The organism is Candidatus Aalborgicola defluviihabitans (assembly GCF_016705985.1).
In the GTDB taxonomy this organism is placed as follows: domain Bacteria; phylum Pseudomonadota; class Gammaproteobacteria; order Burkholderiales; family Burkholderiaceae_C; genus Allorhodoferax; species Allorhodoferax defluviihabitans.
Window position 1 is genome coordinate 1 of the sequence record NZ_JADJKN010000013.1, and the last position, 56,070, is coordinate 56,070.

The 56,070-nt window shown below is 58.5% G+C and carries 53 protein-coding genes and 2 pseudogenes (1 of these 55 only partly in view); 18 read left to right on the forward strand and 37 right to left on the reverse strand.

The window, feature by feature from the left end; all coding sequences use genetic code 11:
- Positions 1–70: 70 nt before the first annotated feature.
- The gene (locus IPI80_RS13440) at positions 71–394 is read left to right on the forward strand and encodes an addiction module antidote protein (RefSeq protein ID WP_413860894.1); all 324 of its coding nucleotides are present in this window, start codon (positions 71–73) and stop codon (positions 392–394) included.
- 130 nt (positions 395–524) lie between these two features.
- Here IPI80_RS13440 and IPI80_RS13445 read toward each other — a convergent pair whose 3' ends face one another.
- Positions 525–1,850 (reverse strand): DUF2130 domain-containing protein, encoded by a 1,326-nt coding sequence (locus tag IPI80_RS13445; protein WP_413860896.1) that lies wholly within the window; start codon positions 1,848–1,850, stop codon positions 525–527.
- Positions 1,851–2,198: 348 nt separating this feature from the next.
- Between IPI80_RS13445 and IPI80_RS13450 the strand changes: the two genes are divergently transcribed.
- A complete protein-coding gene (locus tag IPI80_RS13450; protein ID WP_413860898.1) occupies positions 2,199–3,020 on the forward strand; it encodes a hypothetical protein in 822 nt (273 codons plus the stop codon).
- On the opposite strand, the gene IPI80_RS13455 is transcribed toward IPI80_RS13450, so the two are convergent.
- From IPI80_RS13455 to pgeF, 6 genes are all read right to left on the reverse strand, one after another.
- Positions 2,977–3,456, reverse strand: a complete 480-nt coding sequence (locus IPI80_RS13455; RefSeq protein WP_413860900.1) for a DUF488 family protein — start codon at positions 3,454–3,456, stop codon at positions 2,977–2,979. The two genes, IPI80_RS13450 and IPI80_RS13455, sit on opposite strands and share 44 nt — an antisense overlap.
- A gap of 74 nt (positions 3,457–3,530) precedes the next feature.
- Positions 3,531–4,394: a hypothetical protein gene (locus IPI80_RS13460; protein ID WP_413860902.1), complete on the reverse strand. Its 864-nt coding sequence runs from the start codon at positions 4,392–4,394 to the stop codon at positions 3,531–3,533.
- Positions 4,391–5,131 (reverse strand): AAA family ATPase, encoded by a 741-nt coding sequence (locus IPI80_RS13465; protein ID WP_413860904.1) that lies wholly within the window; start codon positions 5,129–5,131, stop codon positions 4,391–4,393. The genes IPI80_RS13460 and IPI80_RS13465 overlap by 4 nt, the downstream gene beginning before the upstream one ends.
- 485 nt (positions 5,132–5,616) lie before the next feature.
- Positions 5,617–5,958: a hypothetical protein gene (locus IPI80_RS13470; protein ID WP_413860906.1), complete on the reverse strand. Its 342-nt coding sequence runs from the start codon at positions 5,956–5,958 to the stop codon at positions 5,617–5,619.
- Between the two features lie 131 nt (positions 5,959–6,089).
- Entirely contained in the window at positions 6,090–7,766 is a 1,677-nt protein-coding gene (locus IPI80_RS13475; protein WP_413860908.1) for a 3'-5' exonuclease, read from the reverse strand.
- 309 nt (positions 7,767–8,075) lie between these two features.
- Positions 8,076–8,894: a peptidoglycan editing factor PgeF gene (gene pgeF, locus IPI80_RS13480; RefSeq protein ID WP_413860910.1), complete on the reverse strand. Its 819-nt coding sequence runs from the start codon at positions 8,892–8,894 to the stop codon at positions 8,076–8,078.
- 85 nt (positions 8,895–8,979) lie between these two features.
- Here pgeF and IPI80_RS13485 point away from each other — a divergent pair, with 85 nt between their 5' ends.
- The 5 genes from IPI80_RS13485 to IPI80_RS13505 are packed head-to-tail and all read left to right on the forward strand — an operon-like array spanning position 8,980 to position 11,975.
- Positions 8,980–9,282 carry an antibiotic biosynthesis monooxygenase family protein gene (locus IPI80_RS13485; protein WP_413860912.1) on the forward strand — a complete coding sequence of 101 codons (303 nt, stop codon included), beginning with the start codon at positions 8,980–8,982 and terminating at the stop codon, positions 9,280–9,282.
- 32 nt (positions 9,283–9,314) lie between these two features.
- Positions 9,315–10,010, forward strand: a complete 696-nt coding sequence (locus tag IPI80_RS13490) for a fumarylacetoacetate hydrolase family protein (RefSeq protein ID WP_413860914.1) — start codon at positions 9,315–9,317, stop codon at positions 10,008–10,010.
- Positions 10,007–10,819: a thioesterase family protein gene (locus IPI80_RS13495; protein WP_413860916.1), complete on the forward strand. Its 813-nt coding sequence runs from the start codon at positions 10,007–10,009 to the stop codon at positions 10,817–10,819. The genes IPI80_RS13490 and IPI80_RS13495 overlap by 4 nt, the downstream gene beginning before the upstream one ends.
- Before the next feature lie 10 nt (positions 10,820–10,829).
- Positions 10,830–11,375: an NUDIX hydrolase gene (locus tag IPI80_RS13500; RefSeq protein ID WP_413860918.1), complete on the forward strand. Its 546-nt coding sequence runs from the start codon at positions 10,830–10,832 to the stop codon at positions 11,373–11,375.
- A 3-nt stretch (positions 11,376–11,378) separates the two neighbouring features.
- Positions 11,379–11,975 (forward strand): hypothetical protein, encoded by a 597-nt coding sequence (locus IPI80_RS13505; RefSeq protein WP_413860920.1) that lies wholly within the window; start codon positions 11,379–11,381, stop codon positions 11,973–11,975.
- Between the two features lie 68 nt (positions 11,976–12,043).
- Here IPI80_RS13505 and IPI80_RS13510 read toward each other — a convergent pair whose 3' ends face one another.
- From IPI80_RS13510 to IPI80_RS13520, 3 genes are all read right to left on the reverse strand, one after another.
- The gene (locus tag IPI80_RS13510) at positions 12,044–13,936 is read right to left on the reverse strand and encodes a propionate--CoA ligase (RefSeq protein WP_413860922.1); all 1,893 of its coding nucleotides are present in this window, start codon (positions 13,934–13,936) and stop codon (positions 12,044–12,046) included.
- Positions 13,937–14,083: 147 nt separating this feature from the next.
- Positions 14,084–14,695, reverse strand: a complete 612-nt coding sequence (locus IPI80_RS13515; protein WP_413860924.1) for an isochorismatase family protein — start codon at positions 14,693–14,695, stop codon at positions 14,084–14,086.
- Positions 14,696–14,749: 54 nt separating this feature from the next.
- Complete coding sequence (locus IPI80_RS13520; RefSeq protein ID WP_413860926.1) at positions 14,750–14,992, reverse strand: hypothetical protein; 243 nt, start codon at positions 14,990–14,992, stop codon at positions 14,750–14,752.
- Positions 14,993–15,050: 58 nt separating this feature from the next.
- On the opposite strand from IPI80_RS13520, the gene IPI80_RS13525 reads away from it, so the two are divergent.
- Both IPI80_RS13525 and IPI80_RS13530 read left to right on the forward strand, forming a co-directional pair.
- Positions 15,051–15,596: a C40 family peptidase gene (locus IPI80_RS13525; protein WP_413860928.1), complete on the forward strand. Its 546-nt coding sequence runs from the start codon at positions 15,051–15,053 to the stop codon at positions 15,594–15,596.
- A gap of 150 nt (positions 15,597–15,746) precedes the next feature.
- Positions 15,747–18,014, forward strand: a complete 2,268-nt coding sequence (locus IPI80_RS13530) for a TonB-dependent receptor plug domain-containing protein (RefSeq protein WP_413860930.1) — start codon at positions 15,747–15,749, stop codon at positions 18,012–18,014.
- A 2-nt stretch (positions 18,015–18,016) separates the two neighbouring features.
- On the opposite strand, the gene IPI80_RS13535 is transcribed toward IPI80_RS13530, so the two are convergent.
- Positions 18,017–19,636, reverse strand: a complete 1,620-nt coding sequence (locus tag IPI80_RS13535) for a thioredoxin family protein (RefSeq protein ID WP_413860932.1) — start codon at positions 19,634–19,636, stop codon at positions 18,017–18,019.
- An 84-nt stretch (positions 19,637–19,720) separates the two neighbouring features.
- Positions 19,721–20,662, reverse strand: coding sequence for a pseudouridine-5'-phosphate glycosidase (locus IPI80_RS13540; protein ID WP_413860934.1), 942 nt, complete (start codon positions 20,660–20,662; stop codon positions 19,721–19,723).
- A gap of 104 nt (positions 20,663–20,766) precedes the next feature.
- Between IPI80_RS13540 and IPI80_RS13545 the strand changes: the two are divergent.
- Positions 20,767–21,082, forward strand: a pseudogene (locus IPI80_RS13545) (DUF2322 family protein).
- On the opposite strand, the gene IPI80_RS13550 reads toward IPI80_RS13545, so the two are convergent.
- The 7 genes from IPI80_RS13550 to IPI80_RS13580 all read right to left on the reverse strand — a co-directional run bounded on the left by IPI80_RS13550 (position 21,083) and on the right by IPI80_RS13580 (position 27,110).
- Positions 21,083–22,018 carry a class I SAM-dependent methyltransferase gene (locus IPI80_RS13550; RefSeq protein ID WP_413861152.1) on the reverse strand — a complete coding sequence of 312 codons (936 nt, stop codon included), beginning with the start codon at positions 22,016–22,018 and terminating at the stop codon, positions 21,083–21,085.
- Positions 22,019–22,081: 63 nt separating this feature from the next.
- Entirely contained in the window at positions 22,082–22,843 is a 762-nt protein-coding gene (locus IPI80_RS13555) for a metallophosphoesterase (protein WP_413860936.1), read from the reverse strand.
- Between the two features lie 40 nt (positions 22,844–22,883).
- Entirely contained in the window at positions 22,884–23,474 is a 591-nt protein-coding gene (locus IPI80_RS13560; RefSeq protein WP_413860938.1) for a hypothetical protein, read from the reverse strand.
- Positions 23,471–24,142 carry an SCO family protein gene (locus IPI80_RS13565; RefSeq protein ID WP_413860940.1) on the reverse strand — a complete coding sequence of 224 codons (672 nt, stop codon included), beginning with the start codon at positions 24,140–24,142 and terminating at the stop codon, positions 23,471–23,473. The genes IPI80_RS13560 and IPI80_RS13565 overlap by 4 nt, the downstream gene beginning before the upstream one ends.
- A gap of 38 nt (positions 24,143–24,180) precedes the next feature.
- Positions 24,181–24,789 carry a c-type cytochrome gene (locus IPI80_RS13570; protein ID WP_413860942.1) on the reverse strand — a complete coding sequence of 203 codons (609 nt, stop codon included), beginning with the start codon at positions 24,787–24,789 and terminating at the stop codon, positions 24,181–24,183.
- A gap of 16 nt (positions 24,790–24,805) precedes the next feature.
- Positions 24,806–25,453, reverse strand: a complete 648-nt coding sequence (locus IPI80_RS13575) for a cbb3-type cytochrome c oxidase subunit II (protein ID WP_413860944.1) — start codon at positions 25,451–25,453, stop codon at positions 24,806–24,808.
- Complete coding sequence (locus IPI80_RS13580; protein WP_413860946.1) at positions 25,443–27,110, reverse strand: cbb3-type cytochrome c oxidase subunit I; 1,668 nt, start codon at positions 27,108–27,110, stop codon at positions 25,443–25,445. Before IPI80_RS13580 ends, IPI80_RS13575 begins: the two co-directional genes overlap by 11 nt.
- Positions 27,111–27,381: 271 nt before the next feature.
- Between IPI80_RS13580 and IPI80_RS13585 the strand changes: the two genes are divergently transcribed.
- The 4 genes from IPI80_RS13585 to ygiD all read left to right on the forward strand — a co-directional run bounded on the left by IPI80_RS13585 (position 27,382) and on the right by ygiD (position 31,556).
- Positions 27,382–27,975, forward strand: coding sequence for a DUF3365 domain-containing protein (locus IPI80_RS13585; RefSeq protein WP_413860948.1), 594 nt, complete (start codon positions 27,382–27,384; stop codon positions 27,973–27,975).
- Positions 27,976–28,868: 893 nt separating this feature from the next.
- A complete protein-coding gene (locus tag IPI80_RS13590; protein ID WP_413860950.1) occupies positions 28,869–29,159 on the forward strand; it encodes a hypothetical protein in 291 nt (96 codons plus the stop codon).
- A 365-nt stretch (positions 29,160–29,524) separates the two neighbouring features.
- A complete protein-coding gene (locus IPI80_RS13595; RefSeq protein WP_413860952.1) occupies positions 29,525–30,601 on the forward strand; it encodes a glycosyltransferase in 1,077 nt (358 codons plus the stop codon).
- 88 nt (positions 30,602–30,689) lie between these two features.
- The gene (gene ygiD, locus IPI80_RS13600; RefSeq protein WP_413860954.1) at positions 30,690–31,556 is read left to right on the forward strand and encodes a 4,5-DOPA dioxygenase extradiol; all 867 of its coding nucleotides are present in this window, start codon (positions 30,690–30,692) and stop codon (positions 31,554–31,556) included.
- A 33-nt stretch (positions 31,557–31,589) separates the two neighbouring features.
- Here the strand turns inward: ygiD and rnk are convergent, their stop codons facing one another.
- The 9 genes and pseudogenes from rnk to IPI80_RS13645 all read right to left on the reverse strand — a co-directional run bounded on the left by rnk (position 31,590) and on the right by IPI80_RS13645 (position 42,500).
- Positions 31,590–32,009 (reverse strand): nucleoside diphosphate kinase regulator, encoded by a 420-nt coding sequence (gene rnk / locus IPI80_RS13605; protein ID WP_413860956.1) that lies wholly within the window; start codon positions 32,007–32,009, stop codon positions 31,590–31,592.
- A gap of 102 nt (positions 32,010–32,111) precedes the next feature.
- The gene (clpB, locus tag IPI80_RS13610; RefSeq protein WP_413860958.1) at positions 32,112–34,712 is read right to left on the reverse strand and encodes an ATP-dependent chaperone ClpB; all 2,601 of its coding nucleotides are present in this window, start codon (positions 34,710–34,712) and stop codon (positions 32,112–32,114) included.
- A gap of 407 nt (positions 34,713–35,119) precedes the next feature.
- On the reverse strand, positions 35,120–36,193 hold the full coding sequence (locus tag IPI80_RS13615; RefSeq protein ID WP_413860960.1) for a class I SAM-dependent methyltransferase: 1,074 nt from the start codon (positions 36,191–36,193) through the stop codon (positions 35,120–35,122).
- A 14-nt stretch (positions 36,194–36,207) separates the two neighbouring features.
- Complete coding sequence (locus IPI80_RS13620) at positions 36,208–36,702, reverse strand: molybdenum cofactor biosynthesis protein MoaE (RefSeq protein ID WP_413860962.1); 495 nt, start codon at positions 36,700–36,702, stop codon at positions 36,208–36,210.
- A 4-nt stretch (positions 36,703–36,706) separates the two neighbouring features.
- Positions 36,707–36,958 (reverse strand): molybdopterin converting factor subunit 1, encoded by a 252-nt coding sequence (gene moaD / locus IPI80_RS13625; RefSeq protein WP_413860964.1) that lies wholly within the window; start codon positions 36,956–36,958, stop codon positions 36,707–36,709.
- Positions 36,955–38,202, reverse strand: coding sequence for a gephyrin-like molybdotransferase Glp (gene glp, locus IPI80_RS13630; protein ID WP_413860966.1), 1,248 nt, complete (start codon positions 38,200–38,202; stop codon positions 36,955–36,957). Before glp ends, moaD begins: the two co-directional genes overlap by 4 nt.
- Positions 38,203–38,275: 73 nt before the next feature.
- Positions 38,276–39,805: a threonine synthase gene (gene thrC, locus IPI80_RS13635; RefSeq protein WP_413860968.1), complete on the reverse strand. Its 1,530-nt coding sequence runs from the start codon at positions 39,803–39,805 to the stop codon at positions 38,276–38,278.
- Complete coding sequence (locus IPI80_RS13640) at positions 39,805–41,151, reverse strand: homoserine dehydrogenase (RefSeq protein WP_413860970.1); 1,347 nt, start codon at positions 41,149–41,151, stop codon at positions 39,805–39,807. Before IPI80_RS13640 ends, thrC begins: the two co-directional genes overlap by 1 nt.
- Before the next feature lie 123 nt (positions 41,152–41,274).
- Positions 41,275–42,500, reverse strand: a pseudogene (locus tag IPI80_RS13645) (pyridoxal phosphate-dependent aminotransferase).
- A gap of 104 nt (positions 42,501–42,604) precedes the next feature.
- Between IPI80_RS13645 and IPI80_RS13650 the strand changes: the two are divergent.
- From IPI80_RS13650 to IPI80_RS13660, 3 genes are all read left to right on the forward strand, one after another.
- Entirely contained in the window at positions 42,605–42,970 is a 366-nt protein-coding gene (locus IPI80_RS13650; protein WP_413860972.1) for an Mth938-like domain-containing protein, read from the forward strand.
- A 137-nt stretch (positions 42,971–43,107) separates the two neighbouring features.
- The gene (locus tag IPI80_RS13655) at positions 43,108–43,584 is read left to right on the forward strand and encodes a peroxiredoxin (RefSeq protein ID WP_413860974.1); all 477 of its coding nucleotides are present in this window, start codon (positions 43,108–43,110) and stop codon (positions 43,582–43,584) included.
- Between the two features lie 177 nt (positions 43,585–43,761).
- Complete coding sequence (locus tag IPI80_RS13660) at positions 43,762–45,447, forward strand: PhoH family protein (protein ID WP_413860976.1); 1,686 nt, start codon at positions 43,762–43,764, stop codon at positions 45,445–45,447.
- A 62-nt stretch (positions 45,448–45,509) separates the two neighbouring features.
- On the opposite strand, the gene dnaB is transcribed toward IPI80_RS13660, so the two are convergent.
- From dnaB to ppsA, 7 genes are all read right to left on the reverse strand, one after another.
- The gene (gene dnaB / locus IPI80_RS13665; protein WP_413860978.1) at positions 45,510–46,913 is read right to left on the reverse strand and encodes a replicative DNA helicase; all 1,404 of its coding nucleotides are present in this window, start codon (positions 46,911–46,913) and stop codon (positions 45,510–45,512) included.
- 193 nt (positions 46,914–47,106) lie between these two features.
- Positions 47,107–47,559: a 50S ribosomal protein L9 gene (gene rplI / locus IPI80_RS13670; RefSeq protein WP_413860980.1), complete on the reverse strand. Its 453-nt coding sequence runs from the start codon at positions 47,557–47,559 to the stop codon at positions 47,107–47,109.
- 12 nt (positions 47,560–47,571) lie between these two features.
- A complete protein-coding gene (rpsR, locus tag IPI80_RS13675; RefSeq protein WP_142810912.1) occupies positions 47,572–47,853 on the reverse strand; it encodes a 30S ribosomal protein S18 in 282 nt (93 codons plus the stop codon).
- Between the two features lie 18 nt (positions 47,854–47,871).
- Entirely contained in the window at positions 47,872–48,165 is a 294-nt protein-coding gene (gene priB / locus IPI80_RS13680; RefSeq protein WP_413860982.1) for a primosomal replication protein N, read from the reverse strand.
- 20 nt (positions 48,166–48,185) lie between these two features.
- Positions 48,186–48,551: a 30S ribosomal protein S6 gene (gene rpsF, locus IPI80_RS13685; RefSeq protein ID WP_413860984.1), complete on the reverse strand. Its 366-nt coding sequence runs from the start codon at positions 48,549–48,551 to the stop codon at positions 48,186–48,188.
- A gap of 144 nt (positions 48,552–48,695) precedes the next feature.
- Positions 48,696–50,771, reverse strand: coding sequence for a VC_2705 family sodium/solute symporter (locus tag IPI80_RS13690; RefSeq protein WP_413860986.1), 2,076 nt, complete (start codon positions 50,769–50,771; stop codon positions 48,696–48,698).
- Complete coding sequence (gene ppsA, locus IPI80_RS13695; protein ID WP_413860988.1) at positions 50,768–53,161, reverse strand: phosphoenolpyruvate synthase; 2,394 nt, start codon at positions 53,159–53,161, stop codon at positions 50,768–50,770. The genes IPI80_RS13690 and ppsA overlap by 4 nt, the downstream gene beginning before the upstream one ends.
- A gap of 228 nt (positions 53,162–53,389) precedes the next feature.
- On the opposite strand from ppsA, the gene IPI80_RS13700 reads away from it, so the two are divergent.
- On the forward strand, positions 53,390–54,211 hold the full coding sequence (locus IPI80_RS13700) for a pyruvate, water dikinase regulatory protein (protein ID WP_413861154.1): 822 nt from the start codon (positions 53,390–53,392) through the stop codon (positions 54,209–54,211).
- A gap of 636 nt (positions 54,212–54,847) precedes the next feature.
- Here the strand turns inward: IPI80_RS13700 and IPI80_RS13705 are convergent.
- On the reverse strand, positions 54,848–55,759 hold the full coding sequence (locus IPI80_RS13705) for a GNAT family N-acetyltransferase (protein ID WP_413861156.1): 912 nt from the start codon (positions 55,757–55,759) through the stop codon (positions 54,848–54,850).
- A gap of 212 nt (positions 55,760–55,971) precedes the next feature.
- A protein-coding gene (locus tag IPI80_RS13710; RefSeq protein WP_413860990.1) for a ferritin-like domain-containing protein crosses the window boundary here: on the reverse strand, positions 55,972–56,070 show its final stretch. Its footprint extends 357 nt past the window's final position; 99 of the gene's 456 nt are visible here — the last part of the coding sequence; its start codon lies beyond the right edge, outside the window — the gene reads right to left on this strand; it ends in the stop codon at positions 55,972–55,974.

Genomic DNA, 56,070 nt, shown 5'->3' on the forward strand with positions numbered 1-56,070 from the left:
TTGGCGGTGATGTTGTCGAACTGCGCATCCACAGCGGCCCGGGCTATCGCGTCTATTGCTGGAATATTTTATGAACCCCACCGCCGCCGCACAACTAGGCATCAAACCTTTTGAAGCCGCCGACTACCTGCAATCTGACGAAGACTGCGCGCAGTATCTGCAGGCCTGCATGGACGAAGCCCCCAAAGACGCAGCCTTGTTCACCAAAGCCGTGGGCGACATCGCGCGGGCGCGCGGCATGATGCAACTGGCCCGCGACACCGGCATCACCCGCGAAGGGCTGTACAAGGCGCTGGGCGAACAAGGCAACCCCAGCTTTGCGACAGTTATGAAAGTCATGCATGCGCTGGGATTGCAGTTCAGCGTGGGGGCACGGTCGGTGCAGAAGAGTTGAGTGCCAAATCAGCCTCTAGCCCTCGTCGAATATGCGCAACCAGCTATCAAATCAGAAGCAATTTACCATACCTCTCGGTCCGGCAAGCCGGGCCTTTGTCATCGAGATCCTCTCGAAATCCCAGCAGGCCCTAATCCGTATCAGCCGACGTGCTGGTGCCCGGCAGCTCCGCAAACTTGGCCGCCATCGTGGGGTTGCCCCGTGTGAGCTTTTTGATCGTCAGATCGTCGGCCTTGTCGTTGGCCAGGCGTAAATTGTTGGCTGACTTGTGCAGCGCTTCCTTGGTTTTTTCCAAGTCCTTGATCGCATCGTCGATGCGCTTGATGGCCTCTTCAAAGCCTTCGGAGGCGAGGCGCCAATTGCGCCCAAACGCGGTCTTGAAATCGTCAAGCTGGGTTTCGAACTTCGTGATGTCCACGTTCTGCGAGCGCACCAGCGCCAGCTCGGACTTGTACTTCATCGCGTTCAAAGCGGCATTGCGTAAGAGCGTGATCAGGGGCACAAAAAACTGCGGCCGCACCACGTACATCTTCGGATAGCGGTGCGACACATCGACGATGCCGCTGTTGTACAACTCGCTCTCCGGCTCCAGCAGGGACACCAGCACCGCGTACTCGCACGCCTTTTCAGTGCGGTCCTTGTCCAGCTCTTTCAGAAAATCTTCGTTCCGCTTCTTGGTCGCCGTTTCATCGCTCTCGTTTTTCATCTCAAACATGATGGAGACGATCTCGGCGCCCGACTCGTCCGAGTCGCGAAAAATGTAGTCGCCCTTGCTGCCGGTGCGGGCGTCGTTGTCTTTCTCAAAATGCGCCCTTTGAAACGCGGCAGCACGGATGCGGTTGAACTCGATCTCGCAGTGCTGCTCCAGGGTTTCACCGACCATCTTGGTCGATAACCGCGCCTTCATGTCCCGCAGTCGCTCAATCTCCCCATCACGGTCGCGCAACTGCAAGGCGTATTGCTCCTTGATGGCTTTCTCTTCTAGCTGATTTTTCACGGTGATGAGGGTGAGGTCATTCTTCAAGCCATCACGCTCCCGGGCGACCACCCCCACAGCGTCATTCACCGCCAACTGGAGATTGGCCTCAGCCAACTGCGCGGCAGCTTGCTGCGCCCTGCGCGCTTGGTCTAGCTCGTTCGCCAGCCCATCGCGCTCTTTGCTGACCGCGCCCAAAGCCTCAGTCACCGCCAGCTTGCGGGCCACCTCAGCGGCAGCGAGCTGGGCCTGCAAGGCCTGAATCTCCGCATCTTTGCGGGCCGCAGCGCTTTGCAGCGCATTGGTGACCTTGGCCTCGGCCAAGGCAATCGCGTCGCGCTTTTCCCGCTCGGCCAGCTCCAGCCGCTCGTGCAACTGTTTGTCAAAGTCGCCATCGCGCACCTGCTTGAGGATGTTGGCGTACCCCGCTTCGTCGATCTTGAAGGCTTTGTTGCAGTGGGGGCAGGTGATTTCATGCATGGGGGCTGGGCCTCTTTTTTTTGGTTGGATAGGTAGCTGGCTGAGCAGACCGGCCCTTTTGGACGGGGCTCTACAAAGCGCTCGGCGAAAAGGTAACCCGAACTTTGCGACCGTTTTCAAAGTCGTGCACGCACTGGGCTTGCAGTTCAAGGTTGGGGGCGCAGTCAGTGCATACTTGAGGAGCAAATGGGGCTTTAGCCCTTGTGGAATATGCGCGAGCAGCTATAAAAATAAAAGCATATCAAAGCTAAAATCAGTTAGTTGGATTCAGTCAAGAGAATACGTCAGATGTTCCAAATTCACAGTTGACTTTGACAATTCAAAAGGGGAGCAGCGATGGCATCGTTCATGGAACGTATTCTCATACTGTGCAAGACATACCCGTCGCCGAGCGCGAAATATGCGGAGACATCTTGCGTGGCGGGGATGACTGCAGACGGTCGGCTCATCCGTCTCTATCCCGTCCCTTTCCGGCTTGTTGCCGACGAGCAGCAATTCAAGAAATGGCAGTGGATTTCAGCCAGGCTTGAAAAAGCGCGTGATGATCATCGCCCCGAAAGCCATCGCATTTTTGTTGACACCATCGAATGTGATGCAGAACCGCTGCCAAGCGGAAAGGCCGGTTGGCCAGTTCGTTCCGAGTTGCTTGCGAAGCTGCCACTGTTCTCAGACTTCGCTGCAGTTGAAAAAGCTCGGATAGATCACGGCGTCACATTGGCGCGTCTGCGGCCAACACGGATCGCTGGGCTGGATATCAAAAAGGCGGATAACCCGGTTTGGACTGACGAGGAAAAAGAAAAGCTTCTGCGGCTGCAACAACAATCCGAGCTCTTCGACGAAGTGGAAGAAGGCAAACAAATCCGGTTGCTGGAAAAGCTACCCTTTGATTTTCACTACCGGTATGAATGCGACGTAGACGGGCAAACGTTTGCCTACAAACACAAGCTGGTGGACTGGGAAGTGGGTGCGCTGTACAGAACCGTTCGCCGTCAACACGGTGACGCTTGGGAAGCGCCGTTTCGCGCCAAGCTTGAGCAAGAACTTCCTAGCAAAGACTTGCAATTTCTGCTGGGAACCATTCACCGTTTTCCGGGGCAATGGCTCCTCATCAGCCTGATATACCCGCCTAAGCCGCTTGCTGAAAACCCAAATCAGGCAGGGCTGTTCTAGCGGTCAGGTGCATTACTGTCGGACCACCATGCTGGCGCGCAGCGCGTGCCACAAAGGTCCGATGGCACATTGAAAAATCCGCTTCAAAACAAACTAAGCACGCTGTTGTGGCGCGAGAAATTTTGACTAATTCCTGTATGGGCGCTTCTTGCGTCGAGACATAAGCCAGAAAATCTCGGGTGTAGGTTCGCCAGTTGCCGTCAGCTTTGTACTGATTACGAACGGGTTTGGGGCAACCCAATGCAGGCATATGCATGTAGGCTATGCCGTGCTCCGAGAGGGCCGCACTGAACGAGTTCTTGGAGAACCCTTTTTTACGGGAAAGGGGTAATTCCCGAACATCTACGATGGTTTTGACGCCCGTAGCGATAAGCCTGTCGATGAACTCATTAATGGTGAGGCCTTCGTAGCCAAAAGTAAAAAGGTGAGTATTCATAGGACGGCTGGTCAGGTAGATTCGGCCAATTTTAGTCTTTGGTTTATGTCCTTCATTACAAAGTACGTTACCGTTTACAGATTTGGATTTCGAAAACCATCATTTTTGTACCAGGCACTTCCCGCTACCGCTTCATACAGGGCAGCACGCCAAGTATTGGTCCGCTTCTTACGTTCAACTCGTGAAATGCTTAGTAAGTGAATTTCTCGTGCGTCTGATGTTTCAAGCGTATCAAGTATGTCTGAAAGACTCGCCAATTCTGAAGCTGCTTCAACCCCAAAGCGCTTAGCAAGTTCAAGGTCTCGAAAATGGTTCGTAACACGTATCGTCAAATCAGCCGACCAATCCGTTGGCGGCTGAACGAAGTACCGTACGGTGGCAGGTACCGACTCAATTAGTTCGGAAAAGAGCCAAGGCACCGTTTCAACCACCGCGTCCTCATAGTAAGGGTGGAGAATTTGAGTGCCGTTTTCTAGTACGGAAGAGCCTTTACCTGTGTTGCAATCAGAGCAAGACGGGATGAGATTAAAAGTAAGTACGGAGAACGCAGGATAGCGAGATTTCGATAGGAAATGGTCAAGTGTAGACACTTGACCAAATCCGCAGAAAGGACATTTCCCCAACGGGGCAAGCATCATCAAACTGTCGTACTGTTTGCGCCCAGGTTTACTGCTAGCAACCATTTGATCTGAATACAGATCTACCAGCTCCTTCTTACTCATATCGGCAACTACAACTTGCGTTTCGTTGCCCCAAGAACACGCATCAAACGAAAATAGATTGTGGGCATCGGCACAGCGTTCGTAGTCGTGAAACTTAGCTAGCAAATACGGTCTTGCGGCGTTGAAGCGCGTAGCCAACTCTGGATCGTTAATTCCGCTAGTGCAGGTATCGAGAACTACTGCGGGATCAAAATTCGGTTTTCGAATGCGCTTCATTGTGCGCTCGCCTTCGCCGCATCTCGCGTTGCAATCATCGAACGCAAAATGCCTTGAGCCTCAAAGCCAAGCTGCTCGTCGTACTCCTGCAGGACGCTTTCAAAAGTTCCATGTGCATCAACAGCGGTCTGGAGCATCGCGTGAAATCCAGACTTTGCTACTTCCAAGCCAAATATTTCACGCGTCAATACACCTACATTCTCGCCAAAAGTTTCCCGTTCGGGACGATCTGATCTTCCCTCAGTGCGTAACCGCGTCAACTTCCAGACGCAGGATTGAGGAACCTCTTGGACAACCACTGGCGAGTGCGTGGCAATAATCGCTACGCCATTGCGGTTATGCAGTAGGTCCGACAATGCCCGTGTGAATGCTGAGAGAAGTGGCGGATGAAGGTGACTCTCGGGCTCATCCATCAACACCAAGGTTTTCTCTTCCACTGTGTCGACTAACTTGGTAATGGTTAGTAGGACGATAGAGTGACCGGAGCTCATTCGACCAATCAATGACTTTGCTTTTTGAATGGCGGCATCCAAGTCCAAATCAAGCAATTGCCCAAGGTTCATAGCCTCGAAATTGATGTCCGACTCTAGGCGTTCAATGGCAGCACGCCAACGATCTCTTTTCGCTGACTGGCTGAGGCAGGAGCGAAGGCTTTCGATGAAATCATTCGCGAGATCGATGTCAGTTTTTGGCGGCTGTTCGGTATTCCCGCCGGGACCAGATCGTGCGTTTTTCATGCCGACATAAAAATACGCTACGCCACGGCTTCGATCCGGGCGATCCTTGGGCGGGACAAATGGATCGAACGCACTGAAAGAGACAGAAACGACACTGCTGAAATAATTCTGAGGGAGATGTTTCCAGCCTTGCCAAGTTACGTTTTCGTAGAAACCGCCCCGCTGTGGTTAATTGCCCTCCTGAGAAATGATCGCACCGACCATATTGTTTAACAACGTTGTCTTTCCCACCCCATTCCTTCCGATCAAAACGTGAACATTGGTGGGGGGCTTTGACGCAGGTTTGACGTGAAACTCTATGTCTATTGAGGCTGTTCGCTCATCACCTGGATCACGATACGCAAATTCGAATTCTGTAAGGACAACTAGCCCTGAAAGCACGCGTCGGTACTGGCCATGAATTGCCGAAAGGCTGACGCTACGCAGCAGGGAACTTCGGAATACCTCCTGCTCTCCAGCAGTTGCGAACAGGGCGTCGTCATCAACTACGTCACCCAGCCCTTCAAAACGAAATCTCTGTCCTCTGGCGATAGCTTTTCGCGGATGTTCTGGTAATACTCAACGTCCTGTCCAAGGGAGAACCAGCCCGGTGGTAAAGCTTCAAATTGCTTAGGCATCGCGTCACGCGTCCATCCTTTGGGCTGATCGGCGTAACCGATTTTTAAGTTACCCAACGCGAGCTTTTGACCACTGGTGTCGAATGCGACGACTTCAAAAGAGGTCTTAAACGAGAAGTCGTCCCAGTTGCCTGGAATGAGTTGAAAAATATTTGGGCCTGTTTTGATAGCCTGCCCACCAAGTGAGAGAACTTTAAAAACACTGCTCATGTAACTTTCTCACTTTCTTAAGTTATGCCGATCACGCGGCATTTTTGATTGAGGCACTACTCGACTTGCACGGACAAGTATCTAACTTGGAGGCATTCTGCAAGTAAATAGGTTGCAGGAAGAATGTCCTCTCAATCCCACAACCTTTGCCCAAATCGCCCCGCTCCTCCCACCCCCATCACCAACCTCTGCGTAGCCCGCGTAGCAGCCACATAAAACACCCGCGCCGCTTCCTTCTCGTCCTCCTCCGCCGCAGGCATATGCCCCACACCGGGTAGCGCCACCACGGGGAACTCCAGCCCTTTGCTGACCTTCATGGTCATGACCTTGATCTTGTTGCTTGTTGGATCAAAGTCTCCGTTGCCCAGTCGGTTCTCCACGGGAAGTTTGCGTTGTGCCAGGGTGCGGGCAAGCAGGTCGCGGGTTCTCCAATCGGCACATAGCACCGCCATATCGCCCCACGCATGGCCTTCTTGGTGCGCCTGGACCAGGTGGTCGGCAATGGCAAAGGCTTCGTCACGCAATGTGGGCAGGCGGATGATGATTGGGGCCTCGCCTTCGCGCCCGCAGCTGATGGGCTTGAGCAGCGGGATGCCGTCGTCGTCTTTCTCTTCGGCGGTCAGCAAGTCGGCCGCCACCAGGCTGGCGGTTTGCAGTATCTGTTTGGTGTTGCGGTAGTTGATCTTGAGGATGGTGGTGCGGCCCTGGGCCTGGATGCCCACGCTTTTGAAGCTGAACTGCTTGCTGCGTGCGCGCTCATAAATGCTCTGCGCATCGTCGTACAGCACCAGCAGGCTGTTGGTGGTCGGGTCCACCATCTGCGTCACCAGCTTGAGCCATTCGGGCGCGAAGTCGTGGCCTTCGTCGATCATCACGGCTTGGTATTGGCCGCTGGGGATTTGCTTGCGGTCCACCGCGCGGATGACGTTGTCCACCATATCGTCAAACATGTGCGGGCTTTGCTGGGGAATAGTTTGCCCATACGCCACCAGTTGGTCGCGGCACCATTTATGAAAGTGGCGCACATGCACTTTGCCGCCCAGGCCCTTGGCCTGCATCACGCTGTGCAGCTTCACACCCAGCGGTTCGTTAAAGCAGAGGATGAGGATGGGCTTGGTGGCAGCGGTGCTGGAGCCAAAGGCATTGGCAAGGTACTCCGCGCGGTAGCCCAGAATCATCGTTTTGCCCGAGCCCGCCACGCCGTGGATAACGCGGTGGCCATCGCCCAGGGATCTAGCTAACTGCTCTTGCTGCAGGTCCATCACCCGCATGATGTCGGGCAGCGCGGCATCTTCGTCGTCGTCGTCAAACAGCGCGCCTTGCTGCACGCGCACTTCGGGGAACATGATCCAGCGCACGCGGTCGATCTGCGGCAGGCTCATCACGCCGCGCATCATGAAGGGAAACATGTCCCACAGCCGGCTTTGCAGGTCTTCGGCATCCACGCTTTCCAGCATTTCGTCTTGGCAGAGCACGCGGTGGGGTTCGATGGCGTGGTGCAGCTCGGCGGCTTCAAACTGCTTGCGGGTGATGTTGGTAAACACCACGCCGTAGCTCCACGGGAAAGCCAGCTTGCCCGCGTGCGGGCCATCGGCCTGCACCAGCTGGGCGTCGCGCTCCAGCACCAGAATACCGCGGCGCGGGTGCAAGATACAAAAGTCCGGGTGCGTGTTGCGTGGCCCCATGGGCACGTCGTACCAGAGCCGGTAGTCGTCGTCGAGCTTTTGTTCTAGCCGTTCGGCCAGCCGGCGTTCGCCACCAGTCATGCGCGAAACGCACGCGCCGATTGAAGGAATCAAAACCGCCATCGCTGACCATCCCCCTGTTTTTTGCATGCACCAAAGGCTGTGTAGGGCTCTGCTGATATTTTTGTTGTTGGGCGATTATGCACACAAAAAAAGGCCGCTACCCCCCGTAGAACTTGCAGAGGCAGCTATCAATAGCAGAGCAAAATTGACTTGTGTCAGTTTGTGCAGCAGGCAGGCAGGCCAACCGACAGTGCTAGCAGGCCCAGGCGTTCCAACCAGTGCCGGGTGGGGCCAAATATCACGCCTTCCCCCCTTCTTTTCCTGCGCAAGCGCGACATTCGCGCACGCGATGCTGCCGAACTGGCGGCCTTACGCCAGCCAGATGCAGGCCGCTTGGCGGCCACTGGCGCCGCCATCCCGCCGGTAGGAAAAGAACCGCAGCGGATTGCCCACCGTGCACCACGGCGCACTTCCATCGTTGCCAAACACCTGCGTGACGCCCAAGGCCGCAAGGCGCTGACGCGCCAGTGAGGGCAGGTTGGCCAGCCACTTGCCACTGGAGCCATTAGCGCCATCGGGCAATGGCTCAAAACAGCGATGGGCGTCGGCGTGGCCCTGGCAAAACGCGGCCACCACATCGGCGCCCACCTCAAACGCCTGCAGCCCAATGCACGGCCCCAGCCACGCTATCAATTCAGGAGTTGGTTGTGTAACGTTGACGAGGGCTGGAGGCATAAAAAGCTTATAAACTTGTTCCAAAACACCCTGCCCGCCCACACCCGCTAGCCCACGCCAACCGGCATGCACCGCAGCCACCCGGGTGCCGCGTGTGTCGCACAGCAGGATGGGCAGGCAGTCTGCCACCATCATGGTGCAGGCCAAGCCGGGTGTGCTGGTGCAGGCGCCATCGGCTTGCACGCCATCCATCGTGTCGGCGGTAAGTTCCAGCATGTCGGTGCCGTGTACCTGGTTCAAAAAGACGGGTCGAGCGCCCAACGTTTGCTGCAACCGTGCGCGGTTGCGCTTTACTTGGTCGGGCGCATCCCCCACATGGCTGCCCAGGTTCAGGCTGTCGTAGGGCGGCAAGGAGCATCCCCCCAATCGCGTGGTGCACAGCGCGCGGACGTTGGCGGGCGCCGGCCAATCGGGGATCAGGCAGTCGGCCAGGTCAAGTGGGAGACAGGTCATTCCAACAAGGATAACGCAGCCATCAGCGGTCCCCGTTACCATTGGCTTTATCACCCGACACCACCCATTTTCTGAAGGCCACGCCATGATTCTCGAACTCGCCGACATTCGCATCCACCTTGGCCAGAATGCTGCCTTTGAAGAAGCTATCCAACGCGGCCTTGCCACCGTGATCGGCAGCACCAAGGGATTTCAGGGCTACACGGTGAACCGTGGCATCGAAAGCCCCGAACGCTATGTTCTGCAAATCTTCTGGGACACGCTGGAAGACCACACGGTGGGTTTTCGCCAGTCTGAGGCCTTTACCCAGTGGCGCGCCATCGTTGGTCCCTTCTTTGCTGGTCCACCCACGGTAGAACACTTTGAACTGCTGGCCAAATCGGCCTGAGCGCGCCCCAATCTTCCATCGAAAGCCCCGTCATGTCCTACGTTGTTCCCCCTCCCGCCCCGGTCAGCTTGCCGGTTGTTGGCATTGCCGATCGTTTTCCCGTGCACCGCATCTACTGCGTGGGCCGCAACTATGTAGAACACGCCCAGGAAATGGGCCACAGCGGCCGCGAAGCGCCGTTCTTCTTCATGAAGCCCGCCGACGCAGTGCTGCTGGCCGAGCCGGGCCAAACGGTTGACATGCCCTACCCCACCCTCACCAGTAACCTGCACCACGAGATTGAACTGGTGGTGGCCATTGGTGTGGGCGGCGCAAACATCCGGGCGGCAGACGCGGCGCAGCACATCTATGGCTACGCCGTGGGTCTGGACATGACCCGCCGCGACTTGCAAAACGACATGAAAAAGCAAGGCCGCCCCTGGTGTATCGGCAAAGGCTTTGACCACTCCGCGCCCATTGGCCCCATCACCCCTGCTGCACAGGTGCCTGGCATCGACAGCGCGGCCATCAGCGTGCAGGTCAACGGCGTGGACCGCCAGCGCAGCACCATTGCCAAGCTGATCTGGAATGTGGCGGAAACCATTGAACAGTTGTCCGCCGCCTGGGCCCTGCAGCCCGGCGACCTGATCTTTACCGGTACCCCTGAAGGCGTGGGTGCCGTGGTGCGCGGCGACACGCTGGTGGGGAGTATTGATGGCCTGCAAACCATCACGGTGCGCGTACGATGAGCCACCATCCAGCCAACCACCCCACATCCGCCTATATCGCGCTGGGCGCTGGCCATTACCAATCCAGCGAGCTGACCCGCGGTCCCTGGCACCCGGACCACCAGCACGCCGGCCCGCCAGTGGCCTTGGTGTGCCGCGCGGTCGAGGCAGCGGCACAAGAACATGGCCTGACCCACATTGCCCGGCTCACCGCCAACCTGCTGCGCCCGGTGCCCATTTGCGAGTTGCAAATTGAGGTGAAGCCCGTGTACGTGGGGCGCAACGCCGCCCACTTTGCAGTGCAACTGACCGCCAATGGCAAAGAAGTTGGTGTTTTTACCGCCCTGGCCCAGCGTGAGAGTGAATTTGTAGTGCCCGACGGCCTGCCCGGCCACCCCTTGCCCACCGTACCGGTGTCGCCCGATGACGCCAAACCGGTGAACTTTCCGTTCGCCGGGCGGCATGTGGGGTACTCTGACCTGATGGAAACCCGCACGGCCCGAGGCCACATCTTTGGTGGACCCTGCGCCATCTGGTTTCGCATGCGCCACCCCCTGGTGGAGGGCGAAACCCCCAGCGCCTACCAGCGCGTGGCCGTGGCGGCGGATTCGGGCAACGGCATCAGCGCCGTGCTGGACTACGAGCGCTACAGCTTCGTCAACACCGATCTGACCATCAACCTGCTGCGCCATCCGCAGGGAGAATGGATCTGCCTGGACGCCCGCACCTACCTGGGCGCCAACGGCTGCGGGCTGGCCGAATCGACGCTCTTTGACGCGCACGGCCTGATTGGGCGCGCCACCCAAAGTTTGGTTGTCCGGGCGCGCTAATATTGCAGCCATGCAACGTAGCCCCATCCAACATTGCAAACAGTGCGGCGCGGCGGTGGTTTACCGCCTGCCTGATGACGGTGACGTCAAAGAGCGCGCCGTCTGCCCCGTTTGCAACACCATCCATTACGAGAACCCGCTCAATGTGGTGGGCACAGTGCCGCATTGGGGCGACCAGGTGCTGCTGTGCAAACGCAATATCGAGCCCCGCTATGGCAAGTGGACCTTGCCTGCCGGTTTTATGGAAATGGGTGAGACCACCGCCGAGGGCGCGGCGCGGGAGACCGATGAAGAAGCCGGCGCCCAGTTCGAAATGCAGGGTCTGTTCAGCTTGGTCAACGTGGTACATGTGGGCCAGGTCCACCTGTTCTACCGCGCGCGGCTTTTGAGCGATCAATTCAAGCCAGGCATCGAAACCATTGAAGCCCGCCTGTTTACCGAGGAAGAAATCCCCTGGGACGAGCTGGCCTTTCGCACCGTGAAAGAAACGCTGAAGCGCTACTTTGCCGACCGGCGTAGCGGCCACTATGGCATTCACACGGTGGACATCGTTTAACCAATGGCAAAAAAAGCCGACTCATCCAACAACGGAGCGCTGACGCAGGCGGTGCTGGCCGTGGTGCTGCAGGTGCCCGACAGCACCGAGCGAATGGGCGAGCACCCAGCTGAACGCGCCCATGCCATTGCCCGCAGTGCCGCCCGCGCAGCCAGCGTCTTATCCGGATCGCTGTCGCTGCCGCCCGGCATTTTTGCCTGGCTCACGATCGTGCCCGAGCTGGTGGGCGTATGGAAGCTGCAAGCCCAAATGGTGTCCGACATTGCCGCGGTATACGGTCAGCAAAAGACGCTGGGGCGCGAGCAGATGCTGTACTGCCTGTTCAAACACGTCTCGGCCCAGTTGCTGCGCGATGTGGTGGTGCGGGTCGGGGAACGGGTGGTAATCCAGCAAACGTCCGTCACTGCCCTGCAAAAAATTGCGCAGCAAATTGGCGTGCAGGTGACCAAGCGGGTGCTGAGCAAAAGCGCTGCCCGCTTTGTGCCACTGCTGGGCGCGGTGAGCGTGGGGGCGTATGCCTACTTCGATACCCTGCAGGTCGCCAAAAATGCGACCGAGCTCTTCGACCGCACGATTACTATTGATGAAAACGGGCGCTAGCCCTCGTCGAATATAGTTAAGTCGCTATGAGTTTCATAGCGACCTTTGCAAATCGGCGACAGCAAGCTCTACTGCACCGAATCCCGGATCTGCTCCAACGCAGCCGGGTCTTCCATGGTGGTCAAGTCACCAGCATCACGGCCTTCGCACACCGCCTGAATGGCACGGCGCAGCAATTTGCCGCTGCGCGTCTTGGGCAGCACCGACACAAAGCGCACGCGGGCCGGACGGCCCACCGCGCCGATGGTGTTGTCCACCACTTTCATGACTTCGGCCTCCAGCTTGGCGCGGGCAGCCTCGTCCACCAGCCCGCTGGCGTCCCTCACCACGGCAAACGCCACGGCCACCTGACCCTTGAGCTGGTCGGCAACACCCACCACAGCCACCTCAGAGATATTGGGGTGGCTGGAGATGGCCTCTTCGATCTCGCGGGTGCCCAGGCGGTGGCCGGCCACGTTGATCACGTCGTCGGTGCGGCCCAGGATGAAGAAGTAGCCGTCCTCATCGCGCACGCCCCAGTCAAAGGTGCTGTAAACCAGCTTGCCGGGAATGCTCTTCCAGTAGGTGTTGATGAAACGGGCATCGTCGCGCCACACGGTCTGCATGCAGCCAGGGGGCAGCGGGCCTTCGATCGCAACCACACCCTTCTGGTTGGCACCGGTCAGCCGCTCGCCCGTGTTCTCGTCAAGCAGCTGCACGTCGTAACCATACATGGCCACGCCGGGGCTGCCAAACTTGCTGGGCTTGTGCTCCACACCGTTGGCAATGCCCAAAATGGGCCAGCCGGTTTCGGTCTGCCAGTAGTTGTCGATGATGGGTTTCTTCAGGCTGTCGCTGATCCACTGCGCGGTGGGCTCGTCCAGCGGCTCACCAGCCAGAAACAGGGCACGCAGGCTGGAGAGGTCATATTTGGTGAGCAGGGCTGGGTCTTGTTTCTTCAGCACGCGCACGGCGGTGGGCGCGCTGAACATGACGGTAACCTTGTACTTTTCGACCAGGCTCCACCAGATGCCGCCGTCCGGTCGAATGGGCAGGCCTTCGTACATGATGGTGGCCATGCCCGCAATCAACGGGCCGTAAATGATGTAGCTGTGGCCCACTACCCAGCCAATGTCGCTGGTAGAAAAATAGGTTTCGCCCGCATTGCCGCAATAGATGTGCTTCATGCTGGCAGCCAATGCCACGGCGTAGCCGCCGGTGTCGCGCTGCACGCCTTTGGGCTTGCCGGTGGTGCCGCTGGTGTAGAGCGTGTAGCTGGGGTGGTTGGCCTCCACCCATTCGCAGGGCACCACGGTGTTCAGGTGTTTCTCGCGCAGAGCCTTCCACAAATGGTCACGTCCCGCTACTATATTCATAGCGCACAACTTGCGGTCGGCCAGCAATACGGCGCTGGGCTTGTAACTGGAGAGCTTGATGGCCTCGTCCAGCAGCGGTTTGTATTCCACCACCTTGCCACCACGCGAACCGCCGTCCGAGCTGACGATAACTTTGGGTTCAGAGTCTTCAATGCGCGACGCCAGCGAACCCGAGGCAAACCCGCCAAACACCACCGAATGGATGGCGCCTATGCGGGCGCAGGCCAGCATGGCAAAAGCCGCCTCGGCGATCATGGGCATGTAGATCAGGACGCGATCACCCTTTTGCACACCAAGTTCCTTGAGTGCAGCAGCCATTCGCTGCACTTCGGCGTGCAATTCGGTAAAGGTGTAGACCCGCTCGGTGTTGGTCTCGGTGGATACGGCAATCAGCGCGGCCTGATCGGCACGGGTTGCCAGGTGGCGGTCAACCGCGTTATGGCACAAATTCGTGGTGCCGCCCACAAACCAGCGCGCAAACGGAGGATTGCTGTAATCACACACCTGCTGCGGCGGGGTTTGCCAGTCGATGGCTTTGGCTTCTTCTGCCCAAAAGCCTTCCCGATCATCAATAGAGCGACGGTAGAAATCTGCGTAAGCGGTCATGGTGTGTCCCTCGGTGCCGTTAAATCTGAATTCATAATTATGAATACACAGCTTGCAATCACCTGACTGACACAGATCAAGCGCCGCGAAAAGCCAGCCGCCGCACCCTGCCACGGTGACAGCGGCCCCGTTGGGGACCAATTTTCGCTATTTAATCAGGGCCTGCATGGCCTTGAAATCAGGATGCTCTGCGCTGCGAATCCATTCAAACGCCACCATTTCGGTGGTGACCAATTCTGCGCCCGCACCGGCCAGGCGGTCAAAGGCGGCGTCGCGGTTGCGCTCGGTGCGCGAGCTACAGGCATCGGTTACCACCCAGACGTCGAATTCGTCTTCCAGCAGGTTCAACGCCGTTTGCAACAAGCAGACGTGGGCTTCACAGCCTGCTACGACGATAGTGCCGCGCTCAGACCCGGCAGACGCCTTTTGCAGGTGTTTGGGCAGGCTGCGGGCATTTCCCTGTACCGGCTTTGGTGGTGGGCGCAGCCATTCGCCCAGCCCCTCTTCTACTGCGCTGAACTGCATCTTGGACAGGACCCGGGCGTTCGCCGCAGTCATTGGCTCCTGCAGCTCCGCAACGCTGGCTCCCAGGCGGGACGGGTTCTGTTCGGTGACAAAAGTGGGCACCTGCAGCAACGCCGCCAAGCGCAGCAGCCGAACGGCGTTGGCCACCGCAGCGGGACCATCCAGCATGGCAGGCATCAGGCGCCCCTGGTAGTCCACCAGAACCAATTGGGATTCTTCGACTTCTAGCAGCATGAATGTCCTTTAAAAGTTGCGAAAAATGCAGCTTAATCCACCAACTGACTCAATTCAGCGCGGAGCTGTTGCTGCTGCCTCATCCAGAGCCTTGCAAGAAGGCGCACACACGGCCTGGGACTTACCCAGCACCTTTTTGGTGGTCATGAGTGAGCGTGCGCGGTGTTTGCCGCACAAGAAACACGACATGGTGGCTCCGCCAAAAGACGCAGCGGCCATGAACGGAGAGCCCGATACTTTGGATTTGTAACGCAATCCATCTGGTAAGACGGTTGTTTTCGGTTCAGCTTTTGCCATGTAGATACCCTCATTAGCCTGTCTTGACGCCGTGAACACCACGGGTTAAGCTCGTTAGATGCGAATTATCCTCGTTCTGGCCGCGCTTTTGCTGGCAAATGTGGCTTTGGCTCAATCAAACCCCTCCACAGATGACATTAACCGGCTGCTGGCAGAGCGTGGTTTGGTCGCCCGTATCGGTGATGTGGGCGGTAAAGTTGAGGCAAAAGCGTCCGAATTGGTCATCAATGCCATGACCTTTTTGGGTGTGCCCTACAAACGTGGCGGCACCAGCAGCGACACCGGCTTTGACTGCAGCGGCTTTGTGCGGGCCATGTATGAACAAACCGCCGGCTTGATTCTGCCCCGCAAGGCCAGCGAGCAAGCCGCCAGTGCCCAAAAAATCAACCGTGCCGACCTGCAACCCGGTGACCTGGTGTTTTTCAACACCATGCGCCGCGCATTCAGCCACGTGGGCATTTATGTGGGTGACGGCAAATTCATCCACTCTCCCAAGCCCGGCTCCGAAGTCCGGGTCGATAGCATGTCTCTGGCCTACTGGTCCCGTCGCTTTGACGGTGCTCGCCGGGTGCCTGTCAATTCCGAGACTGCTGACAAGCCCTGACGCACGCCCTGCGTGCAACTTTGCTCAGCTTTACGCGCGCTAGAGCACGAACAGCATCATCACGTTACCCTTCTGGCTATGATCGCTGGCCGGGTCCTCGTATGGGCTGGGCGTACTTCCTTTTCGCCAGACCAACCTGCTGCTCAATTCATGCGCATCCCCCATTCATTGCCGTATCTGGCCAACATTCCCAGAACCGTGTTGGCATTGGCCGCACTGACCTGCATGTCGGCCACTGCGCAAATACCACCCACACCGCCCGCCGCAGACGCCGAAAGCAAAGACGCCAAACCCGCGTCCCAAACCACCCTCGACCGGGTGGAAGTAACCGGTACCGCCAGCGAAACCGAGCAGCGGCGCGCTTCGACGGCCTCCAAGATCATCATTGGCAAGGAAGATATCGAACGCTTTGGCGACAGCTCCGTCAGTGAGGTGCTCAAACGCCTGCCCGGCGTGACCACTGGTGGGCGCCCGGGGCGCGGCGGTGACGTGCGCATGCGCGGCATGGGCGGTGGCTACACCCAATTGCTAGTCAACGGCGAACGCATGCCGCCTGGTTTTTCACTGGACAACCTGCCACCAGACCAGGTGGAGCGTATTGAAGTGCTGCGTGCACCTACTGCCGAATACGGCGCGCGGGCCGTGGCCGGCACCATCAATATTGTCCTGAAAGAAGCGCTGAAGAAAACCCTCAACGAAGTCAAACTGGGGCTTGGCGCAGAGCAAGACCGCCTGTCACCCAGTGCGTCCTGGACGCGCAACGACAAGTTCGGCGAACACATTGCCTACACGCTGACCCTGTCGGTCAACAAGAGCGACAGCCGCGACGACAACGACACCCGCACCCGCTGGTACGACCTGCCCACTGGCAACCAGCTACTGGACCAGCACGAAACCGGCTACGGCACCAACCATCGCGAAGGCGTGCACCTCAATGGCCGCGTGCAGATTGGATTGGGCCAGGGCGAATCGCTGATCCTGATGCCCTTCTTTGTCATGTCCCAAAGCAACTCCTTCACGCAGAGCCAGTTGGATCAGGCCGCCGGAGGTGCCATTGCCCAACCCTACGCCAGTTACACCAGCGAAGGTGACGGCCGCTTCACCATGATGCGCACCAATGCGCAGTGGCAAAAAAACCTGGGTGACGGCAACCGTGTTGAACTGCGCTACGGTGTGGGCGGCGGCACCTACGAGAGCCACAGCGTTCGCAATGAGCTCGACACCACCGGTGCACTGAATCGCACCGTGGCTGACCAATCCAGCACAAAAGAAAACGGCTGGAACCTGACCGGCAAGTTGTCGCAGCAATTGGCCAGCGAACACAGCCTGGTCAGTGGGCTGGAGCTGGACAGCAGCAAGCGCCGCCAGAGCCGCACCACACTGCAAAACGGGCTGCCCATACTGACGGATTTTGGTGACGACCTGAACGCATCTTCCATGCGTGTGGCCACCTATATCCAGGACGAATGGAACGCCAGTAAACAAATTTCCGCCTACGCCGGCCTGCGCTGGGAGGGCATAGAAACCAGCAGCGACAGCGATGCCTACGATGTGCGCAACCGCAGCAGCGTGTTAACGCCCTTGCTGCACGCTACATGGCGGCCCGACGAGAAAAGCCGCGACCAGTGGCGCACCAGCCTGACGCGCAGCTACAAGTCGGCCACGCTGTCGGATTTGATTGCGCGCCCTTCCATCTCGCAGCGTTTCCCCACTGGAGCCAACGAGGTGGGCAGCCCCGACCGCGCAGGAAACCCCAACTTGGCGCCCGAACTGGCGCGCGGCTTTGAGCTAGCCTACGAGCACTACCTGGACAAAGGTGGCCTCTTGAGCGCCAACTTCTTCCACCGGCGCATCAGCGATTTGATGCGCAACGTAGTGGCGCTAGAGGACGTCTCCTGGTCCACCGACAAACGCTGGGTCTCACGACCGCAGAATGTGGGCAATGCCACGGCACAAGGGATTGAGCTGGAAGCCAAGTTCCGGCTGGATGAAATGTGGCCCACCGCCCTGCCCGTGTCGGTGCGTACCAACGTGAGCTTCTTTGACTCCAGCGTAGACCAAGTACCCGGACCCAACAACCGACTGGAAGGCCAGCCCAAGGGCACCGCCAATATCGGAGCCGACTACAAGTTCCGCGGCCTGCCCTTAAGCGTGGGCGCCAGCGTGAACTACACGCCGGCCTACGATTTGCAGCTGAGCGATATTCAGAGCAACACCATGGGCGCCAAGGTGGTGACCGATGCGTTTTTGGTCTGGTTCATCAACCCCAAAGCCCAATTGCGCCTGAGTGCCAACAACCTGGCACCGCGTGACTACCTGAACACCAGCAGCATCCTTAGCGGCACCCAGCGCCAGGACAACGAGAGCGACAACCCATCGCACATCCGCTGGGGTGCGCGGTTGGAGTTGAAGCTGTAGGTTCAGGCCTTCTTGGCTGATTTGCCCGACTTGGCAAACACGCCCTTGCAGGCTTGGGTAGCACTGTCGTTCTCGGGCAACTTGGCGCAGACCCCATCCAGCTGGGTGGTCAGCTTTTGCACAACGGCGGCATGTTTGCCACCCGTGTTCCAGCTGACCAGCTGCGCACCCATCTTCTCCAGGCTACGGCGGTTGCGCTCATAAAAAGTTTCGGGCGTAGCGTCCAACTCGCCAATCACCTGGGCTGCGGCCTTTTCGATGCGGGCACTGTCTTGCGGCGCCAGTTCAATGAGCTTTTGCACGTAACCACTGCCCCACTGCATGCGGGTCGCCGGCCCCATGGAGCCGACATAGGCTTTTTCGGCCCAGTCCAGCGAAGCGGCATTGTCACCCCGCAACTTGGCATTGGATGCCAGCACCAGCATGTGGTAATACGGTGAGACGGCCTTGGGTAGTTCGGCCTTGAGCATGGCGTCGGACGCATCAATCAGCCCAACATCGCTGAGCAAATGCGCAGCTGATGGGATCACCGCCTGGCGCTCATACCTGTCGGTGGTCGTTTGGTCAGCCTGGTTGGCGGCCGCCTGGGCCTGCGAAATCAGCTCCGGTGCCAACGCCGTCTTGCCACCCTTGGGGATATCCTGCAATGCCAGCCCCACCTTGGCTTGCACGGCACCCAACCGGTCTGCCTTGGACAAACCCTGGTCGGAGGCCAGCCGGTCCAACGCAACGCCCAGGTCTGCCACCAACTGCGCATGCTGTGCGCTGCCGTTGCGGGTCAGTACCGACACCAGCTCGTTGGCGTAGTTGGTCAGAATGTCGGTGCTCTCACGCGCACGCGCCGGGTCAGCCAGAATCGCCTGTACCTGTGCCAACGCTGCAGTCTTGTCCAGCGCCGACTTGGTATCTTGAGCCGCCACCACGATGGCCCGCAGGCGCAAGCGGGCAGCGGCTTCTGCCTCTTGCGGCGGGCACTTCTGGGCCAGTTGCAATACAGTGCTTGCCACATCCTTCTTGGCCAGCAACTGCGCTTCATCCGTGTCCCAGGCGTAGTAGGCCAACAGGCGCCAGGCGTCGGGCTTCAATGCCGCGCCCGCAGGGTCCGTTGGCGATAACGCAGCCGCCAGCGTCTCCTTGATGGGTTGCGTTGCGCCCATGCCCAGCTTGAGTACCTGCATGTATTGCACGGCGTCCACCTCGCCTGGCAGACGGGTCAGCTCGGTGCCATCAGGCTTGAAGAGAATGGTCGTGGGGTAGCCCCGCACATTGAATTGGGTCGCCAGCTTTTGCGCGCCAGGCGTGTCCCCATCCAGGTAGACCGGAATGAAGGCCCGGCTGCGTTCTACAAAATCAGGACGGTTGAACACAGTGGCTTTGATCTGATTGCAAGGCGGGCACCAAACGGCACCCCAATACAGAAACACCGGCTTGTTGTCTGCGCGTGCCTGCGTAAAAACGGCGTCCAGGCTGGCGCCATCGGGCTTGACCCAGGCAATGCCGGCATGGGCTGGCGCAGCAGCAGATGCAGCCTTGGCCACAGGCGGCGTGGCCACCGCTTCGGGAGCCTTGGAGCAGGCCGTGATACATGCTGCAACGGCTGCCAGCAAGACAAGATTTCGCATAAGAGAAAAACCCTCGGACAAAAAAGCAGGATTGTGCGCCAAACGCCGTCTTCCACTATCACGACATGGAAGACCCAATCAAGTTTATCGAAAAACAGGTTGTGCCATTTCAATGGCCAGGTACTCGGTGGCAATAGCAGCTCCCAGGCGGGCGTTGTTCAGTACCAACTGGATATTGGCTGCCAGGCTGTCGCCCCCCGTCAGCGCACACACGCGCTCCAGCAGGAAGGGTGTGGATTCCTTGCCGCCAATGCCCTGTTCATCGGCTTCTTGCAGTGCTTGCTCCACGGCCACGTCGATGACAGTGCGCGGCATGGCAAAGGCCTCTGGAATGGGGTTGGCCACCACCACACCACCTTTCAATTGCATGGCCCATTTGGCATGCAGAACCTGGGCAATGGCGTGTGCGCTGTCCAATTGGTAGTCCACCTTGAAGGCACTGTCGCGGGTGAAGAACGCCGGCAACCAGGGTGTGCGGTAGCCCACCACGGGCACGCCGTGGGTTTCCAGGTATTCCAGCGTCAGACCCAGATCGAGGATGGACTTGGCACCAGCGCACACGACCGCCACCGGGGTCTGGGCCAGTTCCTGCAAATCGGCCGACACATCAAAACTCTGCTGGGCACCCCGGTGCACACCGCCAATGCCGCCCGTGGCAAACACCCGGATTCCGGCCATAGCCGCAATCACCATGGTGGCCGCCACCGTGGTGGCGCCCGTGGCACCGGCTGCCACGATGAAAGGAATATCCCGACGGCTGACTTTGGCCACCGCGCGCCCGGTCTTGCCCAGGGTTTCGATCTGGGCTGCGCTCAACCCGGCCTTGAGCCGCCCATCCATGATGGCGATGGTGGCAGGTACGGCGCCGTGCGCGCGCACCTCGGCCTCTACTTGCAACGCAGTCGCCACGTTCTGTGGATACGGCATGCCGTGGGAAATGATGGTGGACTCCAACGCCACCACCGGGCGATGCCGGGCCAGCGCATCGGCCACTTCAGGGTGAAGATCAAGATAGGGGTGGTGCATACGCTGTCTGGGTGTATCGGGTAGCATAATAGCTACCGTATTGATAGCTGCCTATGTATATTCTACGAGGGCTAGAGCCAAATTTTACTCATAAGAATTCCACCATGACCTTTGCTGACAACCTCCAACAACTCCCCCGCCATCACGCATCTGGCAGCGTTGCATTTGCTCGACGCCACGGGCACTGTCGTGGCCACCATTGAAAACAAACCCGGCAAGTCCGGCGCGCTGGCGGTGTATGCAGCGCTGGCGGCCAAGCATGGTGCCATCAACGTGGCAGCAGCGCAGGAAGGGCTGGAGATGTTTGCCGAGCACACCGACAGCGCACGCGCCCATCCGGGTAGCCACCCCAATATTGACCGGCTGCTGGAAGTGATTGCGTCCGGTACGGGTTACGCTGTTGTGCTGGCCCCAGCGTGATCAATCCGGGGCCTGGTACACCAGCACCTTGAGCGATCGGTCGGGCGACACATCGGCAAACACCGCCGGGTTAGCCACGCGCTCCACAAAGCGCAGCTTGGGGGCGAGTTCTTGCATCTGGTCTTGCAAAAAGGCCATGCCCAGCTCAGGCGCGTTCAGGCACAACAGGGCATGTGCGCCGGGCATCAGCAGGTCGGGCAGGCGGCGCATCAGCCGGGCGTAGTCTTTGGTGGCCACGAAGCTGCCCTTTTGGTAGCTGGGTGGGTCGACGATGACCAGGTCGTACGGGCCGCTGCGGTTGATCTTGCCCCAGGTACTGAAAATGTCATGCGCCAAAAAACTCGCCCCGGTGGTAATGCCGTTCAACTGGTGGTTTTGCTGGCCCACGGTGATGGCGCCGTGGCTCATATCCACGTTGACCACCAGCTTGGCGCCTGCCTGCAACGCCACCACCGAAAAAGCACAGGTATAGGCAAACAGGTTGAGCACGCGAAAGCTCGGGCCACCCGCCGCCACACCCGCCGCCACATGGGTACGCACCCAGCGCCTGCCTTCGGCCATATCCAGAAACAGGCCGTGGTTTTGGCCCTTGAGCAACTGCACGCGAAAGCGGGCGCCATCTTCGGTCACGCTATGCGGTTCGGGCTCGCTGCCTGCCATCAGCCGCGTCTCAACATGGCCCTGGGCGCGGCATTGGAACACCCAGTTCAGCGGTTGGTCAGGCGCCAGAACCTGCCAGCGCTGTGCCAGTGCAGCGCCAAGGGTGGCCAGTTCGTCGTCCGTAGCGGGCAGAAAACTGGTCAGCACAAAAACGGGGGGGAAAGCGTCCAGCGTCCAATGCTCGCAGCCGGGGTACAAGCCGCCACGGCCGTGGAACACACGCTGGGCGTCGGTGGGCAGGCGCATCTGCGAGATGGCATTCAGCAGGGAATTCATATAGAAAATCGGGCTGTAGCCCTCGTCGGATATACGCAATGCGCTATTCAGTTAATAGCGAAACTAGATTTCCAACACCAACTCGGGCGCAAAGGTTTTGTTTTCCACAACGCCTTGCGGGGCATAACCACGCGGGTTGGCCACGATGCGCGTGGCACCAACGTGGTAGTCAAAACCGTCATGCACATGGCCGTGCAACCATAGCCGGGGTTGCCAGCGCAGGATGTGCGCTTCCAGGTCCGAAACAAAACAGGCATTCAGGGGCGAACCCACAAACTGGCTGGCAATGCTGCCGCGCGCCGGTGCGAAGTGGGTCACGACCACAGTGGGCCCATCAAACGGTTCGGCAAAACGCGCTTCCAGCCAGGCGACCGAAGTGTCAAACAGCATTTGCGAGACGGCGGGCGTAAACCGCTCGGGAAAATCGGGTGCCAGGCCGATACGACTGAAATCACGCACAAACTCTTGCGCCTTGTGCAGCCCTTGCTCACGCTGTTCTGGCGAGGTAAATAGCCGGTAGTCGGACCACAGTGTGCAGCCTAAAAACCGCACACCGTCGTGGTGCCATTCGCCGTGCTCCAGTACGCGCACCTGGCTGCCTTGGGCATGGGTGCGCAGTTGGGCCATGGTGGTGACCAGGTCCGAGCCATAGAACTCGTGGTTGCCGGCCACAAACACGGTGGGCTTGTCAAACTGGCGCGCCCAGGACATGGCTTGGGCGGGGCGTTGCAAGTCGCCGGCCAGCACCACCACGTCGGCGTCGGTATACGGCACCTCCATGGGCTGAACAGACAGGTGCAGGTCAGAAAGCAGGGCAATTTTCATGGGATCGTCCAGAGCATAGGTGGTGGCAACGATTTTACGGTTAGCCCTTGCGGGCAACAGCCCACGCCGCCTGCGCCAGCCAGCCCACGGCAACCGCCAACGCCAGCCACACCAGCCACTGGCCCAGCAGCGCCTGGTCGTCCAGCAGGTAAGCGTTGCAAATGCGGGTGGGCGAATCGATATACAACTGCCCCACTACCGCCGTCATCGGTAGCACATTGCCCAGAAAAAAAGCCTGCACCAGCAACCCGGCTGGCCGCCAGGACAAACGCAGCGCACCACCCGCCACCACCAGTACCGCACATTTGGCTGCTTCGATTCCTGGATTTACCAGCGCCAGATCCAGCGCACGGGGCACCATCAGCACCGCCAGCACCAGTGCAGTGGCCAGCAAGCCACTAATGCCATAGGCGTTCCAGCGCGCCAGGGCCTGGCGCAACCGTTGCGGGATACCAGCCGCCAGCAAGGCACCGCCGCACAACAGCAGCGGAAACTGCAGCAACATGTGCCGTGCCATGCTGGCCTCCAATGCATTGCGGGCAGATGGCAGCGCCATAAGCACCAGCAAAATCAGCCCCAGGCCCGCTTGGCGCGGCGGCTTACAAAGTCGGATAAATTCGGTGCGCGTCATGGCAGCTGCCTGCGCGCCAGATCCCGCGCATAGTCCAATGCCAACTGCTGCTCGGTCTGGTCAAAAATCCGCACCAAGCGCCCTCGCCCATCCACCACCAGCAGGGCCGCGTTGTGTTCAAAATCGCCGCGTCCATCGGGCACCACCACCACCTCAAAGCGGCGCAACAATTGTGCGTTTTGCGCACCATCAGCTATCCGCGCAAATTGCCATACCGCTGGATCAGCCTGAAGCCTGCGGGCATAGGCTTGCAATTGGTCAGGCGTGTCGTGCGCACCGTCAAAACTGATCGACAGCAAGCGCACGCGCTTGCCGGCATCTGCCCAAGGTGAGTCGGAGGCACTACCCGGCACGGTGGCACGGTCTTGCAACAAACTGGCCTCCATTTGCTGGAAACTGCTGCCCAGTGATAAACAGACCGTCTGGCAACGGGTGTAGATAAAGTCAACCACAGTCACTGTGCCGGGCGCCGCCAGCCATTGCGCCAGCGGCTGCGGGGTCATGCCTGGGCCGTCCACCACCACGGGCGGGGTGACTACGGGCTGCAGTGCGACTTCCAGCCGACGAGCCCCTTCGGCAGTCCAGACCTGAAAATCGTGCGTGAGCCAAGTCGCAGAGGCGTAGCCGCAGAGTGCCAGCAAGGCACTGAGCAAGGCCGTTCGCAGCATCAGGCACCTCCTTTATGCCGTGCGACGGCACATGCCCGTCAAGCGGGGTTCGGTGGCAACGCTTTGAGCGCAGCACCGCCTTCAAATGGCGTGGTGCGCGTGCTGGACTTGCGCTCCTGCTCGAACAAATCGGGCTTGATCGCCTCGGCCTTGTTGGACCAGTTGCTACGCACATAGCTGGCCACTGCGGCCAGTTCAGCGTCATTCAACTGCTGGAACGACGGCATAGCGCCGCTGTAATCGGTACCCGCCACCGTGATCTTGCCGTTGATGCCGTGCAGCAAAATGTTGGCTACGGTGCGCGCATCTCCCTGCACCCACTCTGAACCATCCAGCGGTGGAAATACGCCCGGTAACCCTTTGCCCGTGGCCTGGTGACAGGCAACACATTGCGCGGCAAACACAGCTTTGCCATCTACCGCAGCACCCGCAGCGACAGGCGCCGGGCCCGACAAATCAGCCAGAGTGCGGCGGTCCCCAAGCTCAGCATTGCCAAAGGGCTCGGAAAGAAAAATATAGACCACCCCAAACAGCACCATGGTCAACGTGACGATGACCGCAGCCAGGGGCACGGGGCGGATGCGCTCCTCAGGTTCTTCGTTTTCGCGTTCCTGCGCAGCGTGGTGGGTTTCGGTTTCTGGGGTCATGGGGGCCTCGCGGGGTTCAGGATGCTGGCGCAGCCGCCGTTGTGGGCGTGGCAGAAGGTGCCGCCGTGGCTGGAGCCGCCTGCACGGCCGGCGGAAGCACCGGATAGGTGTGGTTCAGGCCCTGCAGGTACTTCACCAAGTCCAGCGCCTCCGGTCGCGCTACCACCACTTGTCCAGCCGGCTCCTGTCCCGGCGGGAGTTTCACCACTTCGTCACCCGGCTCCGCGGTGGCCTTAGTCTCGAACAGGTAGGGATACGATGGCATGATCGAACCCGGCACGTAAGCACGCGGCTGGTACAGGTGGCCCAGATGCCAGTCCTTGCTGGACTGGCGCGCGCCGATATTGAACAGGTCCGGCCCAGTGCGCATGCTGCCAAGCAGGTGGGGTTTGTCGTAGTAGTAGTCCCCCGGGACGGATGCACGGCCCCAGCCTCGCTCGGCATCGGGGCCAAAGTTGCGGTCGCGTGGCTGTTGGCTGTGGCAGTACAAACAGCCGTTGGCGATGTACACCTGCCGCCCACGCAGTTCAGCGCTGGTGTAGGGCTTTAGGCCCTCCGGTGGCTTGATGTCGCGCACCTGCATATAGGGCATGACCACCAACGCGGCCGTGGCTACGGCCAGTGCAACGATAGCACCGGCTGCGAGCTTGACTTCATTCTCCATGTGCGAACTCCATTGCCTTGGCGGGTGGCGTAAACAATGCTGCACCAGTGCGCGTGGGCCCAAAGCGCAGCGCCATGGCCAGGAAATGACCCACAAAGACGAGGTGACTGATCACCATCAGCGAACCGCCCACACTGCGCCACTGCAGATAGGGAATCGTCACGGCCACTGAATCCATGAAGGGCCGCGCAGGGTCCAGCATGGCCAGGCCTTGCAGCCAGCCACCGATGGAGAGACCCACAAAGTAAATGCTGATACCAATAACCGCCAACCAGAATTGGAGCGTGATGAGGCGCGGGTACGGCCACTCCCAATTCAACACGCGCGGCATCATGAAATAGATGGCACCAAACAGCACCATGGTGACGAAGGCGTAGGCACCCAGGTGGGCATGCGCCACCGTGAAGTGCGTGAAATGGGCTACCTGATTGATAGAGCGCAGCGCCTCGAACGAGCCCTGCAGCGACGACAGCATGTACATGAAGCCGCCAAACATCATGAAGCGCAGCGTGGGGGAGTAACGCGCCAGGTGCATCCGCCCCCACATGGTACCGGCCATGTTGATGGTGAAGGCCAGCACGGGAATGATCATCATCATGCTTTGTACGATGGACAGCGTGGTCAACCAGCCGGGAATGGGGCCGCCAATCAGGTGGTGGCCACCTACTTGGCCGTAGAAAAAGGCCAGCGTCCAGAAGCCCAGGATGGACAGGTTGTACGAGCGCACCGGTCGGCCAATGATTTTGGGTAAAAAGTAATAGATTGACCCCACGCTGATCGGTGTGAACCATAAGCCCAGCACGTTGTGGCCATACCACCAGTTGGTAGTGGCCTGCTGTACGCCAGTGTGCACGCCAGGCATCTTGGCCACGATAAACAGCAGTGAAATCCACAACAGCCCAGCCACCATGTACCAAACGCTCACATACAGCGATTCGACCTTGCGGTTGACCAGCGTGTACAGAACCGGCCCGATGATGCAGATAAAACCGGCCACGATAAAAATGCCAATCTGCCAGGGAATTTCCAGGTATTCCATGCCGTCGGTCCAACCCGAACCAATGGCGCCGATGGCGCTGGCAATGCCGGTGTTGATGAGCGCGCCGCCCAGCATCACCCACATTGCGCCCACCAGGTGTGTGCGCAGCAGGCGCGGCAGCAGCCAGATGATGACGCCCAAAGCGGCGTTGGTGATCCAGCCGTACAAAACGGCTGTGAGGTGAATGGTGCGAATGCGCCCAAAGGTCTCCCACGCCTCACTGACTAACAGATCGGGCATGTGCAGTTTGAGCGATGCGGTGAGCCCTGCCAGCGAACCGAGTACCAACCAGAAGCAGGCAAAGGAAATGAACATGAATACCGGAAAGGCACTGGAGTGGTCGGCCTCAATGCGGTGCTGCAGTTCGTCCGGGTCGGCTACATGGCCACCTTCACCCTGGGCTGCGGCAGCGGCAGTGGCAGCGACCTGCAAACGGTCTTGTGCCCCGCCTTGCAGCGCTGGGTCATCCACTTTGCCCAGTTCGCCCGGGGCAAAGATGACCGACGCCGCCCGGGGATTCTCGACCAGCAGCCCCTTGCGCATGGACCAGATGAAAATAAACAGACCCATGATCGAAAGCAGGAAAGCTCCGAGCAAACTTAATATTGCGCTGTCCATGGGGTTCTGTTCTTTCGGAAATAGTCAAAAAGATGGATGAACGCCACCACTTTTGCGACAAAGTTTGATCCAAGGCAGTTGCAGGAACGCCCTGCATGTGTCAAGCGCTCACTCAGAAATTTTATGATTCATTTGCAATGAATGTTTAATTCGCCGCAATACCCAGGCAGACAATAGTGTTAACAAATGCCTGTTTAGTGACTTTAGTCACCGACTCATGCGTGCCCTGCGCGCTTAATGCGCACTGTCACCACATCAAGAGGATTCCTGTATGAACCACAAACTATTTGGCTCTTTGTCTGTATTGCAAATGGGCGTTGGCGCACTGCTGTGTCTGGGTTTGAACGCCATGGCCGACGACACAATGTGGGTGCAAGATGCCCGCACGGTTGCTGCATCGGTTCCGCCCAAGTTGCTGAAGGTTCTGAGTGACGAAATCGCCAAGGGTGGCCCCGCATCTGCCGTGAACGTCTGCAACGAAAAAGCCCCGCAAATGGCCAAAGCGGCGTCAGAGCAAACAGGCTGGACCATACGCCGGGTGAGTCTGCGCAACCGTAACCCCAAAGCGGTGCCGGATACGTGGGAGCGGACGACCCTGGAAGAGTTTGACCGCCGCGCCGCAGCGGGAGAGGATGCAAGCAAGCTGGAAAAATATGCCGTAGTGGATAACGCCGGTCGCGCGGAATACCGCTACATGAAGGCCCTGCCCACACAACAACTGTGCCGGTCTTGCCACGGTGCAACCGAGGTCATGGCACCCGACGTTGTCAGCAAAATCCATGCGCTGTACCCCGATGACAAGGCCATGGGCTATGCACTGGGCCAGATACGTGGCGCCATGACGATTCGTAAAGGGCAGCCGTAACTCCCGGCGAGATGAAAACCAAGACAACCTTTAGGAGCAACTCCAAACTATGGTAATTTGATATGATTTGACGCGCGTCAAATCTACAACTCATGGGAGCGCGCTTTCATCGCCGGATGAGAGCGCGTAAATGGTTCTGTTTGACCTCTTTCGTTTTCTTGAGAAATAAAACATGACAAATCCCCCATTTCGCCTGAAGCGGGCAATTGCCCTAAGCCTGACATTTCTCTGTGCCGGATCAGCGGCCCTAGCGGGCGGGACTTACACACAGGCGGGACTACTCACCATACCCGCCGTCAACGTACCTGGCTTGGGGTCGTTCAATGCGCAGTTGACCAATGGGGGAGCCGGAGCCAATTTGCGCCCAGGCATGACCTTTCAGCTTCTCACACTGATACCGTCTGGTACCCCAGTAGAAATTCCTGCTACCTACAGCTTCAGTGACCAAATTGTCGTTTTGCCCGCCGTAGCTGCACCAGCTGCGGATGGAGTGGTCAGTTACTACGATGTCAGGCTGCGCAATGTCAATAGCAGTAACAACACCTTTGTTGTGGAAAGTGTTACAGATACACAGTTAGGGCGCGCTGAAAGCGGTTCAAAAGGAGCAACTGGGGCAACCGGCGCGGCAGGTCCTAGGGGGGCAACTGGCCCCGCCGGAACTCCAGGCCCTGTGGGCCCGCAGGGCATGCAGGGTGTGGCTGGGCCGACAGGCGTTGCCGGTTCAGCAGGACCCACCGGTCCGACAGGCATACAGGGTTTGACTGGCGAAACGGGCATCATGTCAGTACAAGGCGCTTGGAACGCAGGCACGACCTATATCCAAAATCAAGTAGTCTCCTACAACGGCTCTTCTTACGCCAGTCTGGGCAACTCCAATGTGAATCACCAGCCTGATGTGTCGCCTGCCGATTGGGGGATTCTGGCTTCCATGGGTGCTACCGGCTCAACAGGCCCCACGGGAGCAACTGGAGCAACTGGAGCTACTGGAGCTACTGGAGCTACTGGAGCTACTGGCCCATCTGGCGTTACAGGAGCAACTGGTGTTGCCGGCCCAACAGGCGCCGCTGGGGTCACAGGGACAGCCGGTTCAACCGGAAGCACTGGTAGTACAGGTGCAACTGGCCCCACGGGTGCAACAGGAGCAGCCAGCAACGTTGCAGGTCCGACAGGTGCCACAGGCTTAACGGGGACGATGGGTGTTACAGGGGCCGACTGGGGCGACTGGGCCTACCGGAGCCACCGGGGCGATCACATCAATCACCACCGAGAGCGCATTGGGGCCAATTGTCGATGACTACACGACGGTACAAACGGTAACCGCCAGTTGCTCATCCGGCAAGCTGGTGAGTGGCGGATGTAGCACGAATGGAAAATGGGACAATGCAACGATACTGTCCAACTACCCGTCCAGCGCCACTGCCTGGACATGCACTTACCAAGGCGCAATCAGCCCACCGCTTAACGTCCGTTTCACGGCACATGTCATGTGTGCAAATTGAGGCCTGACTGAATTTGGCAGGGCTTGGCTGCCACTAAACGTTAACACTCCATGGCAACGATTTGCCTGAACATGATCGTGCGTGACGAGGCGGCGGTGATTGAACGTTGCCTTGCTTCTGTGCGGCCATACATCGACTCGTGGGTGATCGTGGACACCGGCTCGTTGGACGATACGCCGGCCCGCATTGTCTCAACCATGGCCGGTGTGCCTGGCGAGCTGCACCACCGGGCATGGCGCAACTTTGGCCACAACCGCAGCGAAGCCCTTGCTCTAGCACGGGACAAGGCAGATTACCTGCTGTTCATTGATGCTGACGAAACTTTGGCAGCAAACCCACGCGCGATACTGCCCAAACTGACCGAACCTGCCTACTCGCTAGAGGCACGTTTTGGCGAATTACGTTATGACAGGGTGAGTCTTATAGCCACCCACCTGCCTTGGCGTTGGGAAGGCGTACTGCATGAATACCTGGAGGCAGGCCGAATCGTGCCGCAGCCTCGCCTGGCTGATTTCTGGATCGAAGTGTGGCCAGAAGGTGCGCGCTCCAAAGATCCCCAGAAATTCCAGAAGGACGCTGCGACGCTGGAGGCAGCGCTGCTTCAAGAGCCCCACAACGCCCGCTACGTTTTTTATCTGGCCCAAAGTTACCGTGACGCTGGCCAGTACGCTCTGGCCCGCACCGCCTACGAAAGGCGCGCAGCCATGGGCGGCTGGGATGAAGAGGTGTGGTACGCGCGCTATCAGCTGGCTCGCCTGAGTGAGTTGTTCGAAGTCAACAAGGCGCAAGTGGTTGCTGGCTATTCAAAGGCATATTCATTCCGCCCTTCTCGAGCGGAACCGCTGGTGGCATTGGCGCGTTACTTGCGCTTGCAAAATGACTGCCCGCTAGCCTACATTTTTGCCCAGGCTGCCGTGCAATTGCCACTTTCGGTCGATCGGCTGTTTGTCGAAGTGCCTGCCTACGGCTGGTCTGCCAGGGACGAGCTGGCTCTGGCGGCCTTTTACACCGGGCGCCACGAAGAAGCAAAGCAACTGTGGGTAACTTTGCTGCAGAGTCAGGATTTACCCCAAATTGAACGCTCCCGGGTTGAAAAAAATCTGGGGTATGTCCCCTTGCCGGTATAGCAGTGATGGACTGGAATGCCGCTAACAGCGGCAGGAGTATCCAGACCATTACGGGAACTTTGGTAGGCCGGTTTGCTCTATTCAATGAATGGAACAAACCGTGACCGCCATCTCCGACACCACCCCCCTTCTGCAATCGCTCAAACCCTCACCACGCATGCCGGTGCTGTTTATGGGCCACGGCAGTCCCATGAACGCTTTAGAAGACAATGTCTGGCGCCGCAGCTGGCAAAGCTTGGGCGCCGAACTGCTGGCACGCGAGGCAAAGCCCCAGCTCATCCTGTGCATCTCGGCCCATTGGCTCACGCGGGGCGGCTGGCAGATCACGGGCATGGCACAGCCCAAGACGATTCACGATTTTGGTGGTTTTCCGCAGGAACTGTTTGACCAGCAATACCCGGCACCGGGTTCGCCTGCCGTAGCCGCCAGTCTGGCTCACCAACTGAAATCCCCGGCTACGGGTAATGCATTGGGTGTGGATACCGAAATATGGGGTCTGGACCACGGCACCTGGTCGGTGCTCAAACCCATGTTTCCCCTGGCCCATATCCCGGTGCTGCAACTGAGCATGGATTACAGCCGCCCACCCGCTGAGCATTACGCCCTGGGCCAACAGTTACAGGGTCTGCGCGAGCGCGGCGTGCTGATTGTGGGTAGCGGCAACATTGTGCACAACCTGCGTGCCATGCGTGGTGAAGCGAGCGCCATGCAGGCATACGACTGGGCGCAAGAGTTTGACGCCGTAGTGCAATCGCAAATCGAGACGGGCAACCTCTCGGTCCTGCACAACTTCCAGGCCCTGGGCGCCATGGCCCAACAGGCCCACCCTACCCATGAGCACTACCTGCCCCTGCTCTATTCCGCTGGTGCCGTACACGCCGAAGAGGCGCCGCGTTTCATCTCCACCGGCTTTCAGCTGGCATCCATCTCTATGCGCTCAGTGATGTGGGGATAAGTAAAAGGCGGCCTTTGAGCAAGCCGCTGGGCTTTACCGCTGGAACTCACCAGCCCGCTCAGGCTGGTAAACAATTTCGGTAATTTTGACTTTGAGCAAGCCCCCACCCGGCTTGGGCCATTCAATTTCGTCCCCTTGGGACAGCCCAAGCAGCGCACTGCCAACCGGGGCCAAAATGGAAATAGTCTTCCCGCTTGAATCCACATCTTTGGGATATACCAAGGTGAGTTCAAATTCGTTTTTCGTCGATTCGACCGTAAATTTCACTGTCGAATTCATGGTCACAATCGTCGGAGGAATTTCTGTGGGGTCGACCACATTGGCCCGGCCCAGCTCGGCTTCCAGTTCATCTTTGCCGGCAAAGCTGTTTGCGGGCAAGGACTCAATCAGGGTGTACAACCGGTCCTGATCCAACGAAGAGATGGTGATTTCGGGTCTGGTGTTCTTATCCACGGCTAAAAACCTTCACAAAAAAAGAGCGCATAGGCGCGCTCATTTGGCCAATGTACTCCAATCCGCAAAGTCCCCGAGGACTTTGCCAGATTGAAGCCTCACTCAGCTAAAGCTGAACTCCCCTGGGGCCAAAATTGTGTTCACCCCTACACTGATCACTGATTTGGGCGGGAACTTGCCCTCGAGCAACAACTTGGACAGCGGATTCTCAATGCGCTGCTGAATGGCGCGCTTCAGAGGCCGCGCACCAAACACCGGATCAAAACCGACTTTAGCCAGTTCAGCCACTGCCGCATCGCTGACCTGCAGCGTCAGATCCATTTTGGCCAAGCGTTGTGTCAGCACCTCCAACTGGATCTTGGCAATCGACGCAATGTTGGCCGCATCCAGCGAATGGAATACCACGGTCTCATCGATGCGGTTCAAAAACTCGGGGCGGAAATGATTTTTCAGCTCGCCGGTTACAGCGTCTTTCACGTCTTCGTAGTCTTGCCCCACCATGCTCTGGATCAGGTGGCTGCCGATGTTGCTGGTCATCACGATCACGGTGTTTTTGAAGTCCACAGTGCGGCCCTGGCCGTCAGTCAGGCGGCCATCATCCAGCACCTGCAAGAGCACGTTGAACACATCCGGGTGCGCCTTTTCCACCTCATCGAGCAACAGAACGGCGTAGGGCTTACGGCGCACCGCTTCGGTCAAGTAGCCGCCTTCTTCATAGCCCACGTAGCCGGGGGGTGCGCCAATCAGGCGGGCCACGGAATGCTTCTCCATAAACTCGCTCATATCGACACGAATCAGGTGGTCTTCACTGTCGAACATAAAGCCCGCCAGCGCCTTGCACAATTCGGTCTTGCCAACACCCGTAGGGCCCAGGAACAGGAAAGAGCCGGTGGGGCGATTGGGGTCAGACAGGCCCGAGCGCGAGCGGCGGATGGCGTTGGCAACGGCAGCAATCGCCTCATCTTGCCCCACCACGCGCTGGTGCAGTTTGTCTTCCATTTGCAGCAGTTTGTCTTTTTCACCCTGCATCATCTTGGCCACCGGAATACCGGTAGCGCGGCTCACCACCTCGGCAATTTCGTCCGCGCCCACCATCGTGCGCAGCAACTGTGCGCGGCCACCATCTTTGGCGCTTTGGGCTTTACCAGCCTCAGCCGCCTGGGCATCGGTCAGGCGCTTTTCCAACTCCGGCAGCTTGCCATACTGCAACTCGCCAGCATGGTTGAAGTCGCCCTTCTCCGTCAATTCCTTGATCTGAAAACGAACCTTCTCCACCTCCTGCATGATGGTCTTGGAACCCTGAGCCTGGGCCTTTTCGCTCTTCCACAGCTCATCCAGGTCAGCAATTTCTTTTTGCAGCGCGGTGATCTCTTCGTTGATGAGTTCCAGGCGCTTTTGCGAGGCCTCGTCCTTTTCGCGTTTTACCGCTTCACGCTCAATCTGCAGCTGAATCAAGCGGCGATCTTTTTTGTCCATCAGCTCGGGCTTGGAGTCCAGCTCGATCTTGATCTTGGAAGCGGCCTCATCGATCAGGTCAATCGCCTTGTCGGGAAGGAATCGGTCGGTAATGTAGCGGTTGGACAACTCAGCCGCAGCCACGATGGCCGGGTCGGTGATCTGCACGCCGTGGTGCACCTCGTAGCGTTCTTTCAGGCCGCGCAAGATGGCAATGGTGGCCTCCACCGTGGGCTCACCCACCAGAATTTTCTGGAAGCGGCGCTCCAGTGCGGCGTCTTTTTCGATGTACTTGCGGTATTCATCCAGCGTGGTGGCGCCCACGCAGTGCAACTCGCCGCGCGCCAAAGCGGGCTTGAGCATGTTGCCAGCGTCCATGGCGCCCTCGCCCTTGCCGGCGCCCACCATGGTGTGCAACTCGTCGATAAAGACAATCGTCTGGCCCTCATCTTTGGCCAGATCTTTGAGCACACTCTTCAGGCGCTCTTCAAACTCACCACGAAACTTGGCACCCGCCACGAGGGCAGCCATATCCAGACTCAGCACGCGCTTGCCTTTGAGAGAGTCGGGGACCTCGCCCGCCACGATGCGCTGTGCCAGTCCTTCCACAATCGCGGTCTTGCCCACACCAGGCTCACCAATCAACACGGGGTTGTTTTTGGTACGACGTTGCAACACCTGGATGGCGCGGCGAATCTCGTCGTCGCGGCCAATCACCGGGTCGAGCTTGCCCATGCGGGCGCGTTCGGTCAGGTCAATGCAGTATTTTTTGAGCGACTCGCGCTGGTCTTCAGCGTCGGCACTGTCCACATTCTGGCCGCCGCGTACCGCGTCAATAGCGGCCTCCAGGCTTTTGCGGGTAAGGCCGCTGGAGCGGACCAGGTTGCCAATGTCGGCTTTGCTGTCGGCAAGCGCCAGCAGGAACAACTCGCTGGCCACAAACTGGTCACCGCGTTTGATGGACTCTTTCTCTGCCGCCTGCAGTAGCACGCCCATATCGCGGTCCACGCCAATCTGGTCCTGCCCTTGAACCTCGGGCTGCTTCTTCACATAGGCCTCGGCCGCCATCAGCAACTGCGGCACATTGACGCCAGCACGCTGCAGCAATGCCTTGGGGCCGTCGTCCTGGCGCAGCATGGCCACCAGCACATGCGCGGGGGTGATGTAGGCGTGGTCCTGGGTCAGGGCCAATGTCTGGGCCTCGCCTAGGGCTTCCTGGAATTTGGTGGTGAGTTTCTCAATCCGCATAAAAATCCTCCGGTTGGAACAGACTTAGGGCTCTTCCCCACAATTTCAAGGGGTATTGCCACACGGCGTTTTGACTAAAATCAAAACATGGACATACGCCAACTCTCCGTTCGCTACCAGAAGGACCAGGACCGCATCCTGGTACGCATCAACACAAGCACCGGCGACGGGGTGCAGATGTGGCTCATCTGACGCATGGCACTCCGGTTCTGGCCACCGATCAACCAAGTCGTTATCGACCACTTTGCCATACCAGTCGACACCCAAGCCGGTCGATCTGGTGTTTGGCTTGATCCAGTTGACATGGATTTAGCCCCCAAAGCGCAGTGCCCCATGTACCTGAACTGACAAAACGTACAGAAATTGACCCGAGAGGTTTCCAACACCTCAGCATAGAAAATTGCCGATTACCGGACACGAGGCCGGATCATTCCCTTAACTGCAGGCCAATGGTTGGGAAACAGGTTCAATTTTTCCGGCTTTCCATCGTCCAGATAGGAGTATTCAAGCGCGATAAACTCTTCAAATAGTCGAACCTGGTTGTCCAGCAGAAACGTGGATGCAGGGTCCAGATTTTGTATTACTGCCAGTCCCGTTGGTGCGGTTCCTATCGTGTGTATTAAAAGGTCCTGGCGGTACTTCTTGAGCAGCACAATCAATCGCCAAACATCACCACTCCAGCGACTGGAGCGTGGCTCGCGCCCGGCGGACTCCTCGTCCAAAGGATAGCAATCGTGGATGAGTATCACGGAATCCGGTCTGCAACACCGCTCAATGTTGGCAAAGTCACGCATGGCAAATTCAAACTGGTGCATGCCATCAATGAAAGCCAAATCGACGCTTCGTTGACCCAGTTCTGAAGCCAGGTCATGGCTTTCAAAAAAGCTATCGCTGGTCATCTTGAAAACATGCATATTCGGTTCAAGCTTCCAGTCGATTTTCGGATCCGGATCAATGCCAACAATCGACTTTGCTGACTTGGCCAACCGAAGTGACGCTCCTTCAAATATACCGATCTCTACATAAGTCCGCGGTTTGAGATGCCCAATAATGCGGGTGAGAACATCAAAATAGTAGTCCCCCGGCAACCGTAATTGCGTCAGCAAAAAAAATGCCGCCACAGAGGCCGGATCCAACTGCCGCGCCAACTGGCACGATTCCAACGCCCTGGAGTTATCGCCCAGCATGCGCCAGCAGAGTGCAATTTCGAAGTGGCATCCCGCTTGATCCGCCTGAAGTTCCAGCGCTGAAGCCGCTTCAAGATCAATGAGCGCTCCCTGTGGGTCATTTAGCAAACGTTTCACCGCACCCCGAAGCATCAATGCGCTGGCATTTTGGGGGCTACGTCTAAGCAAGGCGTCCAGCGTTTCGTGGGCAGACTGAAACTTCAAAAGCTGCACGAGTGACTGTGCAAAATCGAGTTCCTTTTGATCGCGACTCGCTTTGCTCGTGAACAGATTTCTGAAAAAACTAGCCAGCATATAACTCCAAATAGCTACGCGTTAGGGGCCTGAATGCCCCACTTGGCCATTGCCTCATCATCGCTCACGCGCGCATCCACCCAGCGGGAGCCGGTAGGTGTCTGTTCCTTTTTCCAAAACGGCGCCTGGGTTTTGAGGTAGTCCATCAAAAATTCACAGGCCTGGAAGCTCTCGCCCCGGTGCGCGGAAGTCACAGCCACCAACACAATTTGATCCATTGGGTGCAGCAGACCCACGCGATGAATAACGCGGGCACCAAAGATATTGAATCGTTGCTGCGCTGCGTCGATCATGGCTTCGATGGACTTCTCGGTCATGCCGGGGTAGTGCTCCAGTTCCATGGATTGAATGATGCCGCTAGAGTCGCCGCCAGCCTGGTGTCGGTCGCGCACTGTGCCCACAAACATGCAGATGGCGCCAACCCGGTGATCATTCGCACGCAAACCGGCTAGTTCAGCAGATACGTCAAAGTCTGCCGTCTGGATCGCCACACGATTTCGAGCGTGCATAGCATCAGCCTCCGGTCACCGGGGGAAAGAACGCAACTTCGGCGCCGTCTGACAGTGGCGCCGATTCGTCGCTTAGCACCTGGTTGAGTGCCAGACGAACCGACTTGCCGCGCGCCAGGGCTTCAGCGTAGACGCCGCCTCGGGCAATGAGGCTGTCGCGCAGTTCTGCCAAGTTGGATGCTGTGGTGTCGAGCGATTCCGTGCCCTGGCCTAGGCCCTCGCGAATGGAAGCAAAGTATTTGATGTGGACTTTCATGCCAACAACTCCGAAAACGGTACAAAGCGCACCGTGTCACCCGGCGCGATGGCGCAACCCGGTGGATTGTCAATCAGGCCATCGCCCCAAACGGCTGAGGTCAGCACACCTGAGCTTTGGTTGGAGAACAGTTCCAGGCCACCGTCTGCATTGCGGCGAACCCGCAGGAACTCGCGGCGTTTATCAGGCCTCGCCCACGTGAAATTTGCTTGTGCAGCTATTGCTTTCATAGCAACTCGGTTGACACCTTGCAACCGCAACAGAAAAGGCCGCACCAGCACCAAAAAGGTAACAAAGCTGGCTACCGGGTTGCCCGGCAAGCCCATAAAGTGGGCATCGCCAATGCTTCCATATGCAAAGGGCTTGCCCGGCTTGATGGCAATCTGCCACAGGTCCAGCGTGCCCAGGGACTGCACGGCAGGTTTGATGTGGTCTTCTTCGCCTACCGATACGCCGCCACTGGTCAGAATCAGGTCGTGGCCCTTTGCCGCCTGACGCAAGGCCTGTATCGTGGCATCGCGGTGATCGGGGACGATACCCAGATCAGTCACCACACAGCCCAGTCGGCGCAGCAGCGCAATCAAAAAGTACCGGTTGGAGTTGTAGATGGCCCCGGGTGGCATGTCCTGTGGCGCCACAGCGCCGGGCATGACCAACTCGTTTCCAGTGGAAAACAGCGCCACGCGCGGGCGGCGCGCCACCTTCAATGCGGCCATGCCAATGCTGGCGGCCAGGCCCAGTTCGGCCGGGCCCAGGCGCTGGCCACGGGACAGCACGACGTCGCTGCGGGCCACATCCTCGCCAGCGCGACGGATATTTTGACCCGCTTTGGGCAAGCTGTTGACTTGTACCTGGCCCAGGTCCCCGTCCGCAACTGGCAATGCCGTGCAGTCTTCCTGCATGATCACAGCATCTGCGCCAGCCGGCACAGGCGCGCCGGTGAAGATGCGTGCTGCGGTGCCCGCCAGCAGCGGTTGGGCATTGGCACCGGCTGGAATGCGTTGTGAAATGCCCAAGGTCACGCCGGGCGCGGTGGCGTCCGCGCAGCGCAGCGCGTAGCCGTCCATGGCACTGTTGTCCAGCGGCGGCACATGCAACTCTGACACCACGTCTTGGGCAAGCACCCGGCCATCGGCCTCACCCACCGCAACCGACTCGGTGGCGTCCAAAGGTGTGGCATGCGCCATTAGCTGGATCAACGCATCATCGAGTGGCAACAGCGGGGGGCGTGGCGGATGGGGCATGCAGAGACTCCGAAATGCTACTCAATTAATAGCTACTTACGTATATTCCACGAGGGCTAGAGGCCATTTTTTACTAAACAATTTGGCATTCGCGGGCAATCAGCGCTTTGATGGCAACCACGTCGGCATCCATCACCAGCACGCGCTTGGGCAAGGCCTCTATGCCGTCAAACTTGGCAGGCCGATCCGGTTCGCGGCCCAGCGCTTCGACAATGGTTTCGGCAAACTTGATGGGCAGCGCCGTTTCCAACACGATCATCGGTACACCGGGCGTGCGGTGTTCATGTGCTACTTTCAAGCCATCAGCCGTGTGGGTGTCGATCACCAAGGCGTGCTGGTTCCAGGTCGCGCGGATCGTGTCCAGGCGGTTGGCATGCGTACTCTTGCCGCTGACAAAGCCATAGCGCTCGGCACAGTGAACAAAGGCGGGGTCGGCGCTCAAATCAAAGCGGCCGGTCTTGGCCAACTGCGGGCCAAACAACGCAGCAGTGCGGGCGCCGTCACGGCCCAGCAGATCGAACACAAAACGCTCGAAGTTGCTGGCTTTGGAGATATCCATTGATGGGCTGGAGGTTTCGTGTGTGTCGGCGCTGCCACGTACACGGTAGACGCCGGTGCGGAAGAACTCATCCAGCACATCGTTTTCGTTGGTGGCCACTACCAGCGTGTGAATGGGCAGACCCATCATGCGCGCCACATGACCGGCACACACATTGCCGAAGTTGCCGGAGGGCACGGTGAAACTGACCTTCTTCGGCAATTCGCCGGAGTTGCTGCCGACAAGGGCATCGCGAGGGCCAAGGGGCTTCGCCGGCGGCGGCTCGGTAGCCTGGAGATAGCCGGCAAAGTAGTACACCACCTGGGCCAACAGACGCGCCCAGTTGATGGAGTTAACCGTGCCAATCTTGTACTTGCGCTTGAACTCCAGATCGTTCGAGACGGCCTTGACCATGTCCTGGCAATCGTCAAACACACCCTTGACGGCGATGTTGTGGATGTTGGCATCCATCAGGCTGAACATTTGCGCTTGCTGAAAAGCGCTCATACGGCCGTGGGGGCTGGTCATGAAGACGCGCACGCCCTTCTTGCCGCGCATGGCGTACTCGGCCGCGCTGCCGGTGTCGCCACTGGTGGCGCCCAAAATATTCAACTCTTCGCCACGGCGGGCCAGCTCGTACTCGAACAGGTTGCCCAGCAACTGCATGGCCATGTCCTTGAAGGCCAGCGTGGGGCCGTTGGACAGGGCTTCGAGGTACAGGCCCGGCTCGTCGGCAGCGGGGGCTTCCAAAGTTTTGAGCGGCACGATTTGCGGCGTGCCAAATACTTCTTCGGTATAGGTCTTCTGGCAAATCGCCTTCAGGTCGGCCGCTGGGATATCGTCAATAAAGAGCGACAAAATCTCAAACGCCAGATCGGCATAGCCACCGCTCGCGCCCTTGCGGAAAGTGCGGCGCAGGCGTTGCAACGCTGTTGCGTCAATCTGCGGGTAAGTTTCGGGCAAATACAAGCCGCCATCCGGCGCCAGGCCTTCGAGCAGAATTTCACAGAAGCGCTTGCCCTCGACCGATGCGGGATTGGCGGAGCGGGTAGATAGGTAGCGCATCAGGCCAACTCTTCCTTGCGGATGCGCACGATGGGCTGCAGCACCGTGGGCAGGGACTGCATCATCGCAAGCGCTTCGTTCATCTTGGATTCGGTGCAATCGTGCGTCAGGATGATGAGGTCGGTTTGCGGCACGGCGGCGGCGCCAGGCTCGCCGCCCACTTCGTCGGCCTCGCGCTGCAACACGGCGTCAATGCTAATGTTGACCGCCGCCAAAATGCCAGTGACCTTGGCCAGCACACCGGCCTCATCGGCCACACGCAGACGCAGGTAGTAGCTGGTGACCACGTCGCCCATGGGCAGCACGGGCAAGTTGCCCATGGCCTTGTCAAAGGTATGGGGCTGAAAGGCCAGGTGGGGCACGCGGTTGGCGGCATCCACGGTGTGCAGGCGGGTGATGTCCACCAGGTCAGCAATGACCGCACTGGCGGTGGGTTCGGCGCCGGCGCCCTTGCCGTAGTACAGTGTGGTGCCCACGGCGTCGCCCTGCACCATAACGGCGTTCATGGCGCCTTCGACGTTGGCAATCAGGCGCTTGGCCGGAATCAGGCAGGGGTGCACGCGTAACTCAATCCCTTCGGGGCGGCGCTTGGTGATGCCCAGCAGCTTGATGCGGTAGCCCAGTTGTTCGGCGTATTTGATGTCGCCCGCGCCCAGCTGGGTAATGCCTTCCACATAGGCCTTGTCAAACTGCACCGGAATACCAAAAGCAATGGCCGACATGATGGTGGCCTTGTGGGCGGCATCCACGCCTTGGATGTCGAAAGTGGGATCAGTCTCGGCATAGCCCAGACGTTGTGCTTCTTTCAGCACCACGCAGAAGTCCAGGCCCTTGTCGCGCATCTCGCTCAAGATGAAGTTGGTGGTGCCGTTGATAATGCCGGCAATCCACTGGATGCGGTTGGCGGTCAGGCCTTCGCGCAGGGCCTTGATGATCGGAATTCCACCGGCCACAGCGGCCTCAAACGCCACCATCACGCCCTTGGCTGACGCAGCGGCAAAAATTTCGGTACCGTGTACGGCCAGCAGGGCCTTGTTGGCGGTCACTACGTGTTTGCCCGCCGCAATGGCTTCCATCACCAGTGTCTTGGCAATGCCATAGCCGCCAATGAGTTCAATGACGATGTCGATATCGGGGTTGGCTATGATGGCGCGCGCATCGTTGACCACCGTGACGCCCTCGCCTACGATCGATTGGGCGCGCGCCACATCCAAATCCGCCACCATCGTGATTTCAATACCGCGGCCAGCGCGGCGCTGAATTTCTTCCTGGTTGCGCTTGAGTACATTGAAAGTGCCGGCGCCGACGACGCCGATGCCCAGCAGGCCTACTTGGATGGGTTTCATAATTCTCTCAATGTGTTGGGGACAGAGCTTGCCGCTTTGCGACTGCGGTCTGTCCTGAAAAGTCTAAAAACAAGTTCCAGCCCTCGTAAAATATACGTGAGCCGCTATCAAACTAATAGTAAATCAGTTGCTGTGGCGTTTACGGTACTGTTCCAGAAACTTGGCCACACGGCCAATGGCCTCGCGTAGATCGTCCTCATGGGGCAAAAACACGATGCGGAAATGGTCTGGCTCTGACCAATTGAAGCCGGTGCCCTGCACCAGCATCACCCGGGTTTCCTGCAGCAGCTCCAGAAAGAACTGCTGGTCATCGGCAATCGGGTAGAGCGCTGGGTCCAGACGCGGAAACATGTACAACGCCGCTGAGGGCTTCACACAGGTCACTCCAGGAATGGCGGTGATCAGTTCATAGGCCAGGTCACGCTGGCGGCGCAGGCGTCCGCCTTCTCCCACCAGTTCGTTGATGCTTTGGTGGCCGCCCAGCGCCGTTTGAATGGCCCACTGACCCGGCACGTTGGAGCAAAGGCGCATGTTCGAGAGCATGTTGAGGCCTTCGATGTAGTCTGTAGCCGGACGTTTGTCGCCCGAGACCACCATCCAGCCCGCGCGGTAGCCGCACGAGCGGTAGCTTTTGGACAGCGAGTTAAAGGTGAGCGTCAGCACGTCTTCGCTCAGCGACGCGATGGCGGTGTGCTTGGCGCCGTCGTACAGCACCTTGTCATAGACCTCATCGGCAAGATCACCAGACCGTGCTTGCGGGCGATTTCAATAATGGCCAGCAGCAGCGCGTCTGAATACAGGGCGCCTGTGGGGTTGTTGGGATTGATGACCACGATGCCCTTGGTGCGCGGCGTGATCTTGGCGCGGATGTCGTCCAGATTGGGCATCCAGCCGTTGGCCTCGTCGCACAAGTAATGCACCGGTGTGGCGCCCGAGAGGCTGACCGCAGCCGTCCACAGCGGGTAGTCGGGGGCGGGCAACAACAACTCATCGCCATCGTCAAGCAGACCGTTGGTGGCCATGACGATCAACTCGCTGGCGCCGTTGCCCAGGTAAATGTCATCCAGGGTCACGCCGTTGATGCCCTGCCTTTGTGTTTCGTGCATCACCGCCTTGCGCGCAGCAAAAATGCCCTTGCTGTCCGAATAACCCGCCGAGTTGGGCAGGTTGCGGATCATGTCCTGCTGGATTTCCTCGGGTGAGTCAAAGCCGAACACCGCCAGGTTGCCGATGTTGAGCTTGATGATCTTGTGGCCTTCTTCCTCCATCTGCCGCGCACGGTCCATGATGGGGCCGCGAATGTCGTAACAGACGTTGGCCAGCTTGGCCGATTTTTGAATAGTTCTCAAAAGTCCCTCCAAAAGTCAGGATCACAGGGCGAAACCTATAATTTGACCACAGTTCCGCTCCAGATTAGTGCAGTGCAGCATTCAATTTCCTCCGAAACCGCTCCATGAAATTTCAGCCCGATCCGATTCAATCATCGTCCGTGACCGCTTATGGCCCCGGATGGGTGACCGTCAACGGGCAAAACTTCACCAGCAACCTGGTCATCAGCACTGAGTCAGCACCCTATTTGTGGGAGTGCGCCCGATTTGAAGACTTGCAAATCAGCCACTTCGAGCGGCTGGCCGAACTGTCACCGGAACTGGTGATCTTCGGAACAGGAGAGCGAATTCGCTTTGCGCATCCCAGTTTGCTGCAATGCCTGTACGCCCGAGGCATTGGTGTGGAGACCATGGGAACACCGGCTGCATGCCGCACGTATAACTTCCTGGCAGGAGAAGACCGAAAGGTCGTTGCGGCCCTTTTGTTGTAAGCAAGGGTTGTACTGGGAAACCCTGAGTACATTTCAGAGTAAAATCTTGGGTTGCAGTCGGGGCAAACCCAAACGCTGTCACGTTTGATTCCCCCAACTTAGACTGACACATCCAGAACGCGAGACCAAAAGTACCTATGGCGATTGTTGTCAACAAACCCCTCCCTGAATTTGAAGCCAACGCAACCAGTGGCATCAAGGTCAGTAATACCACCCACGTCGGCAAGACCATGGTTTTGTACTTCTACCCGAAGGACAATACTCCAGGTTGCACCACAGAGGCCATGCAATTCCGCGACAAGTACAAAGATTTTGTCAAGGCGGGTGCCACCGTGTTTGGCGTGTCCCGGGACAACATGAAGTCCCATGACGAGTTCAAAGCCAAGCTGGAACTCCCGTTCGAGCTGATTGCCGACACCGAAGAAAAAATGTGCCACATGTTCGGTGTGGTCAAAAACAAGATCATGTACGGTAAAAAGGTCAAGGGCATTGAACGCAGCACCTTCCTGGTTGGCGCCGATGGCATGCTCAAGGAAGAATGGCGCGGCCTGAAAGTCCCTGGTCATGTGGACGATGTGCTCAAGGCCGTAAAGGCGTTAAAAAAGGCGGCCTGATTGCGCAACGTTGTTTTGGCACACGCCAGGCTGGCAGTGTCAAAGGGCTCATGCATAATGACCCAATGCCGTTGACCACCGCAACCGCGCTCCATCAAAAAGCCGCCTTGGCTCAGGGCGGCTTTTTTACTTTTGCGATACATCGCTACCCTTCTTTCCTATCCGTGAGCCCCATCCATGCCATTGCCCCCTGCCCCCACCAAACCCGCTGACCGACTCCCCGCCAAGGCATTTGCACCCTCTGCACGCGCAATCAGCCGTCCTGCAGCCAAATCCCAAGTGCCTGAAATAGCTTCAGTCAGCATGGCGCAGAGAACTGACAGCGCCAAGCGCTCAGCCAAAGAAGCTCCACGTCGGGCCCGAGCCAGTTTGCTCAGCCCCGAACCGGATGCGCCCCAGGTTGTCGTTGCTGCGCCGGTTAGCGTCGAACCCGCCACCCGCACCACCACGCGGCCGCGCAAATCCGTATCAACCGGGCCCGCCAAACTGTTTGTGCTGGATACCAATGTGCTGCTGCACGACCCCATGTCGCTGTTCCGGTTTGAAGAACACGACATCTACCTGCCCATGATCGTGCTCGAAGAGCTTGATGGTCATAAAAAAGGCATGACCGAGGTGGCCCGCAATGCCCGCCAGACCAGCCGCACGCTCGATGCCCTGGCTGCGGCCCCCGGCGCCGACATTGCTGCCGGATTCCAGTTGTCCAGCACGGGCCACCGTGATGCACGCGGCAAACTGCTGTTCCAGACCCAACCTCTGGACTACTCCTTGCCCACCAGCCTGCCCCAGGGCAAGGCGGACAACCAGATTCTGGGCGTGGTTGAGGCCCTGCGAAAGGCCATGACCCCACGCGAGGTGGTGCTGGTGTCCAAGGACATCAATATGCGGGTCAAGGCCCGTGCCCTGGGCCTGGCCACTGACGACTACCAGAACGACAAGACGCTGGAAGATGGCGACCTGCTGTACTCCGGCGCCATGGCCTTGCCTACCGACTTCTGGGCCACGCACGGCCAGACCGTGGAGAGTTGGCAGCAAGGGCCGCACACCTTCTACAAAATCAACGGGCCCGTGGTTCCCAGCCTGCAAATCAACCAGTTCGTGTTTTTTGAATCACCCGGTGAGCCCAGCCTGTACGCACGCGTCACCGAAATACGTGACAACACGGCGGTCATCAAGACCCTTCGGGATTTCAACCACTTGAAGAACGCGGTGTGGGGCATCACCACCCGCAACCGCGAGCAGAACTTTGCCATGAACCTGTTGATGGACCCAGAGGTGGACTTTGTAACCCTCACCGGCACCGCTGGCACTGGCAAGACCCTGATGGCCTTGGCCGCTGGCCTGACGCAGGTTCTGGAAGATCGCCGCTACACCGAGATCATCGTCACCCGCGCCACCGTGAGCGTGGGCGAAGACATCGGCTTCCTGCCCGGAACGGAGGAAGAAAAGATGGGCCCATGGATGGGCGCGCTCGACGACAACCTCGAAGTACTGGGCAAGACCGACACCAGCGCCGGCGAATGGGGCCGCGCGGCCACCAGCGAGCTGATTCGCAGCCGCATCAAGATCAAGAGCATGAACTTCATGCGTGGACGAACCTTCATGAACAAGTACGTCATCATTGACGAAGCGCAAAACCTCACGCCCAAGCAGATGAAGACCCTAATCACCCGGGCCGGCCCCGGCACCAAGATCATCTGTATGGGCAACCTGGCCCAGATCGACACGCCCTATCTGACCGAAGGCTCGTCAGGCCTGACCTTTGCCGTGGACCGCTTCAAGGGCTGGCCGCACGGCGGACACATCACGCTGGCGCGCGGTGAGCGTTCGCGCTTGGCGGATTTTGCAAGTGAAGTACTCTAATTCTTGCGGGTCAGACCACTCGCGAACCGATGTGCTCTGACCCCAACTGATTGGCCAACTGATTAGTAGTCTCCCCCGTCGCTGTACGCCAGGTTTTCAAACTTGGTGTGCTGGCGAAGGAAGGCCAGCTTGACGGTTCCGGTGGGGCCGTTACGCTGCTTGGCAATGATGATCTCGGCCACGCCCGGCTCTTTGCACAACTCTTTGGTGTAGTACTCGTCACGGTAGATGAACATGATGATGTCGGCATCCTGCTCGATAGCGCCGGACTCACGCAAGTCACTCATCATGGGGCGCTTATCGGGACGCTGCTCCACGCTGCGGTTGAGCTGCGACAGGGCAATCACCGGACACTTCAGTTCACGGGCCAGCATTTTCAAGCCCCGGGATATCTCACCCAGCTCGGTGGCGCGGTTTTCACCGTCGCTACCCGAGCCGCTCATGAGCTGCAAATAGTCCACTACGATCAGACCCAACTGCCCGCACTGGCGCGCCAGACGCCGTGCGTTGGCACGCAGCTCGCTGGAGGTCAAACCCGCACTCTCATCAATGTGCAGGGATACCGTGCGCAGCTTCTCGATGGCTTCTGACAGGCGCGGCCACTCCTCATCGGTGAGCTTGCCGGTGCGCAAATGGCTCTGGTCGATACGACCAATGGATCCCACGATACGCACCGCCAACTGAGCAGCCCCCATTTCCATGGAGAATACCGCCACCGGCAAGCCTTCATTCAAAGCAACGTGCTCGGCAATGTTGATGGCCAGCGCGGTCTTGCCCATGGATGGGCGTGCGGCCAGCACAATCAGATCACCCGCTTGGAGGCCAGCGGTCAAGCGGTCCAGGGTGTAGAAGCCTGTTGGTACACCGGTCACATCATTGGGGTTGTCTGCCATTTCCTGCACACGGTCCAGCAGATTGACCACAAGCGAGTCCATGCCCTGAAAGCCACGGTTGTTGCGTTTGCCCTGCTCGCCAATGTTGAAAATCTTTTGTTCCGACTCATCAACAATCTCCGCCACGGGGCGCCCCTTGGGGTTGAACGCGTTGGTGGCAATCTCGTCGCTGGCTGTCACCAATTTGCGCAGCAGAGAACGGTCCCGCACGATCTCCGCGTAGCGGCGGATGTTGCTGGCGCTGGGCACGTATTGCGCGAGGGAATTCAGGTAGGCCAAGCCCCCTACTTCATCAGCCCTGCCCTGGTTCTGCAGGTGCTCGAATACCGTGATCACGTCCGCCGGTTTGCTGACGTTAACCAGCGTGCCAATGGCAGCATAAATCAGGCGGTGCTCATAACGGTAAAAGTCGCCATCGGACAGAATGTCGCCCACCCGATCCCACGCTGCGTTGTCCAGCAACAAGCCCCCCAGCACGCTGGATTCACCCTCAATGGAATGGGGTGGCACGCGCAACTGGGCAATTTGACGGTCTGTACCGTATTCGTCGAGAGCGGAAATCACTGCGGACATGGAATACCCAGGTTGTTCAATGAATAGCCTTTGATGCTACGCGGCCCCCGGCTGGGTGTCGAGTGAATGCCTGGGCACAAGCCGGGAAAAACGTGTGTACAAGCTGTGGGAATCACGGGACAAGTTCAAGCCCCAAAAAGAAAAGCCGCAAGGGCGAACCCAAGCGGCTTTGGCTGTTGCCAGCGCTGGGTGATCAGGCAGTTTCGCCGTACACCGACACGTTAACGTCCACCACCACATCGGTGTGCAGGGCCACGGCCACCGTGCTGTCGCTGACGGTCTTGATCGGACCGTTGGGCATACGGATCTGTGACTTGACAACCTTGTAGCCGTTCTTGACCAGCTCTTCAGCAATATCAGAGTTGGTAACGGAGCCGAACAAACGACCATCCACACCGGCCTTTTGGGTCAGCTTGATGGTGGTACCACCGAGCTTTTCGCCCAAAGCCTGGCACTCGGCCAGCTTGGCAGCGGCGGCTTTTTCCAGCTCAGCGCGACGGGCTTCGAAGGCAGCCTTGGCCGCTTCGGTGGCACGGCGGGCGCGGCCTTGTGGAATCAGGAAATTACGTGCGTAGCCGTCCTTGACCTTGACGATATCGCCCAGGTTACCCAGGTTGACGACCTTGTCGAGCAGAATGATTTGCATGGGTCGTACTCCTTAGATCTTGTGCTGGTCGCTGTAAGGCAGCATCGCCAGGAAGCGAGCGCGCTTGATAGCGGTGTTCAGTTGGCGCTGGAAAATAGCGCGGGTGCCGGTCAGGCGTGCGGGAATGATCTTGCCGTTTTCGGCAATGAAATCACGCAGGGTGTCGATGTCTTTGTAGTCGATCTCTTCGACGCCAGTCACCGTGAAGCGGCAGAAGCGCTTGCGCTTGAACAGCAGGTTTTGTGCGGGACGCTTGGGACGCTTGTCTTTGTTGAATTTTTTGAACGTGGCCATTAGGGCCTCCTGAAAAAATTAATCTTGCAAAAATTCTTGAATATGGAAAACGATACTTTTGCCGTGGCGGGCGTTGCCCAGAAAACCCTGGAACCTCCAGACACTGCCGATAGCCTGCTTTGCAAGCCGCTCAGCCAGTGCGCCGAAAGCCACTGCTTTCACTGCCACCTTGATTTGTCTGGCCTGACCTGCTTCCTGTGTTTCAGACTCGTGTTCGAGCTGCAGGTTCAGGGCGGGGACTCCAGCGGGCGTGTAGCGCATAGCATCCAGCTGTGCAATACAGGCGCTCAAAACAAGGGTGTTGGCAGGCACTCCGTCAGCAAAAATAAGCTTTACGCGTTGTATTCAGCCTGTTGGGACTTGCGCGTTTCTTCGCGCTCGACGGTCTTCATCATGGAGGAAGGGCCGGTGTCAGCCTTCTTCTTCAACACGGTCAGGTGGCGAAGAACGGCATCGTTGAACTTGAACGCGTGTTCCAGCTCAGACATCACAGCCTGATCGGCTTCGATGTTGACGCACAGGTAGTGGGCCTTTGCAAGCTTGTTGATCATGTAGACCATCTGACGACGGCCCCAGTCTTCCACGCGGTGGATTTTTCCACCGCCGGCAGTGATCATGCCCTTGTAGCGCTCCAGCATGGCTGGAACCTGTTCGCTCTGATCCGGATGGATCATGAGAATGATTTCGTAGTGACGCATTGATACTCCTTTTGGATATCCCGATTTTTGAAACTCTTCGGGGAAAGATAAGCTACCCTCCGCGTCGAAAGGAGGTGCAGCAAGGCGAAAGCCCTCGATTATAGCCCAATCTATCGAGACGACAAACAGTGTGCGATGCCCGCGCTAGGCGGGGTTGCGTCCTTCATGCGTCAGCAGGCTGACGAGCACGGTAACCGCGAAGCCCGCCAGCACACCGAAAACGCCAGCCGACACCGGTTGAATCCCCCACCAAAGTCCGTCACCCATCAGTCCAAGAGCCCCGCGCACGGAAGGCATGTTGATGGCCATGTAGTAAAGGGTGACACCCAGCCCGGTCAGCATGCCACTCACGGCTCCCATGCGCGTGCAGCTTTTCCAGAAAATACCCAGCGTCATGGCCGGCACAAACGCTGCGCCCGCCAGCGAAAACGAGGTCGACACCAGGTACAGAATGCCAGCGGGGCGTTGTGCCGCCACATAAGCGGCGATCAAGGCCACGACCAACAGTGCAAATTTGGACCACATGACCCTGCGCATGGCTTGGGCCTTGTCACTGTCACCTTCAAAATAGACGTCGTGGGCCATGGCATTGCCAATGGTGAGCAGCAAACCATCGGCCGTGCTGAGCGCGGCAGCCAACCCACCCGCTGCCACCAACACCGACACCACATATGGCAGTCCGCCGATTTCTGGCGTGGCCAACATGATCAAGTCTGGCCCCATGCGCAGCTCGGCAAACTGCAGGATATGGTCGCCATTTACGTCAGATACCGTCAACAAGCTGGGGTCGCGCGCCCACTGCGCCACCCAGGACGGCAAGCTGTCAAACGGCTGACCTACCAAGTGGGCCATGACCTCGTACTTGACCAGCACCGCCAACGCTGGCGCCAACAAGTAGAGCAAAGCGATGAAGAACAAGGACCATGCGACCGACGTGCGGGCCTCGGCCACAGTGGGGGTGGTGTAGTAACGCGTCAGCAAATGGGGCAGACCGGCTGTGCCCACCATCAGACAAAACATCAAGGCCAGAAAGTTCAAACGGGAATTTTCAAACTCAGCCTTCTGCTCGGGTGTGCCGTCCGGGTCTCCGCTAAAGGGCGTGGAGTGCGCCGGCATTCCGCCCAGTGGCTTGGCCATTGCCAGGTTGTCTGCCGCCGCGCGGCTCCATTGCTCCCGGGCAGTCTTGGCGTCCTTGGGCATGATCGCGAGCTCATGCCGCAGCGCGATGGCATGCTCATCGTCAGCCTTCATATCACCCAAGGCGCGTAACTGGCGCCGCAACTCCTGCCGATCGTTCTGCAAGGAGCCCTCCACATCCAGCAGCTTTTTCTCAAAGTTGCGGGCTCTACGGGCGTACTCCTCAATCACCTCGTGCTCGGCCGGCGAGTCAATTAACTGGTGCTCCATGGCCGCAATCTTCTGCAATTGCTGGCCATAAACCAGGGGCGCCAGGGGATTGCCAACCTGCTTGTAAGACAACCAGGACACCGGGATCAGAAAGGCCAGGATGATGACCACATACTGCGTGACCTGGGTCCAGGTCACTGCCCGCATACCGCCCAGAAAACGCCGCAGGTAGGGCGCAACCAGCAAAGCCACCAAACAAAAACCTCCCGTCCACCCCATCACGTAGGCGAGGCCACCGGCCTGCCCACCCGAACCGGAAAAACCCTGCAAGTACAGCCCGCCGGCCATGCTGATGAAAGACGCCGCACTCATCCAGTCGGCAGCTGTGGCCATACCGTTGTACATCGCTGGAATCCGCCGACCCGCCACGTAGTATTCGGAGGCGTCGGCGGTGCGGCCATAGACGCCCATCGCGGCATACATCACCAGTGTGGAAAAGAGAAAAATGCCGGCCACCCACACCTTGGGCAGACCAAACTGTTCGGCTACGGCCAGCCCCAGCAGAAATAGCACCAGACACAGCACATACCAGCCAAAACGGCGGTGCAGTTTGCTTTTATAGGCGGAATAACCCACCGTATCAAAGCCCGGAACCGACCCGTCTCGCCGATTGGCGACCCAAGCAAAAACGGCCACGATGCCGATAAAAACCAGCACCGAACCCTGTGCTGCGATCCAGAAATCGACCGGCCAGCTGGCCACGACCATCTGCAAGTCCCGGGCATAGAACGCAGCACCAAAAGAAACCAAAAACCACAGTGTCAGCAGGCCCGCATGCAGGCGCCAACGGTGTGTGGCCGTCGGTAGCGTCATGGGGTGGCGAGTTTCTGCCAGGTTGCGATCACGGAATCCGGATTCAACGATATCGAAGAGATGCCCTCACCCACCAGCCACTGGGCAAAGTCGGTATGGTCGCTAGGGCCCTGGCCGCAAATACCGATGTACTTGCCCTGCTTGAGGCACGCCGCAATGGCCAGACTAATCAGCGCCTTGACGGCCGGATCCCGTTCGTCAAAGTCTGCTGCCAGCAGCTCAAGCCCTGAATCGCGGTCCAGCCCCAGAGTGAGCTGGGTGAGGTCGTTGGAGCCGATCGAGAAGCCATCAAAGTATTCCAGGAACTGCTCCGCCAGAATAGCGTTGCTGGGAATCTCGCACATCATCACCAGCTTGAGCGCGTTCTCGCCGCGCTTGAGGCCGTGGCGACCCAAGAGCTCGGTGACCTTTTTGGCTTGTCCCAGCGTACGCACAAACGGCACCATGACCTGCACATTGATCAGTCCCATGTCGTTGCGCACACGCTTCAAGGCTTCGCATTCCATGGCGAAGGCCTCGCCAAACTCGGTGCTCACATAGCGCGCCGCGCCGCGAAAGCCCAGCATGGGGTTTTCTTCTTCGGGCTCGTATCGGCTGCCACCAATCAACTTGCGGTATTCATTGCTCTTGAAGTCCGACAGACGCACGATGACCGGCTTGGGCCAGAAAGCCGCAGCGATCGTGGCGACACCTTCGGCCACCTTGTCCACGTAAAAAGCGCGCGGGGAAGCATGACCACGGGCCACGGATTCGACGGCCTTCTTCAAGTCGGCATCCACATTGGGGTAGTCCAGGATGGCCTTGGGGTGTACGCCAATGTTGTTGTTGATGATGAACTCCAAACGCGCCAGCCCTACGCCTTCATTGGGCAACTGACAGAAGTCAAAGGCCAACTGCGGGTTCCCCACGTTCATCATGATCTTGACCGGGCTCTCGGGCATGGTGCCGCGTTTCACTTCGGTCACTTCGGTTTCGAGCAGGCCATCGTAGATAAAGCCGGTATCACCCTGGGCGCAGCTCACTGTCACCAGCATGCCGTCTTTGAGTCGCTCGGTGGCGTCGCCGCAGCCCACGACGGCGGGAATGCCCAGCTCACGGGCAATGATAGCGGCGTGGCAGGTGCGTCCCCCCCGGTTGGTGATGATGGCCGCAGCGCGCTTCATGACGGGCTCCCAATTGGGGTCGGTCATGTCGGTGACCAGAATGTCGCCAGCTTGCACCTTGTCCATCTCGCTGATGTTGTGCACGATGCGCACCGGGCCGGTGCCAATTTTCTGGCCAATGGCACGGCCTTCTACCAGCACGGCGCCGGATTCCTTGAGCTTGTAGCGGTACTCGGCATGGTTGGCAGCCTGGCTCTTCACGGTTTCCGGGCGGGCCTGCAAAATATAGAGTTGGCCATCCAACCCGTCCTTGCCCCATTCAATATCCATGGCGCGGCCATAGTGCTCTTCAATCACCAGCGCGTAGTTGGCCAGTTGCTCAACATCGGCGTCGCTTAGGGAATATCGGTTGCGCAGTTCGGCCGGCACATCGATGGTTTTGACCAGCTTGCCGCTGTCCGTTTTTTCCTGTGCCGTGGTGAACTGCATTTGCAGCAACTTGGAGCCCAGGTTGCGGCGGATGACGGCGCGCTTGCCCGCCTTGAGCATGGGCTTGTGCACATAGAACTCGTCCGGGTTGACGGCACCTTGCACCACGGTTTCACCCAGCCCGTAGCTGGAGGTAATGAACACCACTTGGTCAAAGCCGGATTCGGTGTCGATGGTGAACATCACGCCGGCCGCGCCCAAATCGGAGCGCACCATGCGCTGGATGCCGGCACTGAGCGCCACCACGTCATGGGCAAACCCCTTGTGTACGCGGTAGCTGATGGCACGGTCGTTGTAGAGGGAGGCAAACACCTCGTGAATCTTGTTCAGGATGTCGTCGATGCCATGCACGTTCAAAAAGGTTTCCTGCTGGCCGGCGAAAGATGCGTCGGGCAGGTCTTCAGCGGTGGCCGAGGAGCGCACCGCAAAAGTAGCGTCCGCATTGCCGGCGCTCAGAGTGGCAAACGCTTCGCGTATGCCCTGCTCCAGTGCGGGCGGAAATGGCTGCACTTCCACCAGGGCGCGGATTTCGGCACCCACCAGCGCCAAGTTACGCACGTCTTCTATGTCCAGCGCCCTGAGCTTGTCGCTGATCTTCTGAGCAAGTCCACCAAATTTGAGAAATTCCCGGAAGGCATACGCCGTGGTGGCAAAACCGGTGGGCACTTTAACGCCGGTCGGCAGATGGGAAATCATCTCCCCCAGACTGGCGTTCTTGCCGCCGACCGACTCGACGTCGGTCATGCGCAGATTCTCGAACGGGACGACCAGATCGGTCGGGTTGAACAGGGTTGACATGGTCAGAAGCTCCGGAAGTGAAAAACCGTTTGGCTACCCCCGGCACCGGCACACGCCCGCCAGGTCTGCAGCGATCACACCCAATTTACCCTCTGTTGTTGCTATTCGGAGTGCTTGGGAATGAGAAAATGCGTCAATTGCTACCATTGTAGGGGCCACACTCCCCTGTCGGCGCAGTCTGTTACAGACCCGCGCTTGCATTTCACTGACAACCTGGCGACCACCACCATGACCCACCGCACTGTTTTCTTCGTCTCTGACGGCACCGGCATCACCGCCGAAACCTTTGGCAACGCCATCCTGGCCCAGTTCGAGACCAAGGCCCGCCACGTGCGCTTGCCGTTTTGCGACACGGTGGACAAAGCCCACCAGGCCGTGCGCCAGATCAACCATTCTGCGGTGGTGGACGGCTACCGGCCCATCGTATTCACCACCCTGGTCAACATGGAGGTACTCAAGGTCATCCAGGAAGGCTGCCAGGGCATGCTGCTGGACATGTTTGGCACCTTTGTGCGCCCGCTGGAACAGGAGTTTCAGCTCAAGTCCAACCACCGCATTGGCCGCTTCAGTGACGCCAGCAAGAGCAAGGAATACCAGAGCCGCATTGAGGCCATCAACTTCTCGCTGGCCCACGACGACGGCCAGATGAACCGCGACCTGGAGCATTCCGACGTGATTCTGGTGGGAGTGAGCCGCAGCGGGAAAACACCCACCTCGCTGTACCTGGCCATGCAATACGGGCTCAAAGCCTCCAACTACCCGCTGATTCCCGAAGATTTCGAGCGCCGCCAGTTGCCCCCAGCCCTGGTGCCGCACAAGGCCAAGATTTTTGGCTTGAGCATCCAGCCCGAGCGTCTGAGCGAGATCCGCAACGAACGCCGCCCCAACTCCAAATACGCCTCGCTGGAGAACTGCCGCATGGAGATAAACGAAGCCGAAGCCATGATGCGGCGCACCGGCATCCGCTGGCTGTCCACCACCACCAAATCCATCGAAGAAATCGCCACCACCATCCTGCAGGAAATCCATCCTGATCGGTTGGTGTATTGAGCGAACCGCGCCGCAGGAGCGGCGCCTCATGGTTAGCTACTAGATTAATAGCGGTCTATGTATATTCGACGAGGGCTAGATGCCAATTTTGCACTTAAACATTGGTGCTATTTCACCCTTCAAATTGTTCAACTGCACCCGGGCGACGTAGCATTTTGTTGACTCCGTCCAGATGCATTTCTTCTTGCACGATCATTTCCCGCGCGTACTCAGATGTTCAACGGATAGGAAATTCAACGGCATGAGGCGAAGTATTGCACTTGTTTTGGGGTTCCAGGCGCTGTGGGCCTGCGCAGTTTGAACTCTCGCAGCCTGCCCCACAGCGTGAGCGAAACCGCTGTCTGCACCCCTAGCAGTTGATGTGCTGATCGACTTCGCAGTCAGGTGTCGGTTGTGCTGCCAGATCCCACTCCGATCCGATCTAGCTGCCCTCACCCGCCTGCGCATCGCAGTCATCCCACAGCGGCGGCCCGCGTGCCGGGGTGATGTGTGGCGCCTCAGAAGTAGTGTTGGTAGGACAAAGGGAGCTGCAGCTCTGTTTGCGTATTCCAGTTGAATCTACCGCCATGAACGGACATTCGGCGAGCAACGGTTCGTAGGAAAGCAGTCGACCAAGAGAAGCGACTATGGTTCTATCTACAGGTGGAAATCGCCCGCAGCTTCCGGCTGGTAAAGGACTTTCTCAATCCGGATATGGCGGGTTCGGTCATTGATGCGCCAGTCGAACGCATCGCCCTCCTTGTACCCCAGGATCGCCATGCCAACGCCTGAGCAAATCGACAGTTTTCCGGCGCTGTCGTCCGCGTCGTCTGGGTAGACCAGCGAAACTTCTATGCCCTCATCGTCCAGCTGCACCAAAACCCTGGAGTTCATCGTGACGACATCTTGTGCCATGTCGCGCGGATCGACGACGATGGCTCGCTCAATCTCGTGCTCCAGCTCGAAAATATCGGGCGCCTGCTCGAACGCGAGCAAGCTCAAGAGCCTGTCTTTGTCGACTTCGGTGATGTGGATGTCAGTGACGTAATCCGCCGGGATTTCGCGCAGAAGCCGCAGATACCGCTCCGAGGTCAAAGCAAAAGACATCAGAGTCGGCGTCTGGCTTTCCAGGAGGAAGCCACAGTGCTCAAAGGCTTTCACCGAACGTAGGTTTTCCGCGTGAATTTTGGCGATGAGTCTGTCGGCGCGCATGTCGAAGAAAGCGAGCTTCATGCCTTCGCGGATGGTGCTGACCCCGAGCTTGCGCCCCCAGTTGTCGCGGTTGCCGATGACCAGAACCATTTCGCAGTCCGGGCCTGACTTGACGAGCCGCACAAAACCCACGGGCACGTCACGCCGGTCGTAGGCCATAAAGAAACGGCCACCCTGATTGAACAAATGGGTCAGGATCGGCAACTGGACCCGTCCGACGACCTGTTCAATAAAGCGGGAGACATGGCGCGAATCGCTCAGGTAGCGGGTGACGTCTTCGTCCTCCAACCAGTCCATGAGATTAAGCGCGTGTGCCCGGGTGATCTCGGGGCACAGAGAAATGAAAGGCTTGGTCATCTTCACCACTTTTGGCTGTAAGAATGAAAGCCCTTCATGGCAGCAGCCACGACGGTTCTTTCGATAAGGCGAGTATTTTAAGGCAACCAGCGTACGGGCATTGGTGACCTGCCCCTTCCGCCCTGCCATGTGAATTACTATTATTTTCGTAGCGGGCCACGTATATTTGACGAGGGCTAGGTTTCAATTTTCCTCAAAAGCTCTAGCCAAACTCACTCTTGAAAAGGCTCCATGGCACCCGGGCGGCGCAGCATTTTGTTAACTTCGTCCAGATGCATTTCTTCCTGCACAATCATTTCCCGGGCATATTC

Bases quoted from the DNA above. Each gene is read 5' to 3' on its own strand.
- IPI80_RS13440 (WP_413860894.1), top strand. From the start codon at position 71: ATGAACCCCACCGCCGCCGCACAACTAGGCATCAAACCTTTTGAAGCC.
- IPI80_RS13445 (WP_413860896.1), bottom strand. From the start codon at position 1,850: ATGCATGAAATCACCTGCCCCCACTGCAACAAAGCCTTCAAGATCGAC.
- IPI80_RS13450 (WP_413860898.1), top strand. From the start codon at position 2,199: ATGGAACGTATTCTCATACTGTGCAAGACATACCCGTCGCCGAGCGCG.
- IPI80_RS13455 (WP_413860900.1), bottom strand. From the start codon at position 3,456: ATGAATACTCACCTTTTTACTTTTGGCTACGAAGGCCTCACCATTAAT.
- IPI80_RS13460 (WP_413860902.1), bottom strand. From the start codon at position 4,394: ATGAAGCGCATTCGAAAACCGAATTTTGATCCCGCAGTAGTTCTCGAT.
- IPI80_RS13465 (WP_413860904.1), bottom strand. From the start codon at position 5,131: ATGAAAAACGCACGATCTGGTCCCGGCGGGAATACCGAACAGCCGCCA.
- IPI80_RS13470 (WP_413860906.1), bottom strand. From the start codon at position 5,958: ATGAGCAGTGTTTTTAAAGTTCTCTCACTTGGTGGGCAGGCTATCAAA.
- IPI80_RS13475 (WP_413860908.1), bottom strand. From the start codon at position 7,766: ATGGCGGTTTTGATTCCTTCAATCGGCGCGTGCGTTTCGCGCATGACT.
- pgeF (WP_413860910.1), bottom strand. From the start codon at position 8,894: ATGACCTGTCTCCCACTTGACCTGGCCGACTGCCTGATCCCCGATTGG.
- IPI80_RS13485 (WP_413860912.1), top strand. From the start codon at position 8,980: ATGATTCTCGAACTCGCCGACATTCGCATCCACCTTGGCCAGAATGCT.
- IPI80_RS13490 (WP_413860914.1), top strand. From the start codon at position 9,315: ATGTCCTACGTTGTTCCCCCTCCCGCCCCGGTCAGCTTGCCGGTTGTT.
- IPI80_RS13495 (WP_413860916.1), top strand. From the start codon at position 10,007: ATGAGCCACCATCCAGCCAACCACCCCACATCCGCCTATATCGCGCTG.
- IPI80_RS13500 (WP_413860918.1), top strand. From the start codon at position 10,830: ATGCAACGTAGCCCCATCCAACATTGCAAACAGTGCGGCGCGGCGGTG.
- IPI80_RS13505 (WP_413860920.1), top strand. From the start codon at position 11,379: ATGGCAAAAAAAGCCGACTCATCCAACAACGGAGCGCTGACGCAGGCG.
- IPI80_RS13510 (WP_413860922.1), bottom strand. From the start codon at position 13,936: ATGACCGCTTACGCAGATTTCTACCGTCGCTCTATTGATGATCGGGAA.
- IPI80_RS13515 (WP_413860924.1), bottom strand. From the start codon at position 14,695: ATGCTGCTAGAAGTCGAAGAATCCCAATTGGTTCTGGTGGACTACCAG.
- IPI80_RS13520 (WP_413860926.1), bottom strand. From the start codon at position 14,992: ATGGCAAAAGCTGAACCGAAAACAACCGTCTTACCAGATGGATTGCGT.
- IPI80_RS13525 (WP_413860928.1), top strand. From the start codon at position 15,051: ATGCGAATTATCCTCGTTCTGGCCGCGCTTTTGCTGGCAAATGTGGCT.
- IPI80_RS13530 (WP_413860930.1), top strand. From the start codon at position 15,747: ATGCGCATCCCCCATTCATTGCCGTATCTGGCCAACATTCCCAGAACC.
- IPI80_RS13535 (WP_413860932.1), bottom strand. From the start codon at position 19,636: ATGCGAAATCTTGTCTTGCTGGCAGCCGTTGCAGCATGTATCACGGCC.
- IPI80_RS13540 (WP_413860934.1), bottom strand. From the start codon at position 20,662: ATGCACCACCCCTATCTTGATCTTCACCCTGAAGTGGCCGATGCGCTG.
- IPI80_RS13550 (WP_413861152.1), bottom strand. From the start codon at position 22,018: ATGAATTCCCTGCTGAATGCCATCTCGCAGATGCGCCTGCCCACCGAC.
- IPI80_RS13555 (WP_413860936.1), bottom strand. From the start codon at position 22,843: ATGAAAATTGCCCTGCTTTCTGACCTGCACCTGTCTGTTCAGCCCATG.
- IPI80_RS13560 (WP_413860938.1), bottom strand. From the start codon at position 23,474: ATGACGCGCACCGAATTTATCCGACTTTGTAAGCCGCCGCGCCAAGCG.
- IPI80_RS13565 (WP_413860940.1), bottom strand. From the start codon at position 24,142: ATGCTGCGAACGGCCTTGCTCAGTGCCTTGCTGGCACTCTGCGGCTAC.
- IPI80_RS13570 (WP_413860942.1), bottom strand. From the start codon at position 24,789: ATGACCCCAGAAACCGAAACCCACCACGCTGCGCAGGAACGCGAAAAC.
- IPI80_RS13575 (WP_413860944.1), bottom strand. From the start codon at position 25,453: ATGGAGAATGAAGTCAAGCTCGCAGCCGGTGCTATCGTTGCACTGGCC.
- IPI80_RS13580 (WP_413860946.1), bottom strand. From the start codon at position 27,110: ATGGACAGCGCAATATTAAGTTTGCTCGGAGCTTTCCTGCTTTCGATC.
- IPI80_RS13585 (WP_413860948.1), top strand. From the start codon at position 27,382: ATGAACCACAAACTATTTGGCTCTTTGTCTGTATTGCAAATGGGCGTT.
- IPI80_RS13590 (WP_413860950.1), top strand. From the start codon at position 28,869: ATGTGTCGCCTGCCGATTGGGGGATTCTGGCTTCCATGGGTGCTACCG.
- IPI80_RS13595 (WP_413860952.1), top strand. From the start codon at position 29,525: ATGGCAACGATTTGCCTGAACATGATCGTGCGTGACGAGGCGGCGGTG.
- ygiD (WP_413860954.1), top strand. From the start codon at position 30,690: ATGGAACAAACCGTGACCGCCATCTCCGACACCACCCCCCTTCTGCAA.
- clpB (WP_413860958.1), bottom strand. From the start codon at position 34,712: ATGCGGATTGAGAAACTCACCACCAAATTCCAGGAAGCCCTAGGCGAG.
- IPI80_RS13615 (WP_413860960.1), bottom strand. From the start codon at position 36,193: ATGCTGGCTAGTTTTTTCAGAAATCTGTTCACGAGCAAAGCGAGTCGC.
- IPI80_RS13620 (WP_413860962.1), bottom strand. From the start codon at position 36,702: ATGCACGCTCGAAATCGTGTGGCGATCCAGACGGCAGACTTTGACGTA.
- moaD (WP_413860964.1), bottom strand. From the start codon at position 36,958: ATGAAAGTCCACATCAAATACTTTGCTTCCATTCGCGAGGGCCTAGGC.
- glp (WP_413860966.1), bottom strand. From the start codon at position 38,202: ATGCCCCATCCGCCACGCCCCCCGCTGTTGCCACTCGATGATGCGTTG.
- thrC (WP_413860968.1), bottom strand. From the start codon at position 39,805: ATGCGCTACCTATCTACCCGCTCCGCCAATCCCGCATCGGTCGAGGGC.
- IPI80_RS13640 (WP_413860970.1), bottom strand. From the start codon at position 41,151: ATGAAACCCATCCAAGTAGGCCTGCTGGGCATCGGCGTCGTCGGCGCC.
- IPI80_RS13650 (WP_413860972.1), top strand. From the start codon at position 42,605: ATGAAATTTCAGCCCGATCCGATTCAATCATCGTCCGTGACCGCTTAT.
- IPI80_RS13655 (WP_413860974.1), top strand. From the start codon at position 43,108: ATGGCGATTGTTGTCAACAAACCCCTCCCTGAATTTGAAGCCAACGCA.
- IPI80_RS13660 (WP_413860976.1), top strand. From the start codon at position 43,762: ATGCCATTGCCCCCTGCCCCCACCAAACCCGCTGACCGACTCCCCGCC.
- dnaB (WP_413860978.1), bottom strand. From the start codon at position 46,913: ATGTCCGCAGTGATTTCCGCTCTCGACGAATACGGTACAGACCGTCAA.
- rplI (WP_413860980.1), bottom strand. From the start codon at position 47,559: ATGCAAATCATTCTGCTCGACAAGGTCGTCAACCTGGGTAACCTGGGC.
- rpsR (WP_142810912.1), bottom strand. From the start codon at position 47,853: ATGGCCACGTTCAAAAAATTCAACAAAGACAAGCGTCCCAAGCGTCCC.
- rpsF (WP_413860984.1), bottom strand. From the start codon at position 48,551: ATGCGTCACTACGAAATCATTCTCATGATCCATCCGGATCAGAGCGAA.
- IPI80_RS13690 (WP_413860986.1), bottom strand. From the start codon at position 50,771: ATGACGCTACCGACGGCCACACACCGTTGGCGCCTGCATGCGGGCCTG.
- ppsA (WP_413860988.1), bottom strand. From the start codon at position 53,161: ATGTCAACCCTGTTCAACCCGACCGATCTGGTCGTCCCGTTCGAGAAT.
- IPI80_RS13700 (WP_413861154.1), top strand. From the start codon at position 53,390: ATGACCCACCGCACTGTTTTCTTCGTCTCTGACGGCACCGGCATCACC.
- IPI80_RS13705 (WP_413861156.1), bottom strand. From the start codon at position 55,759: ATGACCAAGCCTTTCATTTCTCTGTGCCCCGAGATCACCCGGGCACAC.